The 57,112-nt window shown below is 69.2% G+C and carries 50 protein-coding genes and 4 tRNA genes (2 of these 54 running past the window's edge); 31 read left to right on the top strand and 23 right to left on the bottom strand.

The genetic code is table 11. The features are described 5' to 3' along the window. On the bottom strand, window positions 1–549 hold the start of the coding sequence (locus EO776_RS00535) for a DNA-directed RNA polymerase subunit B'' (RefSeq protein WP_006111499.1). It extends 1,017 nt beyond the left edge of the window; the window shows 549 of its 1,566 coding nt (coding positions 1–549); it begins with the start codon at window positions 547–549; its stop codon lies beyond the left edge, outside the window. After that, the gene (locus EO776_RS00530; RefSeq protein ID WP_004599097.1) at window positions 546–776 is read right to left on the bottom strand and encodes a DNA-directed RNA polymerase subunit H; all 231 of its coding nucleotides are present in this window, start codon (window positions 774–776) and stop codon (window positions 546–548) included. The genes EO776_RS00535 and EO776_RS00530 overlap by 4 nt, the downstream gene beginning before the upstream one ends. 239 nt (window positions 777–1,015) lie before the next feature. Between EO776_RS00530 and EO776_RS00525 the strand changes: the two genes are divergently transcribed. Together EO776_RS00525 and EO776_RS00520 are read left to right on the top strand one after the other, a co-directional pair. Then, window positions 1,016–1,088: transfer RNA gene (locus tag EO776_RS00525), tRNA-Asp, on the top strand. Between the two features lie 30 nt (window positions 1,089–1,118). Continuing rightward, window positions 1,119–1,191: transfer RNA gene (locus EO776_RS00520), tRNA-Asp, on the top strand. 212 nt (window positions 1,192–1,403) lie between these two features. On the opposite strand, the gene EO776_RS00515 is transcribed toward EO776_RS00520, so the two are convergent. The 3 genes from EO776_RS00515 to EO776_RS00505 all read right to left on the bottom strand — a co-directional run bounded on the left by EO776_RS00515 (window position 1,404) and on the right by EO776_RS00505 (window position 4,420). Then, window positions 1,404–2,408 carry a histone deacetylase family protein gene (locus tag EO776_RS00515; RefSeq protein WP_094520576.1) on the bottom strand — a complete coding sequence of 335 codons (1,005 nt, stop codon included), beginning with the start codon at window positions 2,406–2,408 and terminating at the stop codon, window positions 1,404–1,406. After that, window positions 2,409–2,840, bottom strand: a complete 432-nt coding sequence (locus EO776_RS00510; RefSeq protein ID WP_049932198.1) for a histone family protein — start codon at window positions 2,838–2,840, stop codon at window positions 2,409–2,411. 89 nt (window positions 2,841–2,929) lie between these two features. After that, complete coding sequence (locus EO776_RS00505; RefSeq protein WP_176455048.1) at window positions 2,930–4,420, bottom strand: single-stranded DNA binding protein; 1,491 nt, start codon at window positions 4,418–4,420, stop codon at window positions 2,930–2,932. Window positions 4,421–4,666: 246 nt separating this feature from the next. On the opposite strand from EO776_RS00505, the gene EO776_RS00500 reads away from it, so the two are divergent. Continuing rightward, window positions 4,667–4,739, top strand: a tRNA-Arg gene (locus EO776_RS00500). Window positions 4,740–5,075: 336 nt separating this feature from the next. Here the strand turns inward: EO776_RS00500 and EO776_RS00495 are convergent. Next, window positions 5,076–6,911 (bottom strand): cation:proton antiporter domain-containing protein, encoded by a 1,836-nt coding sequence (locus EO776_RS00495; RefSeq protein WP_094520578.1) that lies wholly within the window; start codon window positions 6,909–6,911, stop codon window positions 5,076–5,078. A 489-nt stretch (window positions 6,912–7,400) separates the two neighbouring features. On the opposite strand from EO776_RS00495, the gene EO776_RS00490 reads away from it, so the two are divergent. Together EO776_RS00490 and EO776_RS00485 are read left to right on the top strand one after the other, a co-directional pair. After that, window positions 7,401–7,649, top strand: coding sequence for a hypothetical protein (locus tag EO776_RS00490; RefSeq protein WP_241897935.1), 249 nt, complete (start codon window positions 7,401–7,403; stop codon window positions 7,647–7,649). Between the two features lie 107 nt (window positions 7,650–7,756). Next, on the top strand, window positions 7,757–8,437 hold the full coding sequence (locus tag EO776_RS00485) for a hypothetical protein (RefSeq protein ID WP_099289059.1): 681 nt from the start codon (window positions 7,757–7,759) through the stop codon (window positions 8,435–8,437). 38 nt (window positions 8,438–8,475) lie between these two features. Here the strand turns inward: EO776_RS00485 and azf are convergent, their stop codons facing one another. The 4 genes from azf to EO776_RS00465 form a co-directional block, all read right to left on the bottom strand. Further along, a complete protein-coding gene (gene azf / locus EO776_RS00480) occupies window positions 8,476–9,369 on the bottom strand; it encodes an NAD-dependent glucose-6-phosphate dehydrogenase Azf (protein WP_049932190.1) in 894 nt (297 codons plus the stop codon). A 120-nt stretch (window positions 9,370–9,489) separates the two neighbouring features. Next, entirely contained in the window at window positions 9,490–9,840 is a 351-nt protein-coding gene (locus EO776_RS00475) for a cell division protein SepF (protein ID WP_049932189.1), read from the bottom strand. A gap of 69 nt (window positions 9,841–9,909) precedes the next feature. Continuing rightward, entirely contained in the window at window positions 9,910–12,720 is a 2,811-nt protein-coding gene (gene mutS / locus EO776_RS00470) for a DNA mismatch repair protein MutS (RefSeq protein WP_100050423.1), read from the bottom strand. An 84-nt stretch (window positions 12,721–12,804) separates the two neighbouring features. Continuing rightward, entirely contained in the window at window positions 12,805–13,359 is a 555-nt protein-coding gene (locus EO776_RS00465) for a DUF7344 domain-containing protein (RefSeq protein WP_100050422.1), read from the bottom strand. A gap of 268 nt (window positions 13,360–13,627) precedes the next feature. On the opposite strand from EO776_RS00465, the gene EO776_RS00460 reads away from it, so the two are divergent. Then, entirely contained in the window at window positions 13,628–14,524 is an 897-nt protein-coding gene (locus tag EO776_RS00460) for a hypothetical protein (RefSeq protein WP_100050421.1), read from the top strand. 86 nt (window positions 14,525–14,610) lie between these two features. On the opposite strand, the gene EO776_RS00455 is transcribed toward EO776_RS00460, so the two are convergent. After that, the gene (locus tag EO776_RS00455; protein ID WP_094519580.1) at window positions 14,611–15,141 is read right to left on the bottom strand and encodes a DUF7344 domain-containing protein; all 531 of its coding nucleotides are present in this window, start codon (window positions 15,139–15,141) and stop codon (window positions 14,611–14,613) included. Window positions 15,142–15,536: 395 nt separating this feature from the next. On the opposite strand from EO776_RS00455, the gene EO776_RS00450 reads away from it, so the two are divergent. The 8 genes from EO776_RS00450 to EO776_RS00415 all read left to right on the top strand — a co-directional run bounded on the left by EO776_RS00450 (window position 15,537) and on the right by EO776_RS00415 (window position 25,624). Next, window positions 15,537–17,024 carry a vWA domain-containing protein gene (locus EO776_RS00450; RefSeq protein WP_094519581.1) on the top strand — a complete coding sequence of 496 codons (1,488 nt, stop codon included), beginning with the start codon at window positions 15,537–15,539 and terminating at the stop codon, window positions 17,022–17,024. A gap of 121 nt (window positions 17,025–17,145) precedes the next feature. Continuing rightward, the gene (locus tag EO776_RS00445) at window positions 17,146–18,471 is read left to right on the top strand and encodes a choice-of-anchor W domain-containing protein (protein WP_094519582.1); all 1,326 of its coding nucleotides are present in this window, start codon (window positions 17,146–17,148) and stop codon (window positions 18,469–18,471) included. A 138-nt stretch (window positions 18,472–18,609) separates the two neighbouring features. After that, window positions 18,610–20,316 carry a SipW-dependent-type signal peptide-containing protein gene (locus EO776_RS00440; RefSeq protein WP_094519583.1) on the top strand — a complete coding sequence of 569 codons (1,707 nt, stop codon included), beginning with the start codon at window positions 18,610–18,612 and terminating at the stop codon, window positions 20,314–20,316. 200 nt (window positions 20,317–20,516) lie between these two features. After that, window positions 20,517–21,287 carry a hypothetical protein gene (locus tag EO776_RS00435; RefSeq protein WP_049932177.1) on the top strand — a complete coding sequence of 257 codons (771 nt, stop codon included), beginning with the start codon at window positions 20,517–20,519 and terminating at the stop codon, window positions 21,285–21,287. Then, window positions 21,284–22,393 (top strand): DUF7467 domain-containing protein, encoded by a 1,110-nt coding sequence (locus tag EO776_RS00430; RefSeq protein WP_094519585.1) that lies wholly within the window; start codon window positions 21,284–21,286, stop codon window positions 22,391–22,393. Before EO776_RS00435 ends, EO776_RS00430 begins: the two co-directional genes overlap by 4 nt. Then, entirely contained in the window at window positions 22,393–23,508 is a 1,116-nt protein-coding gene (locus EO776_RS00425) for a signal peptidase I (protein WP_094519586.1), read from the top strand. Before EO776_RS00430 ends, EO776_RS00425 begins: the two co-directional genes overlap by 1 nt. Next, on the top strand, window positions 23,508–24,557 hold the full coding sequence (locus EO776_RS00420) for a hypothetical protein (RefSeq protein WP_186279037.1): 1,050 nt from the start codon (window positions 23,508–23,510) through the stop codon (window positions 24,555–24,557). The genes EO776_RS00425 and EO776_RS00420 overlap by 1 nt, the downstream gene beginning before the upstream one ends. 269 nt (window positions 24,558–24,826) lie before the next feature. Beyond that, the gene (locus EO776_RS00415) at window positions 24,827–25,624 is read left to right on the top strand and encodes a ZIP family metal transporter (RefSeq protein WP_086216603.1); all 798 of its coding nucleotides are present in this window, start codon (window positions 24,827–24,829) and stop codon (window positions 25,622–25,624) included. A gap of 19 nt (window positions 25,625–25,643) precedes the next feature. Here the strand turns inward: EO776_RS00415 and thiD are convergent, their stop codons facing one another. The 5 genes from thiD to EO776_RS00390 all read right to left on the bottom strand — a co-directional run bounded on the left by thiD (window position 25,644) and on the right by EO776_RS00390 (window position 30,742). Beyond that, complete coding sequence (gene thiD / locus EO776_RS00410) at window positions 25,644–26,501, bottom strand: bifunctional hydroxymethylpyrimidine kinase/phosphomethylpyrimidine kinase (protein ID WP_094519588.1); 858 nt, start codon at window positions 26,499–26,501, stop codon at window positions 25,644–25,646. A 111-nt stretch (window positions 26,502–26,612) separates the two neighbouring features. Continuing rightward, complete coding sequence (locus EO776_RS00405) at window positions 26,613–27,242, bottom strand: DsbA family oxidoreductase (protein WP_049932168.1); 630 nt, start codon at window positions 27,240–27,242, stop codon at window positions 26,613–26,615. A 56-nt stretch (window positions 27,243–27,298) separates the two neighbouring features. Continuing rightward, window positions 27,299–28,165 (bottom strand): phosphatase PAP2 family protein, encoded by an 867-nt coding sequence (locus EO776_RS00400; RefSeq protein ID WP_049932166.1) that lies wholly within the window; start codon window positions 28,163–28,165, stop codon window positions 27,299–27,301. Beyond that, complete coding sequence (locus EO776_RS00395; RefSeq protein WP_094519589.1) at window positions 28,162–30,057, bottom strand: ABC transporter substrate-binding protein; 1,896 nt, start codon at window positions 30,055–30,057, stop codon at window positions 28,162–28,164. The genes EO776_RS00400 and EO776_RS00395 overlap by 4 nt, the downstream gene beginning before the upstream one ends. 382 nt (window positions 30,058–30,439) lie before the next feature. Further along, on the bottom strand, window positions 30,440–30,742 hold the full coding sequence (locus EO776_RS00390) for a DUF7091 family protein (RefSeq protein WP_049932161.1): 303 nt from the start codon (window positions 30,740–30,742) through the stop codon (window positions 30,440–30,442). 128 nt (window positions 30,743–30,870) lie between these two features. On the opposite strand from EO776_RS00390, the gene EO776_RS00385 reads away from it, so the two are divergent. Continuing rightward, window positions 30,871–31,302, top strand: a complete 432-nt coding sequence (locus tag EO776_RS00385) for an HIT family protein (protein WP_094519590.1) — start codon at window positions 30,871–30,873, stop codon at window positions 31,300–31,302. Window positions 31,303–31,383: 81 nt separating this feature from the next. After that, window positions 31,384–32,178 (top strand): P-loop NTPase family protein, encoded by a 795-nt coding sequence (locus EO776_RS00380; protein ID WP_094519591.1) that lies wholly within the window; start codon window positions 31,384–31,386, stop codon window positions 32,176–32,178. 27 nt (window positions 32,179–32,205) lie between these two features. On the opposite strand, the gene EO776_RS00375 is transcribed toward EO776_RS00380, so the two are convergent. Next, window positions 32,206–32,727: a DUF7858 family protein gene (locus EO776_RS00375; protein WP_089308695.1), complete on the bottom strand. Its 522-nt coding sequence runs from the start codon at window positions 32,725–32,727 to the stop codon at window positions 32,206–32,208. A 163-nt stretch (window positions 32,728–32,890) separates the two neighbouring features. Here EO776_RS00375 and EO776_RS00370 point away from each other — a divergent pair, with 163 nt between their 5' ends. Further along, window positions 32,891–33,901, top strand: coding sequence for a transcription initiation factor IIB (locus EO776_RS00370; RefSeq protein WP_094519592.1), 1,011 nt, complete (start codon window positions 32,891–32,893; stop codon window positions 33,899–33,901). A 294-nt stretch (window positions 33,902–34,195) separates the two neighbouring features. On the opposite strand, the gene EO776_RS00365 is transcribed toward EO776_RS00370, so the two are convergent. Then, window positions 34,196–35,044: an HFX_2341 family transcriptional regulator domain-containing protein gene (locus EO776_RS00365; protein ID WP_049932841.1), complete on the bottom strand. Its 849-nt coding sequence runs from the start codon at window positions 35,042–35,044 to the stop codon at window positions 34,196–34,198. A gap of 162 nt (window positions 35,045–35,206) precedes the next feature. Between EO776_RS00365 and EO776_RS00360 the strand changes: the two genes are divergently transcribed. From EO776_RS00360 to EO776_RS00335, 6 genes are all read left to right on the top strand, one after another. Further along, window positions 35,207–36,862, top strand: a complete 1,656-nt coding sequence (locus EO776_RS00360) for a GTPBP1 family GTP-binding protein (protein ID WP_094519593.1) — start codon at window positions 35,207–35,209, stop codon at window positions 36,860–36,862. A 247-nt stretch (window positions 36,863–37,109) separates the two neighbouring features. After that, window positions 37,110–38,753 carry an ABC transporter substrate-binding protein gene (locus EO776_RS00355; RefSeq protein WP_049932843.1) on the top strand — a complete coding sequence of 548 codons (1,644 nt, stop codon included), beginning with the start codon at window positions 37,110–37,112 and terminating at the stop codon, window positions 38,751–38,753. A 204-nt stretch (window positions 38,754–38,957) separates the two neighbouring features. After that, complete coding sequence (locus tag EO776_RS00350; RefSeq protein WP_222104443.1) at window positions 38,958–39,953, top strand: ABC transporter permease; 996 nt, start codon at window positions 38,958–38,960, stop codon at window positions 39,951–39,953. Beyond that, window positions 39,953–40,939 carry an ABC transporter permease gene (locus EO776_RS00345; RefSeq protein ID WP_049932845.1) on the top strand — a complete coding sequence of 329 codons (987 nt, stop codon included), beginning with the start codon at window positions 39,953–39,955 and terminating at the stop codon, window positions 40,937–40,939. Before EO776_RS00350 ends, EO776_RS00345 begins: the two co-directional genes overlap by 1 nt. Window position 40,940: 1 nt before the next feature. Next, window positions 40,941–42,062 (top strand): ABC transporter ATP-binding protein, encoded by a 1,122-nt coding sequence (locus EO776_RS00340; RefSeq protein WP_049932846.1) that lies wholly within the window; start codon window positions 40,941–40,943, stop codon window positions 42,060–42,062. After that, the gene (locus EO776_RS00335) at window positions 42,059–43,423 is read left to right on the top strand and encodes an ABC transporter ATP-binding protein (protein ID WP_094519594.1); all 1,365 of its coding nucleotides are present in this window, start codon (window positions 42,059–42,061) and stop codon (window positions 43,421–43,423) included. The genes EO776_RS00340 and EO776_RS00335 overlap by 4 nt, the downstream gene beginning before the upstream one ends. A 73-nt stretch (window positions 43,424–43,496) precedes the next feature. Here EO776_RS00335 and EO776_RS00330 read toward each other — a convergent pair whose 3' ends face one another. Then, window positions 43,497–43,997, bottom strand: a complete 501-nt coding sequence (locus tag EO776_RS00330) for a hypothetical protein (protein WP_049932848.1) — start codon at window positions 43,995–43,997, stop codon at window positions 43,497–43,499. Between the two features lie 184 nt (window positions 43,998–44,181). Next, window positions 44,182–44,526 (bottom strand): dihydroneopterin aldolase family protein, encoded by a 345-nt coding sequence (locus EO776_RS00325; RefSeq protein ID WP_086219306.1) that lies wholly within the window; start codon window positions 44,524–44,526, stop codon window positions 44,182–44,184. Between the two features lie 89 nt (window positions 44,527–44,615). Here EO776_RS00325 and EO776_RS00320 point away from each other — a divergent pair, with 89 nt between their 5' ends. After that, window positions 44,616–45,932 (top strand): amidohydrolase, encoded by a 1,317-nt coding sequence (locus EO776_RS00320; RefSeq protein WP_094519595.1) that lies wholly within the window; start codon window positions 44,616–44,618, stop codon window positions 45,930–45,932. Between the two features lie 563 nt (window positions 45,933–46,495). On the opposite strand, the gene EO776_RS00315 is transcribed toward EO776_RS00320, so the two are convergent. After that, complete coding sequence (locus tag EO776_RS00315; protein ID WP_129452284.1) at window positions 46,496–47,830, bottom strand: IS4 family transposase; 1,335 nt, start codon at window positions 47,828–47,830, stop codon at window positions 46,496–46,498. A gap of 224 nt (window positions 47,831–48,054) precedes the next feature. On the opposite strand from EO776_RS00315, the gene EO776_RS00310 reads away from it, so the two are divergent. From EO776_RS00310 to EO776_RS00285, 7 genes are all read left to right on the top strand, one after another. Then, a complete protein-coding gene (locus EO776_RS00310) occupies window positions 48,055–49,596 on the top strand; it encodes a DNA primase (RefSeq protein WP_186279036.1) in 1,542 nt (513 codons plus the stop codon). A 118-nt stretch (window positions 49,597–49,714) separates the two neighbouring features. Next, the gene (locus tag EO776_RS00305) at window positions 49,715–51,004 is read left to right on the top strand and encodes an adenosylhomocysteinase (RefSeq protein ID WP_094521181.1); all 1,290 of its coding nucleotides are present in this window, start codon (window positions 49,715–49,717) and stop codon (window positions 51,002–51,004) included. A 70-nt stretch (window positions 51,005–51,074) separates the two neighbouring features. Then, window positions 51,075–51,224 carry a hypothetical protein gene (locus EO776_RS18730; protein ID WP_167373095.1) on the top strand — a complete coding sequence of 50 codons (150 nt, stop codon included), beginning with the start codon at window positions 51,075–51,077 and terminating at the stop codon, window positions 51,222–51,224. An 89-nt stretch (window positions 51,225–51,313) separates the two neighbouring features. After that, window positions 51,314–52,072, top strand: a complete 759-nt coding sequence (gene nucS, locus EO776_RS00300) for an endonuclease NucS (RefSeq protein WP_094521180.1) — start codon at window positions 51,314–51,316, stop codon at window positions 52,070–52,072. A gap of 128 nt (window positions 52,073–52,200) precedes the next feature. Beyond that, entirely contained in the window at window positions 52,201–52,731 is a 531-nt protein-coding gene (locus EO776_RS00295; protein ID WP_004599151.1) for a 50S ribosomal protein L16, read from the top strand. A gap of 141 nt (window positions 52,732–52,872) precedes the next feature. Then, window positions 52,873–54,927: a DEAD/DEAH box helicase gene (locus EO776_RS00290; protein WP_049932853.1), complete on the top strand. Its 2,055-nt coding sequence runs from the start codon at window positions 52,873–52,875 to the stop codon at window positions 54,925–54,927. 49 nt (window positions 54,928–54,976) lie between these two features. After that, window positions 54,977–55,047 (top strand) — tRNA-Pro (locus EO776_RS00285). A 503-nt stretch (window positions 55,048–55,550) separates the two neighbouring features. Here the strand turns inward: EO776_RS00285 and EO776_RS00280 are convergent. Next, window positions 55,551–56,699, bottom strand: coding sequence for a DNA cytosine methyltransferase (locus EO776_RS00280; protein ID WP_394334821.1), 1,149 nt, complete (start codon window positions 56,697–56,699; stop codon window positions 55,551–55,553). A gap of 129 nt (window positions 56,700–56,828) precedes the next feature. Next, window positions 56,829–57,112 carry the final stretch of a beta-class carbonic anhydrase gene (locus EO776_RS00275; RefSeq protein WP_049932855.1) on the bottom strand. It continues 325 nt past the right edge of the window, so only the last 284 of its 609 coding nucleotides appear in the window; its start codon lies off the right edge, out of view; the stop codon is at window positions 56,829–56,831.

Raw genomic sequence — 57,112 nt, 5'->3', positions numbered from 1 at the left:
GTACTCGGCGAGGATCTTGTTCGGCGCCAGGTCCTCCGAGGTCATCAGCACGCGTTCGGAGCCGTTGACGATGAAGTAGCCGCCGGGGTCGACGGGGTCCTCGCCGATGTCGATGAGCTCCTCGTCGGAGAAGCCCGCCATGTTACACTTGTCCGAGCCGACCATGATCGGCATCCGACCGACCTTCGTCTCGGTCGTGTCGACGACCTGCTCCGGTTCGTCCTCGCCGCCGCGGACGATGGACATCTCCATGAACACGGGCGCCGAGTAGGTGATGTTGCGGAGGCGCGCCTCCTGGGGATAGAGCAGCTCCTCGGAGCCGTCGGCCTCGCGGACGCGCGGGGTGACCATCCGCACGTCGCCGAGCTCGACGTAGACGGGCTCCTGGCCCTCCTTGTCGCCGATGTCCGTCTCGATCGTCTCCTTCTCGTCGACGACTTCCTGCATGCCGCGGTCCAGGAAGTTGTTGAACGAGCGGAAGTGGTGTTCGGCGAGCCGTTCGTCGGAGAAGTATTCGCGTGAAACCACGCGTCGGTCTTGCCTGTTCATGAGACGACCAGTCGATACACGACTGCCTCGTCGGTCGTGCGGGAGTCGCGGACGATCTTCACCACGTCCCCGACCTCGGCCTCGTCGGGGAGCGCGGGATCCGTGCGTTTGATCTTCGGTAAGTTCGTTTTCTTCACGTCGTACTCCGCCAGGACCTCTTCGACCTCCTCGGGGTCGTCGAGGAGGACGTGGTCCGGGACGAGTTCGTGTTGGCTTACGTCTACCATGGGTGCTGGTGGTGGGGAGAAGCTATCACGAGATACTACAGGTAGGTATATGCGCCAGCGTCATAAGACTTACCAAGCGCCGCCGCGCGCGGCTCACGGGTCGCGGGGCGTTCGACACTCCCACACACGCGAGGTTGACACAAAAGGATATCGGAGGCAACCCCCCTGTCACCGGACCCCATCCTCGTCGGCGATGACAAGCCTTATTTGCCAGACAGGGATACGAACTGGTACGACAAGCCCGGATGGTGTAGTGGCCCATCATACGACCCTGTCACGGTCGTGACGCGGGTTCAAATCCCGCTCCGGGCGTCCCCGGTTTCGGGGCGCTGTCGCTTGGTTGCCCGGATGGTGTAGTGGCCCATCATACGACCCTGTCACGGTCGTGACGCGGGTTCAAATCCCGCTCCGGGCGTTTCTGCTGTCGCAATTGCGAGCGAGGAGCGGTAGCGACGAGCGAGTACCGCGACAGCAGAAACCGTCGAAGGGATTTGAGTCAGGGAGTGAAGCGAGCGTAGCGAGCGGAACGACCGGGGTTCAAATCCCGCTCCGGGCGTTTCTGTCGACGCCGACTACGAGCGAGGAGCGATAGCGACGAGCGAGTCCGGCGTCGACCCATCTTCCGGGCTACAGGTCCAGTTCCGCCCGCAGGTCGTCGACGAGGGACTCGGTCTTCGCGTCCGGGTCCTCGTCGGTGTCGACCGGGGGGCGCCCGTCGTACGTCTCGTGGACCATCGAGACCCCCTCGGCGAGCGTGTCGAGGCCGTATCCGCCCTCCAGCACGTACGCGTGGGCGGCGCCGGCGTCATCGGCGAGCGTCCGGATCCGGTCGGTCAACAGCGCGTACCCCTCCGAGGAGACGCGCATCCGCGAGATGGGGTCGTGGCGGTGCGCGTCGAACCCCGCCGAGACGATCAGCAGGTCGGGGTCGAACCGATCGATCGCAGGCCCGATCCCCTCGTCGACGGCGTAGAGGTAGTCGGCGTCGCCGGCACCGGCCGCCAGCGGGAGGTTCACGGTCGTCCCGTCGCCGTCTCCCTCGCCGGTCTCGTCGAGGTCCCCCGTGTCCGGGTAGAGGCCGTCCTCGTGGATCGACGCGTAGAGGACGTCGCCGCGGTCGTAGAAGATGTCCTGCGTGCCGTTCCCGTGGTGCACGTCCCAGTCGAAGATCGCGACGCGGTCAGCGAGGTCCTCGTCAAGGGCGGTCTGGGCCGCGACGGCGGCGTTGTTGAAGAAGCAGAACCCCATCGCGTCGTCGGTGACGGCGTGGTGGCCCGGCGGGCGGCCGATCGCGAACGGGGTCTGCCGCGCGGTCGAGCCGTCGAGCGCCGCGCGGGCGGCCCACTGGGCGAGCCCGGCCGAGGTGAGCGCCGCGTCCCACGTCCCGTCGCTGGCAACGGTGTCGGGGTCCCAGCTGCCGCCGCCGTCTGCGACGAACGACTCCAGTTCGTCGACGTAATCGGGGTCGTGAACGGCCGAGACGGCCGCCTTCGCCGCGGGATCGGCCTCGACGTACTCGACGCCGTGCCGCTTCGCGAGACCGCGGCGGATCGCGCGGAGTCGGTCCGGGTTCTCCGGGTGTCGCTCGCCGGTGTCGTGGTCGAGACACCGCTCGCTGTAGCCAAACTGCATCTACTCGAACAACGCGAAGTACGTCTCGATGTCCTCGGCCTGTACGGTCCGTCGGTCCGCGTGCCGGGCCAGCGTCGCGGCCGCGCTCGCGACGTTGTCGGCGTAGTCTTCCAAAATGTCGGCCAGCGCGACGCGCGCGTCGACGCCGACCCGATAGCGGTCGTCGATCCGGAGTCGAGCGATCCGGTCGATGGGCGCGACCGGGAGCGTGAGATCCTCCCGGCCGACGACCTGCTCGACGCCGAAGTCCGCGGCCATCAGCGTCTTCCGGCCGTCCGCGGTCGCCTGCTCGGCCGCGTCGACGGCGAGCTCGGCGCCGTGCGATTGGATCCGTCGCGCGAGCTCCTCGGCGGCGTCCGCGCTGACGCGGAGTTCCCCCGCGTTCCGCCGGATGATCCCGTCGACCGGCGCGAACGGTAACTCGACACTCATACACACAGTCGCGTCCGTGTGTCGTATAACGCTTTCCGTTACCCGCTTTGCCGCCGGATCCGGACGGGCCGCCGCGGCGGTCGGGCGCGTCAGAAGACGTCGTCGGCGTCGATGGTCCCGTCGCGCTCCGGGCCGCGGACGGTTATCTCCTCGCCGAGCCGGAGGCTCGCGTCGGTGTCGACCGATTTCGTCTGCTGTCCGTCGTCGAGCACGACCGGGTCCCCGGTCTGGACGACCGTGCCGGTGAACTCGACGGCGCCGTCCGATCGCTCCGCCGCCGCGGTCGCCGCGCCGCCGCTCGCACCGCTCCCTTCCTCGTCGCCGGCCTCACCGGCGACGGCCTCGGCCGCCGCCTTCTTTCCGTCATCGGAGAAGGCACCGAGGCCGGTTTCGTTCGACCCGCCGCCGTCTCCGTCGCCCCCGGTGCTTCCGGCCCCGGACGCGCCGCCCGCGACGCCGGCCGCCGCGTCGCTCCCCTCGTCGAGGACGGAGACGGTCGAGCGCCAGTTCGCGGACGCCTCGAGGTCGTCCTGCCAGCCGTCCTGGATCTCGACGTCGGTGAAGACGACCCGGTCGGCCAGTTCGATCTCGCGGTCGGCCTTGTCGCCCCACAGCGCGACGCGGACCTCGCCGGTCTCGTCTTTGATCCGGACGTTGCGGACCTGTCCCTCGCTGCCGTCGTCGCGGTCGAACGTCCGCTTCGGGTCGGTCTCGATGACGCCGCCCCCGATGTCGACGGTCTGGCCGATCTCGAGGTCGGCGATGTCGGTGGTCTCCGGGACGTACTCGACGTCCTCGTCGACGCGCTCGACCGTGCCGCGGTCGCCGACGTGGAGCTCCAGGTCGCCGTCGCGCTCGCGGACGTAGCCGTCGCCGACCTCGACGACCTCGCCCGCCGCGAACTCCTCGGCGAGGTCGGCCTTCCCGTCCCAGAGCGTGACGCGCACGCGCCCCGTCTCGTCGCCGAGCGTGAGGTTGGCGACGCGTCCCTCGCTGCCGTCGTCGCGGTCGAACGTCCGGATCGAGTCGGTGTCTAACACCTGCCCCACGAGGTCCACGTCGGACGCCCCGAGCGTCAGGTCCTCGACGCGGTAGGTGTCGAGCACTTGGACGTCGACCTCGGCGTCCTCGTCCGGCTCGACCTTGTCCGCGCTCACTTCGAGGCCGCTGTACCCCTCCTTGGGACGGCCCATGACGCGGAGGACCTGCCCGACTTCGAGCTCCTCCTCGGCCGCCGCGGCCATGTCGTCCCACAGTGCGACCCGGACGGAGCCGGAGGCGTCGGCGACATCGACGTTACACACGCGACCCTCCTCCGCGTCCTCGTCGTCGCGCTCGAAGGTCCGGATCTCGCCGATGGCTGTCACCTTGCCGAGGAACTTCACTTCGTTCATCCCCGGTTCGATGTCGGCGATGGTGTCGGCCTCCTCGTCGCGCAGTTCGTGTGCGATGAGCATCGCGGCGGTCTCCTCGTCCGCGAGCCCGCCCATCTGCTCGACCTTGTCCTCGACGGCGGCCTCGAACTCCTCGAACTCGACGTCGGTGTCGAGGTCCTCGTACACCTCCTCTATGGCGCCCATACTCGTCCCTCCGTGGTCGACGGGTTCGCGCATAAGCGTTGCCGTTGGCCGGGGGTCGCGCCGGACACCCCCCGGTCGGCACGGGGACCGGAGCGGGTCGCGGTCGCGGCTCGAAAGCGTCTCATGGGCGTTCATGGGTCCCGTCGATACAAAAGGTGTTCATCCGGCACGGGGAGTATGCGGACCGCAGGCACGCGGCCGCCGGACCGTAACCGTCTTAAGTTCCACCGCGATACGTAGAGATGAGTCCTGGTAGGGTAGTGGACTATCCTCTTGGCTTGCGGAGCCAGGGACCGGAGTTCAAATCTCCGTCAGGACGTTTTCGGACAAACCAAACGGCGAGCGTAGCGAGCCGTGCGTGTGTCCGAAAACTCCGCGAAGATTTGAGCAGGAAAGTCGCAGCGGCCGAGCGAAGCGAGGCCGAACGGCTTTCCGAGTTCAAATCTCCGTCAGGACGCTCACTTTGCGGCTGCCTCACTTCGTTCGGCAGCGGCTGCGTTCGGTCCCGACGTGCCCGACGCTTGTTTCACTCGCGTCGGACTCCGTCGAGACGTTTCGGCCACACCAAACGACGGGCGCAGTGGAGAGTATGTCGCCCCCGCGACTGGGGCTCAGAACCGGTCACCCTCACTCCACGGGCGATCTGACCGAGCTGTTAATCGTGCGGGTGGAACCGCTCCATCGCTCGGCGGACCCCGTCGGTGGCGCCGATGAACGTCACGCTGTCGCCCATTTCGAGGACGCTGTCGGCCGAGGGAACGCGGTTCTCGCCGTCGCGGCTGATCACGGCGACGAAGGTGTCGTCCGGGATCCGCGCGTTGAGGTCGCGGATGCTCTTCCCCGCCAATTCGCGAGAGGTCACCTCAACCTCCTGAACGTCGTGGCTGTCGCCGAGCTCGTTCATCCAGTGGGTGAGCGCGGGGCGTTCTATCTCGTCGTCGATGGCCGCCGCGGTCGCCGTCGTGGCGTCGATGCCGGTGACGCCGATGCTGTCGAAGGCGTCGACGTTGTCCGGGTCGTTCACCCGTGAGTAGACGGACTCAACGTCGAACTTGGTGATGGCGAGCTGGCACGCGAGGAGATTGATGTCGTCGTCGGCCGTCGTCGTGATGAACCGCTTCGCGTCGTCGATGTCGGCGGCGCGAAGCGCCTCCGTGTCACTGCCGTCCCCCTCGTAGACGGTGAACCCCTCTGCGCGCGCCCGTTCGGCGACGTCCGGGTCCGTCTCGACGACGACGACGTACTCGCCCCTGTTCTCCAGTCGCGTGGCGAGCGCCTGACCGACCCGGCCCCCGCCGATGATTATCGTGCGCATTGGTGACACTCCGAGAAACTCTCCGATCTGCCGCGCGAACCCCGCCTCGACGAGGACCGTCGCGAAGATGACCGCGAACACCGTGCCGACGAGCAGTTCGCCGGCGGCGATGCTGCCAGCGAGCTCCAACTCGATGGCGAACAGCGTCGCCACGCTCGCCGGGATGATCCCCCGCGGCCCGACGGTCGCGATGAACAGGCGCTCCGGGCGGGTGAACCGCTCGACGCCGAACGTCGCGAGGAACGCACCGAGGGGTCGCAAGACGAGCATGATGACGGCGACGATCGCGATCACGCCGACCCCGAGGCCGGCGATCGCCTCGACGTCGATCAGCGCGGCGAGCGAGATGAAGACGAAGGATAAGACGATCGTGGTGGTGTTCTCCGCGAACGTCTCTATCTCCTCGCGGTTGTCGATCCCGAGGTTCCCGAGGAGGGTCCCGCTCGTCGCCGCCGCCGCGATGCCCGCCTCCGCGGCGACGGCCTCGGCGGCCGCGAACGAGCCGATCGCGGCCGACAGCACGAGGAACTGCGACGCCTGTACGTCGCGTTCGGGGACGATGTCGCTGTCCAGTAACAGGTAGATGATCCCCGTGGCGAGCAGCCCCGCGGCGACCCCGACGCCGAACCGCTGGAGGAACGAGAGCACCGTCGCGGGGACGCCGAGGTCATCGAGCAGCAGCGTCTCGAAGATGACGACCGCGACGATCGCGGCCGTCACGTCGTTGACGATCCCCTCCGTCTCCAGCGCGGTCGCGACGTGGTCCCGCACCCGGACCACGTTGAGGATCGGCGTGATGACGGTCGGGCCGGTCGCCACCAGCAGCGCGCCGATCAGCAGCGCGATCTCCCACGTGCCGTCCGTGAACGCGCGGACCGCCGCCGCGGTGCCGAGGAACATCACGACCGCGCTGATCGTCACCAGCCGGAGCGACACCGTCGACGCGCGGCGGATCCGGTCGATCCGGAGCGCGAACGCCCCCTCGAAGACGATGATCGCGACACTGAGTCCGACGATGATCTCCAGCCCCTCACCGAACGTCTCCAGCGTGACGAGGCCGAGCAGCTCGGGTCCGAGCACCACGCCGATTGCGAGGTAGAAGATGACGCTCGGCACCCGGAGCCGGTGAGCGAGCAGCTGGACCGCGAGCCCCGAGACGAGAATCACCGCGATCACTGGGAGTAGACTACTGGACACGTCGATCGACAGTACGACCCCCCACGTGGTTAGTGTACTGGTGGATCCGCCGACGCCGAGCGGAGTGGCGGAGACCGGCCACGACATTGGTTTCCACACACGGGAAACTATTAATCCGGTTCCGTCACACGGTGAACGTACGCCCGGTCGGTCCCCACCGCCGGGTCGAATCCATGACCGTCCGCGACCCCATTCCGACGTTCGCCCCCCGCTGGAGCGTCCGGAAACGGGTCCGCGGGCCGGTCGCCGCTCTCCTCGGTGCCGTCGCCGCGTGACCCCGACGCGGGGGCGGCCCGCTCGCTGCCGACGCGAGCGACCGCTTCTACCGGACTGCTCTCGACACCGATCCGTCGCCCTCCGACCGCGCGGTGCGGTCTCCGGCGGCCGAACTGACGCCGACCGCGAGGCGCACGCCTCGCACCACACCCCAATCCGACGATGACAGCAGATCGACCCCCCTCCAGACGCATGGTTCGCCCCGACCTGTACGCGTGCCCGCACCCGACCGAGTCCCTCCCGTCGCTCGGCGCGACGATCGCCTTGGCGGCGCTGCCGGCCGTGGTGGTCGGGGTCCTCGCGTTTCCGATCGCGGCCGCGGTCGCGCTGGCGGCCCTCGCCGGCGCGGTCGTCGGCGCGGCGCTCCACCGACGGTATCCGAGCGCGGTCGGCCGGACGCTCCGCCTCCCGGCCGACGACGCGAGCATCCGAGAGACCTGACCGACCCCACTGACGCACGAACCCTCCGCCTCCCGCTGACGCTCCGCCCTCCCCCGAGCCGTTCGCGGAACTCGACATTTATCACTCGCCGCCACCGACCGCGACGCGTGAGCGACCGCGACTCGGAGGCACGGAGCGACCGCGGGGACGCCGTCCATCGCGATCGCGTCGTCGCCGGCGCCGCGCTGTTCAACGAGGGGCATCCCCTCGCGGCGCGTCACGTCTGGGAAGCGGCGGGGGCGTCGATCGATGACGGCGGCGGGGAAGACGCAGAGCGACCGGAGGACGCCGAGCGACTGCTTCGGGGGCTGACCGCGACCGCGACGGCGACGCACCGCGCGACCGACGGCGACGAGCCGGGCGCTTCCGAGCGCGCGGCGGACGCCGTCACGGCGCTGACGGCGGACTCCGACTCGCTGGGGGTCGCGATGGCCCCCGTCCGGGAGTGGGCTGAGCGGCTCGCCGAGGCGCCAGAGGCGACGGGGCCGGCGACGCCGCCGCGGATCCGCGTCGACGGCGAGACGCCGACGTTCGGCGATCTGTCGCTCGGGGCGGTGGGTCTCGCGGTGCCGGCGCTCGCGGCGACGGGCGAGCCGGGCGACGCGGCGACGCTCGCGACCGCGGCCGAGTTCGCGTCCGCGGAGCGCGGGACCGGGCGGACCAAGTTCGCCGAACTGCTGCTCGCGTACCTGCGGACGCCGGACGCGCGGCCGCAGGTGGCCGCGCGACTGGGCGACCACGTGGAGCGAGAAGAGCGGAAGCGGCGGGACGTGGAGGACCTGTTCTAGCGGCGCGGTCCGGCGCGAGGGCGGCCGGCGGCGGCCGCTCAGGCGTCGTCGCTCGGCGCGTCCGGGTCAGCCGGGAAGTTGGGCTCAGCGGGCGCGTCGGCGGCGTCCGCGCCGGCGGCGTAGCGGCCGCCGTTCGTCTCGGTGTCGCGGTCCGGCTTGGGTTCGCCCTCGAAGGTATAGTCGCCCGAGTTGTCCGCGGGGTCGTAGCCCAGCGCCTCGCGGGCTCGCTCGATGGAGTAGTAGCGCCGGTCGTTGTCCGAGATGCCGTACACGACCTCGTAGCCGTACGTCGCCCGGAGACAGCGGTCGAACAGGTGCGCGCAGTCGCGGTGCGAGAGCCACATCGCCTGCCCCCGCTCGTACTCGCGGGGCGGGTGGTCCTTGGTGAGGTTCCCGATGCGGACGCAGACGACGCTCATGTCGAACTCGTCGTGGTAGAAGCGGCCGAGCGACTCGCCGGCCGCCTTCGAGACGCCGTAGAGGTTGCCGGGGCGCGGGAGTTCGCTCCCGTCGAGCCGGTACTCGTCTTCGGGGCGGTACAGGTCGGGCGTCCGCTCGTCGGTCTCGTAGCCGCCGACGGCGTGGTTCGAGGAGGCGAACGCGAACTTCTCGACGCCGGCCTCGGCGGCGGCGCGCATCACGACCTGCGTCCCGTCGATGTTGTTCCGGAGGACGGAGTCCCACGGCGCCGTCTTCCGCGGGTCGCCGGCGAGGTGGATCACCGCGCCGACGTCGGCGATCGCCTCGCGGACGGCGCGCTCGTCGGTGATGTCGGCGACGTACCGGTCGGCGTCGGTGACCCCGTCGGGCACCTTCGCCGCCGGGAGCGGCTCGCGGTCGAGGAGCCGCCAGTCGTAGTCGTCGCCGATACCGCGGAGGATGGCCTGTCCCACCCGTCCGCCGGCGCCCGTCAGCAGTACCGGCTCGTCCATTCGACTCTACGTGGGCGGGAGAACGGCATATATGACACGGTTCGACCGGTACGCCCGAATGCCGGCCGCGAGGCCGGGGTCACGAGAGGAAAACGGGGACGAGCGGTCGGGAGGGCGCGCCTATAGCTTCTGCCGCGAGACCTTGACGCCGGTGGGGGTGACGATGATCTGGTCGTCGCCCTTCTGGACGATGTCGCCGTCGACCTCCTGGACGACCTGCCGGAGCTCGTCGTAGACGTGTTCTATCGTCCGGTCCGACGTGGAGTGGCGGGTGATGTCGGCGATGACGAAGTCGCCGTCGTACACCGCGTCCTTGATCGGGATGACGTCGCTCTGGTCGGCGATCTCCGCGAAGTGTACCTGCGTGTCCGTTTCCGCGTGCGCGTCGGCGAAGTCGTCCGCGTCGAGTTCGACGTAGTCGTCGACGGAGCGGCTCCCACCCCCGCCGAGGATCTTGCTCATGATGCCCATACACACCACACGACGAGGTCGGACATTAGTTCTTACGTCAGACGCACCCCCCGGCGAGCGGACGCGGCCTCAGTCGAGTCGCTCCTGCCACTCTTGGACCTGCGAGAGCAGCTCCACCGGGGGCGTCTCCGCGACGTCGACGTCGCTCAGCTCCTCGATCACGGCGCGGGTCTCGGCGTCGAGCCGCTCGGCCGCCTCGGCGTCGGATCCGGTCGCTGCGGTCTTCGCAGCGCCGCCGGAGCCGCCGGATTCGACCGACGTGTCCGCGGAATTGCCTCCGTTCCGACGCGCGTTCGAGGGCTGGGCGTCCGCTCCCGTTTCCCCGTCGGCGTCGGACGCGTCCGAGAACGACCCGGACGAGAGGTCGAACACGACCTGCTGGGTGCCGCCTTCGCCGTCGCCGCCGGCGCCCCTGCGGCTCCCGTTTCTCCCGGTCCGCGAGCCGCGGGCCTCGATCGCCTTCTCCTCGCGGAGCCGGTCGAGGACCTCGTCCGAGCGGGAGACGACGGGGTCCGGGACGCCGGCGAGGTCGGCGACGTGGACGCCGTACGAGCGGTTGGTCGGGCCGTCCCGGACGGTGCGGAGGAACGTCACCTCGCCGTCGCGCTCGTCGACGGCGACGTGGACGTTCTCGACGCGCGGAAGGTGGTCGGCGAGCGTCGTCAGCTCGTGGTAGTGGGTGGCGAAAAGGGTGCGCGCGCGGACCTCGTTGTGGAGGTACTCGGTCGCGGCCCACGCGATGGAGATGCCGTCGTAGGTGGCGGTGCCGCGGCCGACCTCGTCGAGGATGACCAGCGAGTCCTCGGTGGCCGAGTGGAGGATGTTCGACAGCTCCTGCATCTCCACCATGAACGTCGATCGACCCTGCGCCAGCTCGTCGAGCGCGCCGACGCGCGTGTAGATGCCGTCGACGAGCCCCACCTCGGCGGCTCGCGCGGGGACGAACGAGCCCGCCTGCGCGAGCAGCTGGATCAGCGCAGCCTGCCGCATGTACGTCGACTTGCCGCTCATGTTCGGGCCAGTGACGATGAGGAAGCCGCGGTCGGCGTCGAGCCGCAGGTCGTTCGGGACGAAGTCGGTCGTCCCCTCGACGACGGGGTGGCGGCCGGCCTCCACGTCGAGCCGGCGCTCCGTCGTCAGCTCCGGGCGCGTCCAGTCGCGACGCGCGGCATGGGTCGCAAGCGAGGCGAGCGCGTCGAGTTCGGCGACGGCGCGCCCGGCGTCCTGAAGCAGTTCCGCGCGCTCGGCGACGCGCTCGCGGAGCTCCTCGAACAGCTCGTACTCCAGCTCGCCGCGGGCCTCCTCCAGGCGGAGGACCTCCCGCTCCTTCTCCGCGAGCTCGTCGGTGACGAACCGCTTCGAGTTCTTCAGCGTCTTGATCTCGCGGTAGTGCTCGGGCACCTGATCGGCGACCGACTTGCCGACCTGAATGTAGTAGCCGTCCGTCTTGTTGCGGTCGACGGTGACGTGGCTGAGCCCGTGCTCTCGCTTCTCGCGCTCCGCGAGCCCGTCGAGCCACGAGTTCACGCCCTCGTGGCGGTCGATCAGGTCGTCGAGTTCGTCGTCGTAGCCGCGCTTCAGGAGTCCGCCGCTCGTCTTCGCCTTGGGCGGATCCTCGGCGAGGGCGTCGGCGAGCTCTTCCCGGAGCGCGGCCGCGCGGTCGCGGTCGACCCTACCGAGCACGGCGGCCGCGGGTGAGTCGGCGAGGGCGGTGTCGTCGAGCGCGTCCGCGAGGGCGGGCAGCAGCGCGAGCGTGTCGCGGATCGAGAGCAGTTCGCGCGCGCCCGCGCTCCCGCTCGTCGTGCGCGCCGCGAGCCGTTCGAGGTCGTACGCGTCGCCGAGCACCTCGCGGAGCCGGTCGCGCGCGAGCGCCGCGGACGCCAGCGCCTCGACCGCGTCGAGCCGGTCGTCGAGCGTCTCGCGGTCACGTCGCGGCCGGGTGAGCCACTCGCGGAGTAGCCGCCCGCCGGCGGCCGTGAGTGTGTGGTCCACCGTGTCGAACAGCGAGCCGTCGGCGTCGCCCCGCATCGTCTCCGTGATCTCGAGGTTGCGCTGCGTGGTCGCGTCCACGTCGACGCGGTCGTCCGCGCCGTACGCCGTCAGGCGCGTCATCGAGGCGAGCACGCCCGCCCCCGTCTCCTCGACGTACGAGAGGACCGCGCCCGCGGCGCGGACGGCGAGCGTCGAGTCGAGCCCGACGCTGTCGGTCGTCTCGCGGCCGAACTGCTCGCGCACCGCGTGTTCCGCGCGCCCGGCCGCGAACGCCTCCGCGTCGAAGGCGGTGACGCGCCCCGAGAGGTCCTCGCGGACCGCGCTGAGGAGGCCGTCGTCGTTGCGGACCCGCGGCCCGGGCAGCACCTCGGCCGGGTCGAACCGGTAGAGTTCGGCGCGCAGGTCGCCGCCGTCGTCGACCGTCGTGGCCAAGAATCGTCCCGTGGTCACGTCGGCGAACGCGAGCCCGTAGGGGCCGTCGGCATCGGCGTCCGCGGTCGCGCCGGTCGCGCCCTCCTCCCGCACCACGGCCGCGAGGTAGCGCGCGTCGTCGTCGCTCGTCTCCAACACCGTGCCCGGCGTGACGACGCGGACGATCTCGCGGGCGTGGTCGCCGTCCTCGGTCTCGTACTGGTCGGCGACCGCGACCCGGTAGCCGCGCTCGACCAAGGCGTTCACGTACGGCGTCAGCTCCGAGAGGGGCACGCCCGCCATCGGGTACGACGAGCCGTGGGAGGACTTCTGCGAGATCGACAGATCGAGCTCGTCGGCGACCAGCTCGGCGTCGTCAGCGAAGAACTCGTAGAAGTCGCCGCACTGCATCGCGAGGACGTCCGCGTCCGTCTCCGCCTTGAGATCGAGGAACTCCCCGACGATCCCCGTTGCCATATGTCCGTACTCCCGCCGTGCGCGGCTAAAACCCTGCGGGTGTCAGCGCGATCGTTCCGGTCGGGTCCGCGGGGAGAAGGGTCGTCACCCGAGCCGGTTCCGCTTCGTCGACGTCCGGTGGACGAGCCCGGACGCGCCGAACACGAGCGCGAAGAGCGCCGCGTACGCGTACCCGGAGACCGCGGCGAACGGGGCGGTCCCGGTCCACCCCGCCGTCGCCAGCAGTCCGCAGACGACCGCGAGCCCCGCGTAGTACTCGGCCCAGAGGATCTCGTTCTCCGAGACGATCTCCAGGTACACCTCCAGCTGTCGGCTCTCCTCGGTAAGCGACACCAGCCCCCGGTCCGACTCGTAGTCGATGAACCCGCTCGCGGCGAGCTTCGGCAGGTGCGACTGGTGGAGCGCGGTGTACACGCGCTTGCGCTGCTTGTACGTCACCGCCGGAATCTCGACGTCGTTCTCCCACGCGGCCAGCTGCTCGGCGATGTCCCTGACGCGCGCCTCTGTGCCGTTTGTTTTCAGGTACTTGATCACGTTGCGACGCCGCCGATTGCTCAGCGCGGTGAACACCTCGTCGCGCGAGGGGCCCTCACCGTCGGTGTCCGACGACGCCGCTTGCTTGGCGAGTTGTGGTGTCATAGCTCATACATGCCGAATGAGAGTACGGTTATCATGGGAGGATATATCACTTCGCATTGTACCCACTAGAGCCGGTCCCCGGAAGATTCGCCCGAACAGAAGCGTACACACTCGCCGTACTTCGGGCGTTCTTGACGTCTCCGACACAGTTCATCACATCGATACAAGTGGATTTGTCCGGCGCTGTAACGATGTTGTGGGCCGGAGAGCCCGCGTCGGACGCGGTAGGCGGCGCATACATAGGTCGGTGCGTCGCGTTCGGACCAGCATGAACGTGTCACGAGACTCGGTCGTCGGTCGCCTCCGGCAGCCCGCGCGCGCCGTCGTCGGTCGCCTCCGGCAGCCGGAGTACACCGGTGCGAACCGGTGTCTCCCCTGTACGGCCGTCAACGTCGGCATCGCGGCGGCCGGGGCGGGAGCGGTGGCCGCGGTGGGCGCGCCGCTACTCGGGGCGGTCGGGTTCGGCGGCGCGCTCGGAGCCATCTGGCTCCGCGGGTACCTCGTTCCCGGGACGCCGGAACTCACGAAGCGCTACCTCCCGGAGCGGGCGCTCGCGCTGTTCGGCAAGGCGCCCGGCAACGCCGAGCCCCGCGGGCTGGGCGTCGGTGAGGTAGACCCCGAAACGTACCTCCTCGACGCGGGCGTCCTCGTCGAGACGCCCGCAGGCGACGACTTCGCGTTCGCCCCCGACTTCGCCGCGTCGTGGCGGGCGGCGGCCGAGGACGGGGCGGGAGCGACGCCCGACGAGGGGAGACGGACCGACCGCGACGACCTCGCGGCGCTCGCGGCGCTCACCGGACTCGACCGGCACGAACTCTCAATCGACTGGCGGGGCGGCGCGGGGTTCGCGTACGCCGGCGAGGAGCGGATCGGTCACTGGGAGTCGCGGCCGGCGTTCCGGGCCGACGCCGCGGCCGACCGCGTGCTGACGGGGCTCGACGGCGACTGGGCGGATCGCCCGCTCGCCGAGCGGAGCGCGGTCCTCGGCGCCCTCCGGCTGTTCGTCGCGGAGTGTCCGTCGTGCGCCGGGGACGTGGCGCTCGAAGAGCGCGTCGTCGAGTCCTGCTGTTCCAGCTACGACGTGGTCGCCGGTCGCTGTGCGGGCTGTGACGCGCGGGTGTTCGAACTGCGACTGCCGGCGTCGCTCGCGGCCGCGAGCGAGTAGGAAGCCGAGGGAGGTCGGACGAGTCGAGAGGAATGGACGGTCAGTTTTCGGGGAGTGGGTTTCCGGGAAGTCGCGTCGGAGAGGCCTCAGTGTAGCCGCAGCTGTCGCAATACCGAGAAGCGGTTGACCCACAGCTGGGCGGCGCTGGCGGCGGCGAAGGCGCCGAGCGCGAGGCTGGTCCACAGCATGGGGTCGACCGCCGACACGAGCGGGACGTCGAGGAGCGCGGCGAGCACGACGAGCAGCGATCCCACCGCCAGCGCGCGGTACAGCTCCGACCACGTCGCGCCGCCGGGCGCGAGAATCTCCGTGTACAGGCGCACGTCGCGTGCGCGTCGAGAGAGTTCGAGCGTCTGCGACTCGCGGTCGTACGTTATCACGCCCGCCTCGGCCAGCTTCGGGAGGTGCGTCTGGACCAGCGACGTGTACACGCTCTCGCGACAGCGCTTCGGGGGCGGGGTCTCCCCCGTCTCGCGGCGCGCGACGAGCGTCGACAGCTCGTTGACCGAGACCGTCCCGCCGACGGAGCTGAGCTGTTCGATCGCGCGCCGTCGGCGCTCGTTCGCGAGGATGGCGTACACCTGTTCGGCCGGAAGCACGTCGTTTCGGAGTTTCATGGAGATGGGGGCCGGGCGGCCGCGCCCGGCGGCGCCCGAGTTCTGCTACTTCCTGCGTCTGACGGGGGTATATGTATGGGCTGGCTACCCGGGGGGACCGCCGATCGGGTGCGGGAGGTACGGGTCGCCTGCCGGGTTCGACCCGCCGAGTACGGTGTCCGTGCGGCGATCTGGGGTGTGGGTATGAATCGCATGCGGTCGCGATCCGCCACGGTAGGGGCGCCGGACCGCCCGTCGAACGCGACATTTGACCGGTGGCGTGAAGGCTTCTACCGGCTGGAATCGGTCGTTCGACGGTGACGTGGGAGCGCGTAACTAGGTGGGTGTCCCTCGGAGGGGAAAGTAACCGATTCGGTCAGCCCAGCGCGGACGGGGGGCGAGTCGGAGGAGACACCATGAGCAAAGACACAAACGACAAAATCGGACTCTCGCGGCGCAAGGTGCTCGCGGGCCTCGGCGCGGTCGGCGTCGCGTCCGCGGGCGCGGGACTCGGTACCACGGCGTACTTCAACGACACCGAGTCGTTCGACGGGAACACCCTCACCGCGGGCGAGCTGGACCTGAAGCTGGACTACAAGTCGACGTACCTCGGCGGCCCCGGGCGCCTAGACGACATCGAGGCGATGGGGTACCCTGACGTCGAGGACCTCGGCGACGGGCGCTACCTGCTCGACCAGACGCCCGCGCCCGGAGAGGGGCAGAGCTGGGAGGACTACGTGACCGGCGAGATCGACTTCTGTTCACCGGCGATGGACGAGTTCCTCGTCAACGGCGACGGGATCCCGGTGTTCACGCTCGACGACGTGAAGCCCGGCGACTCCGGCGAGGTGACGATCAGCCTCCACATCTGTGACAACCCCGCGTACGTCTACCTCGCGGGCGAGCTAACCCAGGCGGAGAACGGGCAGTCCGAGCCCGAGGCGGACGCGGACGACACGCCCGACCAGGGCGACCTCGCCGACGCCATCGAGGTCTGCGTCTGGTACGACGAGGACTGCGACAACGTGTACGAGCCCACGGGCACGGGCGAGCGGCAGGAGCTTGAGGTCGCCTTGGTCAGCGACACCTCCGGCTCGATGAGCGGCGCGAACCTCTCGGCGCTACAGGCGGCCGCAACGAGCTTCGTCGGTAACCTCTCGTCGCCGGACGAGGCCGCCGCGATCTCGTTCGCGAGCGGCGCGTCGCTGGACCAGAAGCTGACGACCACCTACCAAGACGTCATCAACGCGATCAACAACTACACCGCGTCCGGCAGCACGAACGTCGCGGGCGGGATCAACGTCGCACAGACCGAGCTCACGAGCGGCACGAACGCGACGCCCGGCGCCTCGAAGGTCATGATCGTCTTGACCGACGGCTTCGAGAACGTCGGCGACGCTCGGACGGCCGCCACCGCGGCCAAGAACGCCGGCACGCGTATCTTCGGGATCGGGCTCGGCAACAACGTCGACGCCAGCCTCGTCCAGGACATCTCGTCGTCGCCCGGCGACGCGTTCCTCGCGCCCGACCCGGCCGACCTCGACACGGTCTACGCCGAGATCGCGCAGATCGTCTTAGCGGGCGAACAGAAGATCCTCTCCGGCACGATGAGCGAGGTCTTCGCGGAGCTGGCCGACGGCGAGGCGCTCGACGGCAACCGGCAGGAGGAGGGTCGGCAGCCGTACCCCGGCGCGACCACCCAGTGCATCGGCTTCGAGTGGGCGCTCCCGGCGGATGTCGGCAACGAGATCCAGACCGACTCCGTGAGCTTCGATCTCGCCGTCTACGCCGAGCAGTCGCGGCACAACGACAACCCGCAGGTGGCGTTCAACAGGACCGACGTGAACAGCACCAGCCCCGGTCCCGCCCCCAACGGCACCGGTAACGTGAGCAATCCGAACTAGCTCCTCGGAGCGACGCGGCCCCGGACGACGAGACACGTCCGGTTCCCGGCTCGGCGCCTTCGGGCGGCCGACGCGGCGGTTCACGACCGCCGCCGGGAGTTCCCTTCGGGGATGATACACAATGAACGACGACAAAATCGGACTATCGCGGCGCAAGATGCTGGTCGGACTCGGTGCGGTCGGCGTGGCCTCCGCGGGCGCAGGCCTCGGCACCACGGCGTACTTCAACGACACCGAGACGTTCGAAGACAACACGCTGACGGCCGGCTCGCTCGACCTGCGCGTGCTGTACGAGGCCTCCTACGACAGCGACGGTGCGGTCGAGAACATGGCGGACAGCGCCATGGGTACGCAGGACGGCGACCCCGCCGGGATGTTCTACGATCTCGACGACGTGAAGCCCGGCGACTCCGGCGAGGTGAAGTTCTGCTTCGAGATCGTCGACAACCCCTCGTACATGTGGGCGTGCGGTGACCTCTCGCAGGCGGAGAACGGCATCAACGAACCCGAATCGGCCGTCGACAGCACGCCCGATCTCGGCGAACTCGGCGACTCGATTATGGCGAGTCTCGCCTACTGTGACGAGGACGGTGAACCCCTCGCGGACGGAGAGATCGTCTCCGGCTCGCTCGTCGATGTCATCGCGGCAATCTCCAACGGCGCGGCCCTCGACGGCGACGGGATGGCCGGCCTCGTTCCCGGCGAGCAGGCGGAGTACGCCGACGTGGTCGAGCCCGAGGAGGGCGAGGCGTTCATCACCGGCCCGTGCGTATGCCTCTCGTGGGAAATCCCGACGAGCGTCGGCAACGAGGTTCAGTCGGACTCGCTGACGATGGAGTTCGAGTTCCACGCGGTCCAGTCGCGCCACAACGACGGCACGGCGAACCCGTGTGAACCCTCTATCACGACTACGACCGGCGAGGGCTTCGCCAAGCAGCAGGAGTTCGCCACCGAACAGGAGACCTCGTTCGCTCGCGGCCGCTTCGGTGGTCAGAACACGTGGGAAGTCGCGGTCGGCCCCGACGTCGGGAGCGCCAGCACGGCCGACTACAGCTGGTCGTCCGGTAGCACGGTCCCGTTCAGCTACACCTACGACGGCAGCGCCAACGCCTCGTTCACCCTTGACGGCGTGAACGTGGCCAGCACGATTCCCGCCCCCAGCGGGAAGCTCGGCATCACGACGAAGGCCGACGAGGCAACCGTCGCCGTGACAGACCTCGGACTGGACCTAGACGGCACCCCGGTGTCGCTCAGCGGTCCCGACGCGATCTCCGCGTCGAACGACGACGACGGTTCCGACCGCGATGTCACCTACCTCGTGTTCGACACCGACGCCGCGGACGTCGCGAACGCATTCACCATCAGCGGTAACGTGACGGTCACGCTGCAGGGCGACTACGATCTGACAGCCGAGGAGGGAGTCGCCTTCGACATCAGCGTCGAATAAGACCGAAACGAGCGCGCGACTTCCGTCTGAAACGGGCGGGCGGAGCGTAGCGCACCCGACCGCGGCGGTCGCGGTCCTCCCACATGGCGTACGACGGTTCGACTCCGTCGGTGGGACTCCCTTCGGGGATTCACAATCATGCCAGACAACGACAACATCGACTCCATCGGACTGTCGCGGCGGACCGTGCTGGCCGGCCTCGGCGCGGTCGGCGTGGCCTCGGCTGGCGCCGGTCTCGGTACCACGGCGTACTTCAACGACACCGAGTCGTTCGACGGGAACACCCTCACCGCGGGCCAGCTGGACCTGCTCGTCGACTGGCAACAGACCTACGACTTCGGCGAGGGCAACCAGTTCGTCAGCGCGCACCCGGACCACGACGGCGACGGCGAGCAGTCGATCGAGATCGACGGCGAGGTGTTCACGTACAGCGACTTCCCGGACGAGGACGACGAGGACAGCAACGGCGCGAACCTCCCGATCCTGGACTGCGAGACCATCCCGCCGCTGTCGGAGGCGGACTTCGGCACGGACCCCGTCACGGGCGAGGTGATGAAGACGCTGGTCCGGCTCACCGACGTGAAGCCCGGCGACTCCGGCGAGATCACCTTCTCGCTCCACCTCTGTGACAACCCCGGCTACATCTGGATGCAGGCGGCCAACGTCGACGACGACGGCGGCACCGAAACCGAACCGGAACTGATCGTCGACCCGGATAACCTCGGCGACCTCGGCGACGCCATTGAGGCGAAGCTCTGGTACGACGAGGACTGCGACAACGTGTACGACGGCGCGGAGCCGGTCGACATCATGCTCACGCTGGACTTCTCGGGGTCGATGCTGTACGATCAGTTCGACGGCGTGGTGAGCGAGGACAACATCACGGTGGGCGGGACCACCTACGACGAGACCACGAAGATCGACCTCGTCGAGCTCGGCACCCGCCAGTTCGTCGACTACCTCGAGTCGCAGGGGTCGGACGTCCAGGTCGGCGTCACGTACTTCGACGGCGAGGGGAGCGGCGACACCGAGCCTAGGACCGGGCTCCTCCAGCCGCTGACGGCCGACCTCGACGATGTCGACGACGCGCTCGACGGGCTCCGGAAGAAGCTCGCGAACGTCGTCAGCGGGACGAACAACGACCCCGACATCGACGACAGCGACGCGGACCCGTTCTCGAACGCGAGCGGCATCGCGACGGGGACGTACATCGGCGAGGGCGTCAACGACGCGCAGGCCGAACTCGACGCGAACGGCCGCGGCGGCGTCGAGTTCCGGAACATCGTCCTCTCCGACGGGGAGTCGTTCAACGGGACCGGCAGCACCCAGTTCGCCGACCCCGTGGACGCGGCCGACGACGCCCGCGCGGCGTCGCCGAACCCCGCGACGAACGTGTACACCATCTCCGTCGGCAGCGCGAACGACGCGGTGCTGTCGTCGATGGCCGGCCCCGCGGGGGGGCCGGGCGGCGATCCGTCATTCTTCAACGACGTCGACGACCCGCTCGTCATTCCCTCGGTGTTCGGGAACCTCGCGGCACAGACTGGACAGGAGAAGATCATCATCGATGGCTCGCTCGCGGACGTGCTCGACGAGCTCGAGAGCGGCGACGGAATCCCGCTCGATGGGAACCGCGCGACGCCGTACGGGGAGCTGGCCGACCCGGCCGACGACGAGAACCGCGACCCGTTCGCGGGCGACGGCGTGATGCACTGCGTCGCGCTCGAATGGGAGCTGCCGATCGGCGTGGGCAACGAGGTTCAGGGCGACGCGCTCGGCTTCGACCTCGGCTTCTACACCGAGCAGGCGCGCCACAACGACGGCGCGGGGGTTCAGTCGGCCTGAGAGCGCGTCTCGGACCGCGTCGCGGCGTCGGCGGGCGGGAACGAAGGTCTGTTGCCGATCGGCCGACCGCGGGCGGGTACGGCGTCCGTACCGCCCGGAACGGTCACCGGTCCGGGCGGGTAGGGCGCGCATACATACGAGCGTCGTGAGAGTAGGAAGGGTATCGACGATACGGCCGTTCGGAGCCGCGACGACACACAATGACACAGAAAGAATCGGGACTCACGCGGCGGGAGGCACTCGCGGGCGCCGGAGCCGTCGGCTTCGCGGCCCTCGGGGCCGCCTCCGGACGACCGACGGGAACGGACAACTGGGACGAGTACACGAACTACACGTACGCTCAGACGGACACGCCGTTCAATCTGCTCGTCGGGTGGCGGCGCACGGAGAACGGGACGCTCGTTGATTCGAGCGCGGTCGGCGCGGTCGACGACGTCGGAGCGGTCGGCGTCCGGCTCGTCGACGTGGGCAACGCGCTGCCGCACGATTACGGCACCGCGAGCGTCGGGCTCCGGCTCGAAGATCCGGAGGACACCGCCCGCGTGTGGCTGCGGATCGACCCGCACCTCGACGGCGCCGACGCCGCGAGCGCCGCGCTCGCGGAGCGCGTCACGCTCACGGTCCGGCAGGACACCGGGATATTCGGCATCGGTAGCTGCGGCGGCGCCGAAGGCGAGTTCGCGAGCGCCGGGGAGCTGATCGCCGACGAGACGTTCGCGGACATCGACGGCTCCGCGCTCGCGGACGGGATCGAACTGCGCCCCGGGCTCCTCGGCGACGGCTGCCTCGCCCCGGGCGAACAGCGCTGCCTGACCTTCGCGTGGGAGTTCGACAGCGAGGGCGGCAACGCCGGACAGGGCGGCGCGGTCGACTTCCTCGTGGAGTTCGCCGCCGACGAGTGCGGCGCCGAGGGGAACCCCTTCGACGGGAACGTAGCGGCCGGGGGCGGCGGCGCCGGAGGCGACGCATGAGCCCCGACGACGGCGGGCGGCGCCCGAGCGGGCTAAGCCGACGACGGCTGCTCGCCGGGATCGGCGGCGTCGGCGCGGTCGGCATGGCGAGCGGCATGGGCACGGGCGCGTACCTCGCCGATCGGGAGACGTTCCCGGGCAATGTCTTCGGCGCCGGCGAGGTCGGACTGACGGTCGATGGGGACCCCACCGACGGGACCGTCTCGCTCGGCCCGCTGACCGTCGATCGGACGACGTTCGACGAGCGTCCCGGACCCGAGACGTTTGACGTGGGGGCGTCGGCGAACCCGGTACGGGTGTGGCTCGCGACCCCCTGTCCGGACGGCGATCGCCTCGGGAACGCCCTAGAGGTCGATGTCGTCGTCGACGGCGAATCCGTGACCGGCGGGTACCGCCCCCTCGCCGAGGTCGAGCGCGACCTCGCGACCGGGGTGCGGATCGACGCCCGGTGTCTCGGGCCCGACGACGACCCGGTCGCCGTCGAGGTGTTCCCGTACCTCCCGGCGGACTCGCCCGACGTGGGCGGCGCGGCGACCGACCTGACGTTCCGGGTGTACGCGGAGCAGTGCCGCCACGTCGCCGAGGCGGACGCGGCGAGGTCGAACCCCTTCGTAGAGACCGAGTGCGCGTCCGCGTGCGTCCCCTGCGAGGACGAGAACGGCGTCGCGGTCGGCTCGCTCACGCTCCGGTACCTCGGCGACGACCCGGCGACCGTGGTCGTCGTCGCCACCGGCGGCGGCGCGGGCGGTCGAGGCACCGCCGGGACGACCGTGTTCGACGGCGAGGTGACTCCGGACGGGACTTTCGTGGTCGACGGGACCGCCGCGCCGACCAACGGCGACCCGGGCTGGATCGGCCCCAACATCTACCTCGACGACGGCAGGACGGGCACCGACCCCGAGACCGACGCCGACGGTACTGGCGGAAACGGCGGCGGCAGCAGAGGAAACGGAAATGGCGGCAACGGCGGCGGCCACGCGGGCGTCAACATCCACACGAGCTGTTCGGTTCCGCTCCGGGTCGGCGACGTCTACGGCGGGCTGTACGAGATCGCCGCGGCCGCGACCACGGGCGGTGAGCCGCTGTGCGGCACGGAGGAGAACTGATGACCAAACTACTCACATCACCACGGACGAAGCGCGCGGCGAACGTACTCGGGATCGTCCTGCTGATCGCCCTCGTCGCACCGTTCGCGGTGTACGCGGCGCCGGAGGTCGTCGGCGCGGACGAGAGCTTCGTCGTGCTCACGGCGAGCATGACGCCCGCCATCGCGCCGGGCGACGTGGTGATCGTCGCCGAGCGCGACCCGACTGCGATCGCCGAGGGCGACGTGATCACGTTCGTCCGCGGCACGAGCGACGTGCCGGTGACGCACCGCGTGATCGACGTGGTCGACGAGGCCGGCACGCTCGCGTTCGAGACGATGGGCGACGCCAACGAGGGGCCGGATCCGGGGCTCGTCCCCGCCGGGAGCCTCGTCGGCGCCGTGACGCTGACGATCCCGTACGTCGGGTACGTGATCCAGTTCGCGGGGACGCGAGTGGGGTTCGTCGCGCTGGTCCTGTTCCCGTTCGGGCTGCTCGCCGCGACGGAGATCTGGTCTATCGTCTGGGGCCGCGACGGATCTGAATCGCAACCCTCGATGACCGTCGATCCGGTCGACCCCGTCGACGAACCCGGCGACGGAGACGGGGCGACGGCCGGACTCGATCCGGTAGTCGGGCCCGACCCGGCGGCTGGACCCGGTCCCGCGGCCGAAATCGTGACGGCGCAGGCGACGGAGGAGGCGAGCGGTTCCGGGGGCGTCTCGGTCGACGCCGTCGGCGGCGCGGCGGCGGTGCTCGCCGCGTTCGCCCCGTACGCGGTGTACGTCGCGTTCGAGCTCCGGACCGCCGTCGCGATATCGGTCGCGATCGGCGTGTCGACGCTGCTGCTCGGGGCGCTCGCCGCGTGGGTGCCCGCCAGCGGTGTCTTGGACCGCAGCGGTGGAACGCCGGATCCGGCTGTCGAGACGGACGCAAGCGGACCGACGACAGACGCGATGCGTAACGGAGACTCCCCCGAGTCCGACGGGGGCGCGTCCGAGCCGAACGACACCGTCGACTCGGCGGCGGTCGCCGCCGGGGCGGAGACGACGGCGGCCGAGGACGGGGCCGAGCCGGCGTCGACGCCCGGGTCGACACCGGTCTCACGTCCCGAGGCCGCCGGGGAGGGCGACTGATGGCCGCGAACCGTGGGCTCGTCGCGCTCGTCGCGCTGGCGGTCCTCGTGTGGGGCGTCGCGTTCGCCGGAGGGGCCACGGTCGCCGTCCTCTCGGCGAGCGTCGACGTGACCGCGACGTTCGAAACCCCGGACGAACTGAACCAGATCAACGAGACCTCGACCAACGGCAGCCAGACCAACGAGACCGCCGATGTCGATCTCACCGCGGTGGCCGTCGAGAACGGGACGAGCGACCCTGACGGAGACGGCGCCGGACTGGACCAGAATGTCTCGGCGCCCGTTGGGAGCAACGTTTCGGCGCCCGCTGGGAGCAACGTCTCGGCGCCCACTGGCGGCAACGTCTCGGCGCCCACTGGCGGCAACGTCTCGGCGCCCACTGGCGGCAACGTCTCGGCGCCCACTGGCGGCAACGTCTCGGCGCCTACCGAAGAGAACGTCTCGGAACCCACCGCGGACACCAACGCCTCGGTCCCGGTAACCGACTCGGCGACAGCCGAAGCGGATCAGTCGGGGAACGAAACGGCAACCGTGGAAAACGAGGATAGTCCGTCTGAAACGCCGGACACCACGGATTCCGATACGGCTGACGCTGCGAACGAGAGCGCGTCGAGCCCGGCCGTGACATCCGCAGACACGGACAGCAACGAGTCTGACCCGGCCGTGACATCCGCAGACACGGACAGCAACGAGTCCGACCCGGCCGTGACATCCTCGGGCACCGACGACACGTCGAACACCGACGACAGCACGTCTGACGCACAGAGTTCGGAGACCAACGCGAAGACTCTGACAGACGATGACGACACGTCGAACACCGACGACACGTCGAACACCGACGACAGCACGTCTGACGCGCAGAGGTCGGAGACCGACGCGACGAGCCAGACGGACGATGACGACGCGTCGGAGCCGTCCGAACCGTCGCCGGAGCCGCCGGAGAACACGACCGAGCCGACGGCGAACGGATCGGCCAGCGCGGGGGACGCGACCGGCGCCGCCGCTTCGCCGAGCACGGTCGATGCCGTCGCGGCGGAGACCGACCGGTGACTTCGATTCGACCGCGGGGCGGATCGTGAACGTGGACGTACCGATTCGACCGCGACGGAGCGGAGTTCGAGGCGGCGGTCCGTCTTGCGCGCCCGGCACCAAGCTCGCAGTACTCCTGCTCCTCGTCGCGCTGTTTCTGTTGGTGCTTATTTCCGGTCTCGCTCACGGCCTGGGGTGAACTCGGCTTCGCCTCGGAGGGGTAGGTAGTTCCCAGCGCGTGGGGGCGTCCCTCGGAGTTATGACCCGGAGCGGCGTACCGTCGCGTACGAATGGTCGCACTCGACGCCTACGCGTTCGTGTTCGTCGCCGGGTTGATCACGGCGCTGGCGACCGGGATCGGCGCGCTGCCGTTCTTCTTCTTCGAGACGATCAGCGACCGCGGGAACGTGGCGCTGTGGGGGTTCGCGTCGGGGATCATGCTCTCCGCGTCGCTGTTCGGGCTGATCCAAGAGGGGCTCGCGGAGGGGACAGCGGTTGAGATCGGCGTCGGGATGCTCGCGGGCGTCGTCCTCGTCGTCATCGCGCACGAGGTCCTGGCGGACGCCGAGATTGATCCGCGGGAGTACGAGGAGGCCGACTTCAAGAAGCTGATCCTGATCCTCGGCGTGCTGACGGTCCACAGCTTTCCGGAGGGGATCGCGGTCGGCGTCTCCTTCGCCGACCTCGGGCTGGAGGGCGGGACCGCGCTGTTCGGCTTCACCGTCCCGCTGCTCGCCGTGTTCATGACCGTCGCCATCTCGATCCACAACGTCCCCGAGGGGACCGCCATCTCGATCCCGCTGCGGGCGATGGGCGTCTCGAAGTGGAAGATGGTGTGGTGGTCGGTGTTCTCAAGTCTCCCGCAGCCGATCGGCGCTGTGATCGCGTTCGCGTTCGTCCGGTACGCCCGCGAGTTTCTCCCGTACGGCTTCGGCTTCGCGGCGGGCGCGATGATCTACCTCGTCCTGTCGGAGTTCGTCCCCGAGGCGCTCGAAACGGGCGCCGACCTCCCGCGCGGCGGCAAACCGGTCCTCGTCGGCGGCGTCGCGCTCGGCGTCGCGCTTATGATCCCGCTCGCGTACCTGTGAGTTCCGGCGGCGGGGTCCGTCACTCCTCGCCCAACGCCGTGGGATTGACCGCGCCCGGGCCCTCTCCCACGTCGTAACCGCGTCGGACCGCTTCGGTCATCCCGGCGACCGCGGCGTCGACCGCGTCGCGGAGCGGCTCCCCTCTCGCCAGTCGCGCGGCGATCGCGCTCGACAGCGCGCAGCCGGAACCGTGCGTCGCCTCGGTGTCGATCCGCGGCGTCTCGAAGCGGTCGACGGTCGGCGCGACGCGTTCCGGGGCACTACCACCCGCGTCGTCGGCCCGGACGAGGGTGTCGACGACAGCGTCCCTCTCGGCGGATTCGCCGTCGAGGTGCCCGCCCTTCACCAGCGCCGCGTCGGCGCCGAGCGCGACGAGCTCGCGGCCCGCGCGCTCGGCATCGGCGGGGGTGTCGACCGGCGCGTCGGTCAGCACCGCGGCCTCGTCGGCGTTCGGCGTGACGAGCGTCGCGTCCGCGATCAGCCCCTCGTAGGCGTCCTCCGCGGCGGGCGAGAGCAGGCGATCCCCGGTCGCCGCGACCATCACGGGGTCGACGACGAGCGGGGCGTCCGTCTCCGCGACCAGTTCAGTCACTTGCTCGACGGTCTCGGCGGTCGCCAGCATCCCCGTCTTGATCGCCCCGACGGCGAAGTCGTCGGCGACCGCCGCGTACTGGCTCGCGACGTGATCGGCGGGGAGGGGGTGAACGTCCTCGACGCCGCGGGTGTTCTGCGCGGTCGTCGCCGTCACGACTGATGTGCCGAGGACGCCGTGCGCGCGCATCGCGGTCAGGTCCGCTTGGATCCCCGCCCCGCCGCCGCTGTCGCTGCCGGCGATCGTCAGCGCGACCGGCGGCTCGACCGGCTCGTACTCGGACATAGGCGTGATACAACCTAGTGGTATTAATTAGTGGTGCTCTTCCCGCTCGGCCGAGCTACCGGGTTCCTCGGACGGCGAACGGTCGGTGCCTCACCGCGACGACGAACGGATTCAGGTCCCCTCGACGAGCCGTTCGAGCTGCTCGGGCGGGACGGCGCCGCGCGCCGCGTACCCGTCGTATGCGAAGGTCGGCACGCCGGTAATCCCCTCCCGCTGCGCCTCGGTGAACCGCTCGCGGACGGTCTCGCGGAGCGTCTCGTCGTCGAGGGCCGACCGCACCTCGTCGGCCTCGGCGCCCGCGTCGACGGCGAGTTCGGCTAGGAGGTCGGCGTCGCCGATGTCCTCACCGTCCTCCCAGAGCGCGGCGAAGACCGCCTCGTCGAAGGCGAGCCACGTCTCGTAGTCGTGGTGTTCACGGAGGTAGTACGAGACGATCTGGGCGGGGAGCGAGTCGACATCCTCGGCGATGTCGAGGTCCATCTCCACGCCGTAGTCGTCGGCGAGCCGGCGGACGTTCTGTTTCGCCTGTTCGAAGTACTCGTCGTCTTTCCCGTCGTCGACGGAGTGGTCGATCGTCCCGTCCGGGCGGCGCTTCTGGCTCCGCAGGTCGAACGGGCGCCAGTCGATCGCGAGCTCCTCGTCGCGGTTCTCTTGATACTGTGAGAGGGACTGACGACCCAGATAACAGAACGGGCAGACGTAGTCCGAGTACACCGTGATGGTCTGTCGGTCGGCGCTCATGGACGGGCGTAACGCCCGGCGATACAAAACGGTGTGTTCGGCGGCGGTCGAGGGGGTCAGTCGCTCGCGTTCGGCTCCGACGGCGGCTGGTCGTCCTCCGGGCCGTCGCGCGGGACTCCGGGGTCGGACCGCGGTTCGACCAGCCGGTACGCGAGCGCCACCGAGCCGAACGCGAGCGCGAACCCGGCGACGACGTCGGTGAGCCAGTGGATGCCGAGGTACATCGTCGCGACCACGACCGACAGCGAGAGCGGGACCGCGACCGGCGTCCACCGGGGGTACTCCTCGTGGGTCAGCACCGCGAACGTCCCGACGGTGACCGACAGCGAGGTGTGAAGCGACGGGAAGACGTTCGAGTTCACGTTCACCTCGCTCGTCAGCGCCATCACGTCGGGCTGCGTGGTGAACAGCAGCGGCGTCACCATGTCGGGCATCACGTTCCGCGGGCCGTGGGCGAACACCGCCGTGTACAGCACCAGCCCGATCCCGTAGTTGAGCGCGTACGCGACGAGGACGCGGCTGAACGTCGTTGTCCGGGGGAGCGCGAGGTACGCGACCGGCGGGAACGCGAGCAGGAACGCGTAGCCGTACACGTACACCCACGAGAAGTAGGCGGTCAGCGCGGGGGTCGCGAACGTCGCCTGAACCCACGCGACGAACCCGCCCTCCAGCCCGTAAATGAACGCCGTCGCCTGAAGGCCGAACAGCCTGGAGACGTCCAGTAGCGGGGGGCGCCCGACGGCGCTGGCGATCAGCACCGCGCAGACGACAGCGACGGCCCGACGCGCGTCCCAGAGCCGGTCGCGGAGCCCGCTCCACGTCTCGCGGAGCCGGGCGGGGCCGATCACCGCGACGCTCGCGACGACCAGCATCGCCACGACCCACGCCACGACCGACGTGAGGACCGAGAGGAACGGCGTCATCGCCCCCGCGAGAGCAGCCGCCCCTCGCCGTCGAACCGGTACCCGATTTCCCGGAGCGCCTCGCGGGCGGCCGCGACATCCAGCGACCCACCGTCGTCGAAGAACGGGTGGACTGGGTCGCTCCCGTCGGCCCACGCCACCGACTCCGGAACATCAGCCGAGGACGCCGCGAGCGGCGAGGTCGCCGCCCGCGCGTAGCCGTCGAAGGCGCCGTCGACGATCGCGGTCTTATCGATCAGCCGAGCGATCACCGCCCGGAACCGGGGGTTCGACAGCGGGCTCCGGCGCACGTTGTACCCGACGTGGTAGAACGCCGCCGACCGCCCGCTCACGAGCCGGGCGTCAGCCGAGCGACCGATCCGCGGGACCGACTCGGGCCCGAGGTTCGAGACGGTGGCGTCCGCGAGTCCCTCGGCGACCGACTCCACGGCCGAGATGTCCGACGGCAGGACCTCGATGCGGAGCCGGTCGAAGGCGGGCTTCCCGTGGTATCGGGACGGGATCCCCGCTCGCGGGTCAGCGGTCTCCCCGGACGCGTCCGCGTCGCCCTCGGGCGTCGACCGGACGAGGAAGTGGTCGGGGTTCCGCTCGAAGGCGACCGACTCCCCGGCGGTCGCCTCGACGAACCGGAGCGGCCCGCTCCCGACGGGGTCGGGGTTGTTCGAGACGATCGCCTCCGTGGTCTCGAAGTCGAACTCGAAGCCGGCGATCGTCGCCGCGCCGGTCCGCTCCGACCAGACGTGTTCCGGGAGGATCGGCACCCGGAGCGCCCTGGCGGCGACCGTCTCGTTCACGTCGGCCACGGTGAGTCGGACCGTCGACTCGCCGCGGGCGCGCGCCCCCTCGACGACGGAACTCCGGCCGCGGAACCGGGGGGTCGGAACCGGGGTCTCGACGTTCCCGAGGGAGGTGTCGCGGAGGAACGCGTAGGTGAACGCCACGTCGCTCGCCGTCACGGGCTCGCCGTCGTGCCACCGGGCCTCTCGGAGCGTGACGTCGAGCGTGGTCTCGTCGACCCGTTCCCAGCCGGTCGCCAGCCACGGGAAGAACTCGTCACCGTCCGCGCGGACGAGGGGGTCGTACAACAGACCCGTGAACGTGCCGTGGTTCCGGTATTCGGCGGCGATCGGGTTCCAGTTCTCCGTGATCCGGTCGTCGGTCGTCACGAGCCGGATGGCGTCCCCCGTCGCGTCGGCGGCGGCCGCGTCGGTCGTCGTCTCGACGCCGCCCGCCGACGCGTTCGTCGCGGAACCGCCGCCTCCCGAGCCGTCGGCGGCGACGTCGTCGAGTTCGAGGAGCCCGGTGACGGAGAGCGGCTGTCGGTCCTCCGTCCAGCCGTCGAACCGGCTCTCTTGGACGGCGGTGAGCGCGTCGGGGAACGCGACGACGGAGAAGGGCTGAAGCTCGCACACCGTCTCTTGGAGGGCGTCGACGGCGTCGTCGCGGTCGCGGCCGGCCGCCCGGCGCTGCCGTTCGAGCAGGTCGTCGACGGCCATCTCCGTGAGGCCGAAGGGGTTCTGCCACCCCGACTCCGCGACGAACCGCGAATGGGTCAGCCCGTACAGCGCGTCGGGGTCGAACGGCTCCGTCTCCACGAACTGCCCGACGTAGAGGTCGAAGTTCTGGTTGATGAGCACCTTCCGCCAGAGGTCGGTCTGTCCGACGGTGTTGAGCCGGACATCGATGCCGACGGCGGTCAGGTGCTCTTCGAGCTGTCTGGCGATGCGGATCCCGTTGGGGTCGGCGTCCGCCGGCGTGGCGTTGATCTCGAGGGTCAGCTGCTCGGGGGGATCGCGGCCGGCGATGTTCTCCGTGCGACCGAGACAGCCGGCGCTGGCGGCCGCGAGGCCGAGCCCTGCGAGCGCCGCCCGTCGACTGATCGATCGCGTCATTCGGACGTTTCCACCTGTTTTCAGCCGCTCGGTATATCTCTTCTGTGCCGTCGTCGCGCCGAGAGCGGTCGCACCGACGCCGTCGGGCCGCCCGAGCGCCGAGGCGAGCCGCCTCAGATGGCGTTCGGCAGCGGGAGCGCCAGCTCGGCGAGGAGCCCCGCGCGTGGGGGATAAGGGCGGGCGGAACCGCAACCCGAGCGCCGTGAAGTCAACGAGGAATCCGGTACCAAATCCGGCGACTGCGGCGAGGAGTCCGGCGACGGCTGCGAAGAGTCCGGCGACGGCGGCGGTCCGGTTCATGCGCCGCACCTGTACGTCTGAAAACAAACCGGGGCGTGTCGGACCGCGGCGCTATCGGTGGGTGCCTAGCGCCGGTCCCCCGTCACCACGTCTCGACGACGCCGTCGCGGACGTCCTCGGCGCACCCCTCGCAGTCGGGGTGACCCGACTCGAAGCAGGCCGGACGGCCCTCGGCGTCGACCGGGACGGTCCGGCGCTCCGCGTGGCGGCGGCAGACGATGCGCGCCGCGCCGGACTCGTCGGTCGGGAGGTCGAACCGCGCTGCGGCCGCCGCGTCGCCCTCGGGGTCATCGCGCCCCTCGGCGTAGGCGCGTTTTGCCTCCTCGAACTGTTTGCCCGCCTTGCGGAGCTGCTGGCGGATCACGCGTTCGAGCCGGTCGTCCATACCCGCCGTTTCGGCGCGGCGGATATAGGTCCGTTGGCGGCGCGGGACGCAGGCGCCGCGACGGCGCAAATCTTGAGGGACCGCCGCCCCGGGAAACCTTGATGAGACGGCCGAGCGATCGCTCGGGTATGTCCGACGACTGTATCTTCTGTTCGATCGTCGCCGGCGACATCCCGGCGCGCACCGTCTACGAGACCGATTCCGTGCTGGCGTTCCTCGACGCGAACCCGCTCGCGCGCGGACATACGCTCGTGATCCCTAAGTCGCACGCGCACCACGTCGGCGACCTCGACGCCGACCTCGCGAGCGACCTGTTCGGCGCGGCCGCGTCGCTCACGCCGGAGATTCAAGCGGCCGTCGGCGCCGACGGGGCCAACGTCGGCGTCAACGACGGCGAGGCGGCCGGGCAGGAGATCCCGCACGTCCACGTTCACGTTGTCCCGCGCTTCGAGGGCGACGGCGGCGCGGCGATCCACGCGGTCGCCGGCGGGCGGCCGGACCTCTCCGACGACGAACTCGACGCGGTCGCCGACGAGGTCGCGGCCGCGATAGACGGGTAACGACGGCGAGGGAAGTAGCGCCGGCGCGACCCGCCGCCCGAGTTCGCGATTCTTAAGAACGCCCTCCGGCGAGGCCGGCGTATGAACGCGACGACGCTCGCGCTGGTCGGGGCGACCGGCGGCGCGGGGACGACGCGGACCGCTGTCGAGCTGGCGGCGATGGGCGCGCGCGACGGCGCCGACGTGGCCGTCGTCGACGCCGCGTTCACGACGCAGGGACTCTCCGAGTACGTGAGCGGGCGCATCGACCCCGACCTCACGGCGCTCCTCACGGACGACTCGGACGCGGCGCTGTCGGCGGCGGCGTATCCGGTCATCGGGACCGGCGGGGACAGCGGGCGGACCGCGGACGGCGAGCGCGACGCGCTGGACCTCCCGGGACGGGTCGACGCGATACCCGCGCGAGCGCCGTTCGAGCGCCTCGCGCGTGCGAAGACGGCGGAGGCCGCCCGGAAGCTGGAGCGGCGGATCGGCGAGGCGGCGACGACGTACGACGCGGTGGTCGTCGACGCCGCGCCGGTCGGGTCGAACGAGGCCGTCGCGGCCGCGACGACGGTCGACCGCGCGGTCGCGGTCAGGCCGGCGACGGTCCACGGGCGCGACGCGGCCCAGCGGCTCCGCGGCCGGATCGCCGACGTCGGCGGGAGCCTCGACGCGACGCTCGCGATCGAGCGACCGGGGAGCGGTGACGGCGAGGAGGGCGACGGGGTCGTCCGCGTGCCGGCGACCGATCCCGAGGTGGCGGCCGCGCCGACCGCGGCTAGAGGGGATGACGCGTACGGTCGGGCGATCGCGACCGCGTACGAGGCGGCGTTCGACGCGACGCTCGACGTGGAGTTTCCGGAACCGAGCCTCGTCGAGCGGTTCGCGCCCTGACGCGGAGCGGAAAGACGGGATCGGCGCTCAGCGGAGGCCGTCGGTGGAGCCGAGCGCGTCGCCGAGGGGGTCGTCGGCGCCGAGTCCGTCTCCCAGCGGCGCGGAGCCGGCGACCTGCGCGTCGACCGCCTCCGCGACGGGCTCGACCGGGTCGTGCGTCTCGACGTACGTCGCCAGCGCGAAGTCCGCCTCGTCGCCGCCGGTGAGCGCGACGGCCTCGCTGCGGGGGGTCCGGCCGGCGAGCCAGTCGCGGACGATGTCACGTGCGGTGGGTGAGAGCGGACAGACGCCCGCGACGCCGCAGCGGTGGAGCGCCTTCGCGGCCGTCATCGGGCTGACGCCCGCCTCACGCGCCGCGTCGCCGACGCTCCGGCCGGCGGTGTAGGCGTCGACGAGCGTGGCGGTCGCCTCTGGCGTACACGGGAGCGACTCGGCGTGGTCCGACAGGCGGTCGACGAGCGGCGTCTCCGTGTCGTCGGCGAGGGCGACTCCGCGATCGCGCTGGCGCGAGGTCACCTCGACCCCCGCCGCGATCTCCGACAGCGTCATGCGGATTCGTGTCTCGCACGAAATATTAAAACCACCGTACCGCGGCGCGGTCGCCGCCGCGATCACCGACCGATAACCGGTCGGTTCGGCGGCGCCGATCCGGCCGATCGACCGCCGATTCGCCCGGGTTTAAGTAAGGCTTCGGGCCGGAGTTCGACGTGTGATGAGTGACGCACGCTCGACCCGCGTTCGTTCGCCCCGTACAGATACCGACGACGTCGCGACGACGGACCGCTCGGCGACCGCCGACGGTGCCGCGACCGCGGACCGCACAGCGGCCGCCGAGGGGTCCGAGACCGCGTCCGCCGCCGAGACCGGAAACCGCGAGACGTGTCCCGAGTGCGGCGGCCGCACGCGCGTCGACGGCGCGGAGCGCGTCTGCGCCGACTGCGGGCTGGTCGTGGACGCCGACCGGATCGACCACGGCCCCGAGTGGCGGTCGTTCGACGACGAGGACACGGATCCGAAACGCACCGGCGCGCCGCTGACGCGGTCCCGCCACGACCGCGGGCTCTCGACGGAGATCGGCCGGTCGACCAAGGTGAAGGGGCGCAAGCGCCGCCGGCTCGCCCGGATGCGGACCCAGCACAACCGCGCGCAGATCTCGACGAAGCGCGACCGCAACAAGGTGTACGCGTACACCGAGATCCGGCGGCTCACCGGCGTCATGGGCCTGCCCGATAGCGTCCGCGACGCCGCCTGTGCGCTGTTCGACTCCGCGCAGGAGGAGAGCCTGCTCCGCGGGCGCTCGCTGGAGGGCTTCGCGGCCGCCTGCGTCTACGTCGCCTGCCGGACGGCCGACGTGTCCCGCACGGTCGGCGAGGTGTGCGCCGAGGCGAAGGCGACGGAGGACGAGCACCAGGCCGCCTTCGACGCGATGAACCGCGAACTCGGCCTGCCGATCGCGCCCAGCGGTCCCGCGGAGTACCTCCCGCGGTTCGCGAGCGACCTCGGCTGCGATCCCGCCGTCGAGCGTCGGGCGGGCGAGCTGGCCGAGCGCGCCGTCGAGGAAGGGATCGCCAACGGCCGAAACCCGGTCGGCGTCGCGGCCGCCTGTCTGTACACCGCGGCCCGGGAGCTCGACGCGGAGTGTACGCAGCAGGCGGCCGCGGACGTGGCCGGCGTGACGCCGGTGACCGTCCGGCGGACCTACGTCGACCTGACGGAGGAGTAAGTCGGAGAAGCGCCGACGGGCGACCCGTCGGCCGTGACGATCCGCCGGGCGGGCGCGGCGGCGTCAGCGGGGACCGGCCGCCCCGAGAGGGAGCTGGCGACCGGCGGCTGATAGCGGACAGGCGGTGTGGAGGGCAGGGAGGGCACCCCGACCGTCCGGCGGGCGTCACGCATCTGGATCGACGTGCGGGGGATAATTCTACGTTAGCTATTGACAGTACGGATAGACCGAACAGAGCGGTTGGGTCGGACGACTCGCGGTTTGCGTGTCGACCGTTTCGTCTGGGCCGCCCTGCTACCGCCCGTCGAGCTTGTGCTTGAACGCGAAGAAGACCCGGCGACCGGTCTCGGTGAGTCGGACCGTGTCGGAGCGCCCGATGTCCTCGAGATCGACGTAGCCGCGCTCCCGCAGCGGCGAGAGGACGTGCGTCTCTAAGGCGCGGTACTTCGCCGTCCGGCTCTCCCCCGCCTCGCGGAGGAACGACAGCTCGCGCTCGCGCGCCCACTCGATCAGGTTCCACTTGTCGGTGGTCAGGTTCCCCTCGGCGCGGTCGTGGAGCCGACCGAGCACCGCGACCTGGTCGGTCGTTGGGGCGTCCATGGGGTAGATCGGGAGGTCGACCGTGCGCTCGATGCCCGTCGTGAGCGGTTCCTCGCGCCGGTCGTGGCGGTGGCGCTCCGGCTCGACGCTGTAGGGCCGCGCGCCGACAATCATACAGGCGAGCGCGACGCCGACCGCGGCGATCCGCGGTCCGGTCGAGACGTTCCCGAAGAGCCGGTCGCCGTCCTCGGCGCTCGCCCGGTGGCGGGCGGCGACGGTCGTCGTCACGCCGAGCACGTCGTACACGTCCGCGTGGGCGACGGGGATCGCGCGGACCTCGGCGAACTCGGCGACCGCCGCCCACGCGTCGCGCTGGTAGGCCGTGAGCCCGTCGGGATCGATGCGGATGTCACCGGGGTCGACCGCCTGCGCGGCGTCGAAGTCAACGTCGCCGCGGGCGGCGTCGCGGTCCGGGGCGTCGACGAGGAGGTACGCGACGTCGGCGCCGTGGCGGCGGAGCGGTTCGACGATCCGGTCGCGCTCGTACCCGAGCGGGACCACGTGGACGCGGCGTTCGGAGACGCTGGGGACCGAGGTGTCCATACATCGGCTCCCGCCGGCGACCGCTTAAAGGGTGCGTCGGGGGTCGGCGGGCAAGCGTACGGTGGCGGCTCCCGGGCGCTCCCGACGCCTCGGTACCGATCACGTGACGTGAGGACTCATAGCACGAAAACCGTTAAGCCCGGCTGTCGCCTACAAGTCGGTATGAGCGCTGACCGGTCCGCCCTCCGGCGGGCCATCGAGCGCGGCGAGCGAGACGGCGGCGCGATCGAGTTCAAGGAGCGCCTGACGCGCGAGGTCCACCTCGCCGACGGGCGCATGGAGTCGCTCGTGGCTCAGCTCCGCCACCGTGTCCTCTCCGGCGACGGCGAGGCTACCTACGTCCTCGGCGTGACCGACGACGGCGGGTTGGCCGGCGTCTCCCCCGACGCCTTCTCCGAGACCATGGACGTGCTCTCGCTTTTGGCCGACGAGGCCGACGCCCACATCGCCGACGCCGAGACGTGGAGCGCCGGCTCCGGCGGCGACGGCGACGAGGCGGGCCTCGTGGGGCTCGCCACGCTCCGCGACGGCGGCGTGTTCGAGGCCGACGAGGACCACCTCGTCGTCGGCACGGCGGGCCACGTCGACCACGGCAAGTCGACGCTGGTCGGGACGCTGGTCACCGGGCGCGCCGACGACGGGCAGGGCGGTACGCGGGGCTTCCTCGACGTCCAGCCCCACGAGGTCGAGCGCGGCCTCTCGGCCGACCTCTCGTACGCGGTGTACGGCTTCGCCGACGGCGCCAACGAGCCGGTCAGGATGGACAACCCCCACCGCAAGTCCGACCGTGCGGGAGTCGTCGAGGCCGCCGACCGGCTCGTCTCCTTCGTCGACACCGTCGGCCACGAGCCGTGGTTGCGGACGACGATCCGCGGGATCGTCGGCCAGAAACTGGACTACGGGCTCCTCGTGGTCGCCGCCGACGACGGCCCGACGAAGACCACCCGCGAACACCTCGGCATCCTCCTGGCGACCGAGCTCCCGACTATCGTCGCGATCACGAAGGCGGACGCCGTGGGCGACGGCCGGCTCGCCGCGGTCGAGCGCGAGGTCGAGTCGATGCTCCGGGACGCGGGCCAGACCCCGCTGCTGGTCGACCGGCACGGCGTCGACACCGCGGTCGCGGAGGTCGGCGACGGAGTCGTCCCCCTGCTGCGGACCAGCGCGGTGACGAAAGACGGGGTCGAGACGCTCGACCGGCTGTTCGAGCGCCTCCCGAAGCGCGCGACGCCGGACCGGGAGGCCTTCCGGATGTACGTCGACCGCAGCTACAAGGTGACGGGCGTGGGCGCCGTCGCGTCCGGCACGGTGAATTCGGGGACCGTCGAGACGGGCGACGAGCTCCTCCTCGGGCCCATGCCCGACGGCTCGTTCCGCGAGGTGGAGGTGCGGTCGATCGAGATGCACTACCACCGGGTCGACAAGGCGACGGCCGGGCGGATCGTCGGCATCGCGCTGAAGGGCGTCGACGAGGCGGAGATCGAACGCGGGATGGCGCTGGTCCCCCGAGACAGCGAGCCGGAACCGGTCCGCGAGTTCGACGCCGAGGTGATGGTACTCAACCACCCGACGCGGATTCAGGAGGGGTACGAGCCGGTCGTCCACCTCGAAACCGTCTCCGAGGCGGCCGCGTTCTTCCCGGACGAGGGGCGACTGCTCCCGGGCGACACCGGCGAGGCGCGCGTCCGGTTCAAGTTCCGGCCGTACCTGATCGAGGAGGGACAGCGCTTCGTCTTCCGCGAGGGGTCGAGCAAAGGGGTCGGAACGGTGACTGGCACCGGAGACGCCGCGGAGGACGCGGCGCCGAGCGAGCGCTGACTCGCCGGTCGGGTGCCGCACTCAAACTGACTCGCCGGTCGCGTGCCGCACGCAAAATATCAGTATTTTGTCCGATTTTTATCCACTGATATATCAATAAATTTCGGATCATGGCAGCCGTTTCTCCCTGATTCGGACGGAGTTCGACGGAGTACGTATGGACAAAAGGACAACAAAGCGAACAGAGATGACCATACGACCACGCCAACCCAAAGTACTTATTAAATAGAAACAAGTGGACGACTGTATGCGTCGACAACACACACAACGCATTTCGCGACGGAAGGTCCTCGCCGGCGGAGCAGCCGGCACCTCCCTCCTGCTCGCCGGGTGTGCCGGTGGGGGGGACGGCGGCGACGGTTCGGACGGCTCAGACGGCGACGGCTCTGACGGCAGTGACGGTTCGGACGGCTCCGACGGCGGCAGCGCCCCGACCCTGTACTTCGCGCAGGCGAAGGGCCCGCTCGACATGGACCCCGTCGTCATGAACGACGTGCCGTCCGCGCAGATTGCCGGGCGGATTTTCGACGGGCTCTACGAGTACAGCGACGGCGTCAGTCTGGAGCCGAAGATCGCCGCGGACATGCCGACGGTCGAGCGCGACGGCACGCGCTTCATCGTCCCGATCCGCGAGGACGCCCAGTTCAAGAACGGCGATCCCGTCACCGCGGAAGATGTCGTTCACACGATGCTGGCGCCCGTCGAGGAACAGACCGAGAACGCATCAGAAGTCGACATGATCGATACCGGGGAGGTGATCGATGAGAAAACCGCACAGTTCGACCTCTCGTACCCGTACGGCGCGTTCACGATCGCCATGGCCCGGAACGTCGTCAACGCCTCCGTCCGACAGGAAGACACGGACGCGTACAACATGGGCCCGGTCACCTCCGGGCCGTTCCGGCTCGCCGAGTGGGAGCCGGAGAGCTACGCGACGCTGGAGCGGTGGGACGACTACTGGGACAGCGATAACCTCCCGGAGATCAGCACAGTCGAGTTCGAGCCGATAGTCGAACAGACGACGCGGGTCACCGAGCTGGAGACTGGGAACGTCGACATCGTCGAATCGATTCCGCCGCAGCTGTACGAGACGGTCGAAGGGAACCAGAACGCCACGCTGACAGAAGAGCCGGGGATTGGGTACTTCTATCTCGCGTTCAACTGCGGCGAGGGACCGACGAGCGACCCGCTCGTCCGCGAGGCGGTCGACTACTGCGTCTCGATGGACCAAGCAGTCGAGAACTTCGTCGAGCCGGCCGGCGTCCGCCAACATAGCCCCTACCCGGCCTCGATCTCTGAGGAGTGGGACTTCCCGACCGACGAGTGGTCGGACATTCAACACGATCAGGACCTGGAAGAGGCGCAGGCGCTGTTCGAGGAGGCCGGGGTCTCGATGGACTACAACTGGCGGATCATCGTGCCGCCGGACAACAAGCGCGAGCAGATCGGCATCTCCATCGGCGACGGGCTCCAGAATGCTGGCTTCCAGAATGTCGAAGTCCAGCGTCTCGACTGGGGGACGTTCCTCGACGCGTACGTCACTGGTAGCGAGGACGACTACAACATGTACACCCTTGGCTGGTCGGGCTCGCCGGACCCAGACACGTTCGCGTACAACCTGCTGAGCCAAGAAACGGAAGGCACGAACAACGGGACGTTCCACGACTACGACGAGGCCTCGCAGATGCTGACGCAGGCCCGCGAGTCGTCTGACCGCGAGGAGCGTCGCCAGCTCTACATCGACGCGACGACGACGCTGCTCGAAGGGCGCGTCCACATGCCGGCGTACAACCTGAACAACTCTTACGGCGTGCGCAACGTGGTGGAGGGCTTCAGCTCGCACCCGATCTCGTCGGAGGTCCAGCTGGACGGCGTCACTGTGAACCGATAACCGGCCCCGGAGGTTTGGGGATCGGACCCACGGAGCGGACCCGGGCGGTGCGCGCTCGGAGCGGGTTGGGCCGTAAGTGTGCCCTCTTGGGCGGTTGGCGGCGGGGTCGGCTGCCCGCTTGCGGCTCCAAATTGGCACGTCGGCGGGAGCGAAACAGATAAGCGACAGCAAAAACCGAGTCGAAGCAACAAGAGATCCACGACAGTGAGTTTACTTCGGTACACACTCCGGCGGTTCGCACAGGCGATACCCGTACTGATAGGTATCGTGACGATAACCTTCTTCCTAGCCAACCAGATTCCCGGCGATCCGGTCGAGATCATGTTGGGGCCAACGCCGGCACAGGAGCAGGTCGAGGCGATCCGGGCCCAGTACGGCCTCGACCGACCGATACACGTTCGGTACTTCACGTACCTCAGCGGCGTCGCAACGGGAGATCTAGGGCTTAGTATCTACTACGACCGCCCTGTCTTGGAGATGATCCTGCTCCGGCTCCCAGTGACGCTGCTGCTCATGCTGTCAGCGTTCGCGTTCGCGATCGTCACCGCGATCCCGCTCGGCGTGATCTCGGCGAAGCGGCGCAATGAGCCGGCGGACCACGTCTCGCGGATCGTCTCGCTCATCGGCGTCTCGACGCCGTCGTTCTGGATCGGGCTGGTGTTGATCATCGTCTTCGCGTTCTACCTCGGATGGTTCCCCGCGCGAGGGCTCGTCCTCCCGTGGGCCGACCCGGCGGACGTGCGGGGGGCAGCGACGCGGATTGGGGTGTTACGCCAGACGGCGCATCACCTCTTCTTACCCATGATCGGGCTCGGAACGCTCCAGATGGCGCAGATCACCCGGATCGAGCGCTCGTCGATGGTCGATTCGCTCCAGGGCGAGTACGTGAAGCTCGCTCGGGCGTACGGCGTGCCCGAGTCGACGATCGTGCGCAAGCACGCGTTCCAAGTCGCGCAGCTCCCGGTGATCACCATCATTGGCCTGGGGCTCTCAACGGCGCTCGGCGGCGCCGTCCTCACGGAGACCGTCTTCGAGATTCAGGGGATGGGCCGGTTGATCATTACTGCGATCAACAATCAGGACTACCAGCTGATCATGGGCACGACGCTCGTGTTTGGGTTCGTCTACGTGATCGGCGTGATCGTCACGGACATCACGTACAGCTACCTCGACCCGCGGGTCACATACGGTGACGAGTAATGTCTGTCAACAGCGCAACTTCGGACGACGACACGCCGGACAACAGCGACGAGAGCGGTGGGCCAGACGAGGTCGAGGCCCGCGTCGGGCTCCGGTACACGCTGAAGCAGGTCAGACAGGACACGACGGCGCGGATCGGGACCTACATCGTCGGGTTCATGACGTTCGTCGCGATCTTTGCCGCGTTCGACTACTACGTTCTCGATTACGCCATCGCTGAGGCGGTGCTGTATAATCCGGAGACCGACCCACAGAACGTGCGGCGGCTGCTCCCGCCGGTCGGCATGGAGAACCAGTTCGGACAGGGCGTACTCGAACACCCGCTCGGCACCGACCACCGGGGCCGCGACCTGCTCTCCCGGACAATCTACGGGACGCGGATCGCCATGACGGTCGGGTTCCTCGCGACCGCCATCGGCCTCGGCGGCGGTACCGTCATCGGCGCGGTCTCCGGCTACTACGGCGGCTGGATCGACGACGTGCTCCAGCGCGTCACCGAGACTATCTACGCCATCCCGTTCCTCGTCTTAGTCATCGCGTTCATGACCGCGTTCGGCCGGGACCTCACGTTCGCGATGGTGGGCGTCGGGATCACCGCGATCCCCGTTTTCAACCGTCTCATCCGGTCCCGCGTGGTGTCCATCCGTGAGGAGGACTACGTCGAGGCCGCGCGGGCGGCCGGGGTGAAAGACCGGAACATCATCTTCCGGCACATCATCCCCAACAGCTTCGCCCCAGTGCTCGTCCAGGCGACACTTCAGGTCGGGGTAAGCATCCTCATCGTGGCCGGACTCTCGTTCCTCGGCTTCGGCGCGCAGCCGCCGACGCCATCGTGGGGGCAGATGCTGTCCGCCTCGCGGGGGTACATGCTCCCCGCGCCGACGTTCAGCATCTTCCCCGGTATCGCGATTCTGATCACCGTCATCGGCTTCAACATTCTCGGCGACGGCCTCCAAGACGCCCTCGATCCGCGGATCAACAACTGATATGAGCGAACCACTACTCAGCGTACGCGATCTCAAGACGCAGTTCTTCACCGAGGACGGGACGGTCCGCGCCGTCGACGGCATCTCCTTCGACGTTCACGAGGGGGAGATCGTCGGGCTCGTCGGCGAGTCGGGCGCGGGGAAGTCCGTCGCGACCTCCAGTATCCTCCGGCTGGTCGACAGCCCCGGCGAGATCGTCGGCGGCGAGATCAAGTTCAAAGGCGAGACGATCTTCGGCCTCGAAGAGGACGGCGGCGGCGAGTTGCGCCCGCGCGACGAGATGCTCACCGAAGAGGAGATGCGGAAACGGATCCGCGGCCGCGAGATCGCGATCATCTTCCAGGACCCGATGGAGTCGTTGAACCCCGTCTTCACCGTCGGAGGGCAGCTCCGAGAGTTCATCGAAATTAACCGCGACCTCGGCACCGACGAGGCGAAAGGGGAGGCGATCGACATTCTCCGGGAGGTCGGAATTCCGGCGCCGGAGTCGCGGTACGACGAGTATCCGCACCAGTTCTCTGGCGGGATGCGACAGCGCGTGCTGATCGCGATGGCGCTCGCCTGTCAGCCCGACCTGATCATCGCCGACGAGCCGACGACCGCGCTCGACGTCACGGTCGAAGGCGAGATCCTGGAGATGGTGAAGGACCTCCAAGAGAAGTACGATACTTCGTTCATCTGGGTTACCCACGATATGAGCGTCGTCGCGGAGATCTGCGACCGGGTGAACGTGATGTACCTCGGCGAGATAATTGAGCAGGCGGAGGTGGACGATCTGTTCTACGACACGAAACACCCATACACGTCGGCGCTGCTCGACTCGATGCCGCGCCCCGACGAAACAGTCGACGAGCTCAGGCCGATCAAGGGAGTGATGCCAGAGGCGATCGACCCGCCCTCCGGCTGTCGGTTCCACTCGCGGTGTCCCGAGGCCCGAGAAGTGTGCCGTGAGGTCCACCCCGAGCCGCGGGAGATGAGCGGGGACGCCGAGGGGACGCACACGGCCGCGTGCGTGAAACACGACGCGTTCGACATCGGGTACGACACGAGTCCCCCGATCGACACGGAGGCGACCGGAGGGTTCTCCGCCGGGTTCACCGAGACCGGGGGTGAGGCGGAATGACCAAAGTCGGCCCGCCAGAGTCGGACCCCGAGGCGCTCCTCCAGGTGCGGAACCTCAAGAAGCACTTCGACAACGAGAGTGGACTCCTCGCGGGCGTCCAGCTCGACGACGAGTTCCCGTACGTCTCCCGGTCGACCTCCGATGTCCGCGCCGTCGACGGCGTGGACTTCGACATCAAGGAAGGGGAGACGCTGGGGCTCGTCGGCGAGTCCGGCTGCGGGAAGTCAACGCTGGCCCGTACCGTCCTCAGGCTGCTTGAACCCACCGAGGGAAGCGTCTACTTCCAGGGCAAGGACCTCGCATCGCTGTCCGGCGAGCCGCTGCGACGGATGCGGAAGAACATGCAGATGATCTTCCAAGACCCGCAGTCCTCTCTCGACCCCCGGATGAAGGTCGGGCCGATCGTCGAGGAGCCGATGAAGGCCCACGGCATGCTCGACGAGGAGGGGCGCGAGGCGCGCGCCAAGGAGCTGTTAGAGAAGGTCGGGCTCGACCCGCAACACTACAATCGGTACCCGCACGCGTTCTCCGGCGGGCAGCGCCAGCGCGTGAACCTCGCGCGGGCGCTGTCGGTGAACCCCGACTTCATCGTCTGCGACGAGCCCGTGTCGGCGCTCGACGTCTCGATCCAGGCGCAGGTGCTCAACACGATGGAGGAGCTGCAAGAGGAGTTCGACCTCACGTACCTGTTCATCGCGCACGACCTGAGCGTCATCCGCCACATCTCCGACCGCGTGGCGGTGATGTACCTCGGGAACATCGTCGAGCTCGCCGACAAGGAGGAGCTGTTCGAGAACCCGCAGCACCCGTACACGCAGGCGCTCCTCGACGCGATTCCGGTCCCGGATCCGCGGAGCGGGGGGCGGACCGCCCTCCTGTCCGGTGACGTGCCGTCGCCGATCGACCCGCCCTCGGGCTGCCGGTTCCGGACCCGCTGTCCGAAGGTGATCCAGCCGGAAGAGTACGACATGAGCGACGGCGCCTGGCGGAACCTTGTCGAGTTCCAGCGAGCGGTCGAGCGCCGGGCGTTCGAGGAGACCGATCCGGATGTCCTCCGGTCGCGGTACTTCCAGGACGCGGTCCCGAGCGGCGACGCGGGCACCCTGCTCGACGAGGCGCTGGGCCACATCGAGCGCGACGAGTTCGAGGACGCCGAGCAGATCCTCGTCGAGCGGTTCGCGGACCAGAGCGTCTGCGCGACGGCCCGGCCGGCCTACGAGATCGAGTCGGAGATCGGCGACGGCCGCCACTACTCGGCGTGTCACTTGCGCCGCGACGAGGCGGTCGCGACCGCGGTAGACGAGGCCACGGTAGGCGGCGCGGCGCGGCCCGGAACGGAAGCGCCCGAAGCGGACGACTGACCGCCGACCCTTTTTAAAAATCACCTCGCCGCGCGGCGCCTCGGCGGCCCGCTCGCTGACGTCACCGGCGGCGTCAGCGGATCCGTATCTGCGTGGCGTCCTCGTGGCGCTCGTCGGCGCCGGGGACCGGCACGAACACGGAGATCGTGTGGTCGCCGCGATCGGCCCGGACCGATCGGTCGAGCCCGCCGTCGTCGGCGGTGCGGCGGAAGCGACCGTTCCACGTGGCCGTCGCCCGCTTCGTCTCGCCGGCGCGGAACGACAGCGAAGACTCCTCACCGCGAATGTAGCGTCGCTTGTCGGTGGCTTCCAAGACGCCGTCGACCGCCCACCCCCACGAGCGACGCGTCGTCGTCGGGACCTCGATTGGGACCGGCAGGCGGTTGCGGATGATGACCGTGATCGAGATGGGCTCGTCGGGCGCGTACTCGGCGGCGTCCGTGCTGACGCTCACCTCGAGCGCGCGCCGCGCCACCGCCCGCGGCACGACGCGGCCGAGGGCGGTCGAGAGGTAGTTCTTCGTCTCGTCGAAGCCGGTGCGATCCGTCCGACCGTCGTGGCGTCTGTCGACCATGAGCGTCTCTGAAAGCGGGGAATCGGAAGCGTCGGCCGCGTTCGGATTGCGGTAGGCGGGTCGCGGTACTAAGCGTTCGGGTCGACGGCGATCGGGTCCGCGTCGGACAGGGTTGGCCCTGACTCTCCGGACCGCGACGGTCGGACCGGCCGAGTCGGCGCCCCCGGACCGTAACGACTCGCCGTCAGTCGTCGACCACGTCGACCAGTTCCATCAGCGGGTACCCGTCTTCCATCGCCATCCGCGTGTGAACCGTGACGCCCTCGTACGCGATCCGCATCTCCACGTCCATCAGCGAGCCGGTGAGCTCCGTGTAGCCGTTCTCGTGGTCGATCGCGTCGGCGACGCGGTCGTCGTGGATGTCGACGGTCACCGCCTCGCAGTGCGGTTGGTTCTCGATTGCCTCCGCCATCGCGGTCTCCATGCTCCGCGTGCTCGACGGGCTGACCGGCGTGCCGGCGAACTGGTGGTACAGCGAGCCGAACTTGATCCCGGCCTCGAAACACGCCTGCTGGGCGTCGGTTGCCATGCCCGCACTGCGGCGGCGCCGGCTTAAGAGGCTTCGGAGGGGCCCGGCGGAACCGAAGCCGTTTGGTTCGGGGAGCGGGATCGGTCCGTATGAACGCGCTTCGCGTGACGGGCGGCCGCGTCCTCCGCCCCGACGGCTCCGTGACCGAGGCCGACGTGACGATCGACCGCGACGCCGGGCGGATCGTCGAGGTACGAGACGTGAGCGCGGACGGCGAGGCGCCGCCCGACGCCGACGAGACGCTCGACGCGTCGGGGTCGCTCGTGATCCCGGGGCTCGTCAACGCGCACACGCACGTCGCGATGACGCTGCTCCGCGGGTACGCAGACGACAAACCGCTCGACCCGTGGCTCCGCGAGGACATCTGGCCGGCGGAGGCCGAACTGACGCCGGACGATGTCGAGGCGGGCGCGGAGCTCGGCGCGCTGGAGATGATCCGATCTGGGACGACCGCGTTCGCGGACATGTACTTCGCGATGGACCGGGTCGCGGACGTCATCGACCGCGCGGGGCTGCGCGCGCGGCTCGGCCACGGGGTCGTGACGGTCGGCAAGGACGCGGCCGACGCCCGCGCGGACGTCGAGGAGAGCCTCGCGGTCGCCCGCGAACTTGACGGCGCGGCGGACAGCCGGATCCGCACGGCGTTCATGCCGCACTCGCTGACGACGGTCGGCGAGGAGTTCCTCCGCGAGGGGGTCGCGGAGGCGCGGGAGGCGGGCGTTCCGGTCCACCTCCACGCCAACGAGACGGCGGACGAGGTCGACCCGATCGTCGACGAGCGCGGGGAGCGACCGATCGCGTACGCCGAGGACCTCGGCGCGCTCGGCCCGGACGACTTCTTCGCGCACGGCGTTCACGTCGGCGGCGGCGAGATCGACCGGCTCGCCGAATCGGGAACGGCGGTCGTCCACTGCCCGGCCTCGAACATGAAGCTCGCCAGCGGGATGGCCCCGGTTCAGCGGCTCCGCGAGGCCGGCGTGACCGTCGCGCTCGGCACCGACGGCGCGGCCTCGAACAACGACCTCGACGTGTTCGACGAGATGCGCGACGCCGCCATGCTCGGGAAGCTCGCCGCGGACGACGCGAGCGCGGTCCCTGCGGGGGCGGTCGTTGAGATGGCGACGGCCGGCGGCGCGGACGCCCTCGGACTCCCGGGTGGTCGGATCGAGGCGGGTGCGGCCGCCGACCTCGCCGTCGTCGACCTCGACGCGCCGCACCTGACGCCGGTCCACGACCCCGTCTCGCACCTCGCGTACGCGGCCCGCGGAAGCGACGTGCGCCACACGGTCTGTGACGGCGACATTCTCATGCGCGACCGAGAGGTGCTGACGCTGGACGCCGCGGCCGTACAGGAGCGCGCCGCGGCCGCCGCGAGCGACCTCGTCGACCGCGTGGATTCGGCGTAGCGGACGCACGGCTATTCATGTATAGAACTGCGGTGGCGCGTGCGACTCGCGCCCTGCGGGCGCTCGTCAGCACGCGCGAGGTCGCCGGCGCGTAGCGCCGGCTGCCAGGGAATCTTCGATTCTCGCTGGAGTCGGCCGACCGGAGGGAGGCCGACGACGCTGGGGAGGCGTGAGGCTGCGGTGCCGGGCGGGGAGGGATTCAAAGGGGCAGCCACGGGGGCTTTGGGCGTGTTCTCTGCGGGAGCGACTCGGAATACGACCGGAGAAACGTGTCGCGCGCGAGCGACGACCGAGCCGAATCGGGGGCGAACTCTGGGGAATCACCATCCGTTGTAGTTTAGCGGCGCGTCGAGGCGGTGTTTATGCGGATAGTTGAGCAAGACGGTGTTGAGTCGAATCGCTAATGAAGCGTGATCGGAGAACTGAACGGATGTTCTTCTGTCTCGGATGCTGAGATCTGTGTCACTCTCTGAAGGCGGCGCACTCACTCCGGTGAGTGCGTCGCCGATCCAGAGCTGTCGCTACTACCTACCTCTGAGCTAACCGGCTCGTCAGGCGAGTTTCTACCAGAACTCGCCTGACTCAACCTGCTCACGTAATCTTGGTCGATGTGGATTTGGATCTCGTGACGACCACAACAGCAATTCGTCGAGATCTGGCAGTTCATACCCGAGATCCAGCATCAGGTACAGCTGGACTAGGTGTGCGTGACGTTCGAGCGCATGAGAACACCGACGACGTGGAAGACGCGTCGACGACGCGGCCGCGTCGTCGTCGCTCCCCTGCCGCTTTGCGTCTAATTTGCGGAGTTCATCCACGATAACGCGGCTCATCAGCAGCGAGAGCGCCGCTACGATGATCAGCGCTTCGATGATGTAGGGATCTGTCGTATTGATCTCATCGAGACCGAAGCGCGATTTGAGTTCCTTGAACAGCAGCTCAATCTCCCAGCGCGCCCGATATCGCACAGCTCTATCGGGCGCGTGGTAGTTGTCTCTGGCAAGATTCGTTAGGTAGAGATGGTACTCATCGCTGTCCTCGTTGAGCACACCGACGAGTCGGAACGTTCGGGTCGTGCTGACGCCCGACCCTCGCTTGCGGTCGAATGAGAGGGTAATCCGAGCGTCGATCTCCTGTCGCTGCAGGTCGTCAAGGACGTCCTGCAGCGACTCGCCTTTGAGTGGAATACTGTTTCCCCGCCATGTGCGAAGCTCTTCGACGATCTCGAAGTTTGCGTCATCTTTGACCCGTGAGACGAACCAGCCGTCGTTTTGGTCGATACGGTCGAACAACCAGAAGTCGTAGAAGCCGAGATCGAGTAAGACGAGTGCGCCAGCTACCCACTCGCCGGTGGGTAGCTGGCTCCGTTCCTGCGTTTTGGCGTCAGTCGTTTGAAAACGCGTAGGAAGTCCGGTTGAGAGTGATTCTGTGAGGTGAAGCTTCACGCCAGCTTGATCTTCGCCAGTCGCTGCGTAGACGTCTGTAGCGTCTTGGTAGAGTGTGATGATAGAAGCGTCAACAATGAGGACGTCTCGAAAGCGTTCGAGACGTCCGCTGAGGTCGGTTTGTCCCGGTTCGAGATTCTCGATGGCGTCATCGAGAATCTCTCGCAGGAGTGCAACGAACGCGGGTGAAAACCAGCCGTGGAAGGTTGGATAAGCGAGTTCGTCACAGTCAGCCATTTCGACAAACCGTTCGAGAAATGCCTGAATAGAGCGATCTGATCCAGCAGCGAAACCCAGTGAGAGGGTGTAGAACAACGCGACAGTGTCGAACTTGCGCTCTCGTTGGACGAGATTCGTTGCGCGAGCGCGCTCGCGCAACTCCTCAGAGGGAAACGCTCTTTTGATCCGGTCGACAATCACTGAATCCGGTGGTTCGTAACTCACAGCAGCCACCGGGTTTCTCTGACAGGTAGTCCCAACGATATTCAAATCAGCAGACGGCGCTGGCGTGAGGCGTTAAACTACAACGAATGGGGGAATCACGACCGAGATACTCGCGTTAACGGCGATCAACCAAAACAGACGCAGCAGCGCCGTTAACCCGGATACAAACCGGATTAAACCGCGTTAAGCGACTTCGCTTTTTATACGGAAAGGGGGACTGGACCCGAGTGGACATGAGCGAACGCACGAGAGCGATCCTACTGGCCGCGGTCGTCGCGCTCGGCGCCGTGACGGGCGTCGCGGCGACGGGCGTCGCGGCCGCCGACGGCGGCCTCGAAGTGGCCGTCGACGACGCGGACGGCGAACCGACGGTCACGGTGACCGAGAACGACACCGCGGTCGAGAACGCGACGGTCGTCGTGAGCGTCGTCGACGATGACGACGAGAACGCGTCGTACGCGGGGACCGGCGAGTACGAGACCGACGCGAACGGCACGGTCGACCTTCCCGCCGCCGAGGAGGACGTCACCGTCGCGGTGACCGCCGCCGCGGGCGACGACACCGCCTCGACGACGGTCGACCTCGAAGCGCCCGACGGCCTCGAACTCGACGTGGAGAACGCCGAGAGCGAGCCCGTCGTCACAGTGACGAACGACGACGACCCGGTCGAGAACGCCTCGGTGAACGTCACGGCCGTCGACGAGAACGCCTCCTACGCCGGCGCGGGCGAGTACGAGACCGACGCGAACGGCACGGTGACGCTGCCGGCCGCCGAGGAGGACGTGACGGTGAACGTCACGGCCGAATACGACAACGAGAGCGCCTCGGAGACGGTCGACATCGAGGCGCCCGACGGCCTCGAAGTGGCCGTCGACGACACCGACGGCGAGCCCGTCGTCACGGTCACCGACGACGACACCGCGGTCGAGAACGCCTCGGTGACCGTCGCGACCGTCGACGAGAACGCCACCTACGCCGGCGCGGGCGAGTACGAGACGGACCAAGACGGAACCGTCGGCCTCCCGGCCGCCGAGGAGAACGTCACGGTCGAGGTGACCGCCGCGTACGAGGGCGAGAGCGTCTCGACGACCGTCGACCTCACCGTCGGCGACGAGGACGAGGCCGAGGGGCAGCCGTTCGGCCAGCTCGTCCGGGAGTTCATCGAGGACATCGAGGACCGCGAGGGCGGCATCGGTGGCGCGGTCTCCGACTTCGTGACGGAGAACAACCCCGGTAACGCCCCGGACCACGCGGGCGGCCCCGGCGGTCCGGACGACGCGGACGATGGCGACGACGCCGGGAACGAGACCGACGCGCCCGGTAACGCGCCCGATCACGCCGGTCCCGACGGTGAGGATGACGACGAGCGCGGCCCGCCGTCCGACGCCGGCCCCGACCGCGAGGAGGACGGCGACGATGCCGAGGAGACCGAGGGTGATGCTGAAGACGACGACGCCGACGAAGAGGGCGAGGACGCCGACGAGGACGAAGAGGACGAGGAGAGCGCGGAAGACGAAGAGGACGAGGAGAGCGAGGAAGACGAGGCTGAAGACGACGCCGACGAGGAGGAAACGGAAGCCGACGAGGACGCTGACGAAGACGAAGCGGACGAGGAAGAAACGGAAGCCGACGAGGACGCTGACGAAGACGAAGCGGACGAGGAAGAAACGGAAGCCGACGAGGACGCTGACGAAGACGAAGCGGACGAGGAAGCCGACGATGACGACGGCGAGGGCGGACCGCCGGACCACGCTGGCGGCCCGGGCGGGAACTGACGACGCGGTCCGCAGCTCGGTTCGGTAACGCGGGCGACGGTCGCCGAGACCGACTCTCATTTTGCGGACGCACTCCGGTGTCGGCAGGGTTTAGTGCGCCGTGAGCGAACCGAGAGGTATGAGCGAAACCGCGTATCCGCCGGTGTCACAGCACCTCTCCGACGTCGATGCGGCCCGGGAAGAGGGCCGCCGGAAGATGGACTGGGCGCTCCAGCACATGCCGATATTGAACGCGCTGCGCGAGGAGTTCGTCGAGGAGCAGCCGCTCGCCGGCGAGACGATCGCGATGGCGATGCACGTCGAGGCGAAGACGGCGAACCTCGTCGAACTGCTCGCCGAGGGCGGCGCCGAGGTCGCGATCACCGGGTGTAACCCCCTCTCGACGCACGACGACGTGTCGGCCGCGCTCGACGACCACGAGTCGATCACCTCCTACGCCGTGCGGGGCGTCGACGACGACGAGTACTACGACGCGATGCACGCCTGCATCGCCCACGAGCCGACCGTCACCGTCGACGACGGGATGGACATGGTGAAACTCGTCCACGAGGAGTACCCCGACCTGATCGACTCCATCGTCGGCGGCGCCGAGGAGACGACCACGGGCGTCGACCGCCTGCGCGCGATGGACGCCGACGGCGAGCTCCACTACCCCGTCTTCGCCGTCAACGACACGCCGATGAAGCAGCTGTTCGACAACGTCCACGGCACGGGCGAGTCGTCGCTCGCGACCATCGCGATGACGACGAACCTCTCGTGGGCCGGGAAGAACGTCGTCGTCGGTGGCTACGGCCAGTGCGGGAAGGGCGTCGCCAAGAAGGCGTCCGGGCAGAACGCGAACGTCATCGTCTGCGAGGTCGACCCGCGGAAGGCGCTCGAAGCGCACATGGAGGGGTACGAGGTGCTCCCCATGGAGGAGGCCGCCGCGAAGGGCGACGTGTTCATCACGACGACGGGCAACCGCGACGTGATCACCCGCGAGCACTTCGCGGAGATGAGCGACGGCGTCCTGCTCGCGAACGCCGGCCACTTCGACGTGGAGGTGAACCTCGACGACCTCGACGACCTTGCCGTGGACCGCTACGAGGTCCGCGACGGCGTCGAGGGGTTCGAGATGCCCGACGGCCGCGTGCTCAACGTCATCGCGGAGGGCCGCCTCGTCAACCTCGCCGCGCCCATCGCCTTAGGCCACCCGGTCGAGGTGATGGACCAGAGCTTCGGCGTTCAGGCGGTCGTCGTCCGCGAGCTCGCCGCCAACGGCGACGCGTACGACGCCGGCGTCCACGACGTGCCCGACGAGCTCGATCGCGAGGTGGCGGACATCAAGCTCGCCGCCGAGGGCGTCGAGTACGACGACCTCAGCGACGAGCAGCGCGAGTACATGGGGAGCTGGGAACACGGGACCTGACCCGGCCGGACGGCGACCGCCGAGCCCGCCGGTTCGACCCGCTTTTGTGCCGCGCGACTGTACCGGACGTATGAATCTCACCGCGGTGTTACACTCCGGATTCGGTGTCTCGGTGTTAGCCGGAATCCTCGTCTCCGACACGACGCTTCGCGTCGCCGCGTTCGCGCTCGGCGCGGTCCTCTTCGTCGCCGGCATCGTCGTGTCGCGGCGCGGCGACTGAGGCGAGGCGAACGGCGCGTCGCCTCGCCGAACGGTGGCGACCGGCCCCGGCTCGCGTCCTTTTTCCCCCGCAACCGCTTACGAGGGCCAGTGACAGTCACGAGCGTCCACGACCCGAGCCACCGCGAGGCCCTCTGGGAGCTGGAGGACGCCTTCGAGCGCGGCGACCTGATCAGCGTCTTCGGCCGCTGTACGGTCAGCTACGAGGGGCGTGCGGCCTCGGACCTGGGCGCCGGCGACCGCCTGCTCGTGTTGAAGCCCGACGGCGCTGCCCTCGTCCACACCGACGAGGGGCGGCAACCCGTCAACTGGCAGCCGCCGGGGTCGGAACACCGCGCCGCGGTGCGCGAGGGACGGCTGCGCGTGCGCTCGACGCGGAGCAACCCCGACGAGACCCTGACCGTCCGCTTCGCGGCCATCGACCAGCTCTCCGCGATGGCCGTGACCGGCGGCCGCGACCTCACGCTCCACGGGAGCGAGGAGGACCTCCGGACCCGAATCTTGGAGCGCCCCGACCTCGTCGAGCCCGGGTTCGATCCCCGCGAGACCGAACGCCCGTCCAGCGCCGGTCCGATGGACGTCTTCGGCGTTGACACCGACGGCACGCCGGTCGTCGTCGAGCTGAAGCGCCGCCGGGTCGGTCCGGACGCCGTGGGACAGCTCGCGCGGTACGTCCGGGCGCTCCGCGAGGAGTTGGGGATCGAGGCGAACGACGGCGAGACCGACGACGCGGACTCGCCGGAGGTGCGCGGAATCTTAGTCGCCCCGTCGGTCACCGACCGTGCCGCCGAGCGGCTCGCGGAGCGCGGGTTCGACCACGTCGCGCTCGAACCGACGCCGGAGGAGTGAGCGGGCGGCGTGTCAACGCAGACCGCAATCCGGCGGATCGCCGGCGCTGACTCCCCGAGGAGCCGCGGCGGACGCCTCGCTATCGAAGGGTTTATCGCCGCAGCGCGGGCTACATCGGACAAGTAGCCATGTCTGACAAACCCGCCTCTATGTATCGGACGATCGACAAGCCGTCGTACACCCGCCGCGAGTACATCACGGGTATCCCCGGCTCGAAGATCGCCCAGCACAACATGGGCGACCTCTCCGCGGAGCCGGACGACTACCCCGTCCAGATCAGCCTCCGCGTCGAGGAGGAGCTCCAGGTTCGACACGGGTCGCTTGAGAGCGCGCGCCTCTCGGCGAACCGCCACCTGATCAAGGAGCTCGGCGAGGGCAACTACAAGATGACCCTCCGCAAGTTCCCCCACCAGGTCATCCGAGAGAACAAGCAGGCGACCGGCGCCGGCGCGGACCGCGTCTCCGACGGGATGCGCCAGGCGTTCGGCAAGCCCGTCGGCACCGCCGCGCGGCTCAACAAGGACGACGTCGTGTTCACCGCCTACTGCGACGTCGAGCAGGCCTCCGTCGTGAAGGAGGCGTTCCGCCGCGCGTACAACAAGCTCTCCCCGCCGTGCCGGATCACGGTCGACCGCGGCGAGAAGCTGCTCGTCTCGTAGACCCCTCGACCCCGACCCCGTCCGTGAGGCGGGTTTTTCTCCGCGCGTTCGCGTGACGTAGCCGCGGCGCCGCGTGTCTCCGAACCGGTTCCGATCCCCGAGCCGAACACCTGAAATACCTCGCTCGCGTACCGCACGGCAGTGTCACAGCAGCTGGCCGAGGTCGAGACGCTGTTCCTCCACGAGGCGCGGAGCGACTACACCGTCGTCGCGAACCGCGACGGCAAGCGCGTGCTCCGCGGGCGGCTCGAACTCAAGGAGACCTCCGCGGGCCCACGCCCGGGGAAGTTCCGGGTGATCCGCGACGGGGAGGACCACCCCCGCCAGCCGGACGAGTTCGTCGACCTCGCGCGGGCGGCCGGTCGGATCCGCATCTCCGAGCAGACCTCGCCGGAGAACCGGACGCGGCTGAAGGAGATGCTCGACGGCTACCAGCTGGAGGCGACGGCGGTCCGGACCTGCCGGCGCTGCGCGAGCGACGGGCGCTACGGGCCGATCACGAGCGAGGACGCCATCGACCACAACGGCGAGCTGATCTGTCGGGACTGCGCCCGCCGGGAGCTAGAGCGGGAGCTGTCGTACAAAGGGGAGTTCACGGGCGCGGCCGAGGAGCGATTGGAGGAGCTGCTGTACGAGTCGGGCGACCTCGACCGGATTGTGAGTCTCCTCCAGGGCGGACTCGACCCCGACCTCACGAAGTACGACGAGGTGTCGGCGAACGTCGACGACGTCTCGCCCGTCCGGACCGAAGACTTGGACCTCCATCCGGACCTCTCTTCGCACCTCCAAGGCCGCTTCGAGGAGCTACTGCCGGTCCAGAGTCTCTCCGTGCGGAACGGCCTGCTCGACGGCGACGACCAGCTCGTGGTGAGCGCCACGGCGACGGGGAAGACGCTCGTCGGCGAGCTGACCGGGATCGACCGCGCGCTGAAGGGGGACGGGAAGCTGCTCTTCTTGGTCCCGCTCGTCGCGCTCGCCAACCAGAAGCACGAGGACTTCGAGGACCGCTACGGCGACCTGCTCGACGTCTCCATCCGGGTCGGCTCCTCGCGGGTGAACGACGACGGCAACCGCTTCGACCCGAACGCCGACGTGATCGTCGGCACCTACGAGGGGATCGACCACGCGCTCCGGACGGGCAAGGACCTCGGCGACGTGGGGACGGTCGTCATCGACGAGGTCCACACGCTGAAGGAGGGCGAGCGCGGCCACCGGCTCGACGGGCTCATCTCCCGGCTGAAGTACTACAGCGAGGACCGGATGGAGACCCGCGCGGGCTACGACGGGACGCAGTTCGTCTACCTCTCGGCGACCGTCGGGAACCCGGAGTGGCTCGCGGAGAAGCTCCGCGCGACGCTCATCGAGTACGAGGAGCGCCCGGTCCCCATCGAGCGCCACGTCACCTTCGCTGACAGCCGTGAGAAGGCCCAGATCGCCGACAAGCTCGTAAAACGCGAGTTCGACACGAAGTCGTCGAAGGGGTACCGCGGGCAGACGATCATCTTCACCAACTCGCGGCGGCGCTGTCACGAGATCAGCCGCAAGCTCCGGTACGACTCCGCGCCGTACCACGCCGGCCTCGACTACGGGCGCCGGAAGAAGGTCGAGCGCATGTTCGGGAATCAGGACCTCTCGGCGGTCGTCACCACCGCGGCGCTGGCGGCCGGCGTCGACTTCCCCGCCTCACAGGTGATCTTCGACTCGCTGGCGATGGGGATCGAGTGGCTCTCCGTCCAGGAGTTCTCGCAGATGCTCGGGCGCGCCGGACGCCCGGACTACCACGACCGCGGCCGAGTCTACCTCCTCGTCGAGCCGGACGGCGTCTACCACGGGTCGATGGACCGCACGGAGGACGAGGTGGCGTTCACCCTGCTGAAAGGCGAGATGGAGGACGTGGCGACGCACTACGACGAGACCGCGGCCGCCGAGGAGACGCTCGCGAACGTCGTCGTCGCCGGCAAGAAGGCGAAGCGCCTCAACGACCGGATGATCGGCGAGGTCCCCACCAAGCACGCGCTCGGGAAGCTGCTGGAGTGGAACTTCATCGACGGCTTCGAGCCGACGCCGCTCGGCCGCGGGGTGACGCGGCACTTCCTCGCGCCCGACGAGGCGTTCTTCATCCTCGACTCGGTCCGGAAGGGGACCGACCCGTACGACATCGTCGCCGACCTCGAACGGCGCGACGACGAGGAGTGACGACGCGCAACGAAACCCTTTAGCGGCTCTTCGGGGTACGTAGGAGTACGGGACCGTGGGTTAGTGGTATACTCCGAGCCTTGGGTGCTCGTGACCCCGGTTCGAATCCGGGCGGTCCCATTCTGCCGCTGCGAGCAATTCGCGAGCAGCGGCGGTGGAACGGATTCGAAGCAGGGAGTGGAGCGAGCAGCGCGAGCGGAACGACCGAGGTTCGAATCCGGGCGGTCCCATTCTGCTGTTGCGAACAATCCGTGAGCAGTGGCGACTATTTACAAATAAGAGGCGGTGGCGCGTGCCTGCGAGGCCGCCCCGCGGCCGAGCAGCACGCGCGAGGGAGTCAGTCACCGGAGCGAAGCGGAGGCGACTGACGAGGCTGGGGAGGTGTGAGGTGCGGTCGCGGTGCGGGGTGGGACTCAAAAGGGCAGCCGGGAGGCGGGCGCAGGTGACGCAAGCACCGCAGCGAGGGAGCGAACGGAGTGACGAGGAGCGCAGCGAGCGTGCGCCCGCCTCCCGGCTGGGACTTTGGAGGTGTTCACCACTGATCCACCGGCGCCTGTTTATAAATAGACCGCCAGGATTTTGAAATTCCGCACCGCACCACCGATCACTATTTAAAAACGATCTCAGGCCAAGTCAGTCAGCGACTGCTGTTCGTACACGTCGGGGTCGGCGGGGGGCGCGTCCCGGATCTCGGGGTAGTACTCCAGCAGCTGCGTCGCCAGCTCCTCGCCGAGCCGGACCGGGACGGCGTTGCCGATCTGTTTCATCACGTCGGTCTTCGTCCCCTCGAAGACGAACTCGTCGGGGAACGTCTGGAGCCGAGCCATCTCGCGGGGCGTGAGGTACCGGTCCTCACTGGGGTGGATGAAGACGTTCGTGCTCACCGTCAGCGACGGCTCCTCGGGGTCGAGCCGGCGGAGGTACGTCCCGTACCGCTTGACGATCTCCGGCTCGTGCGGGCAGGTGTCGGTGTCCTCGCAGTCGCACTGGTACTTCTTCGTCTTCAGGCGGTCGGGGAGGTCGCGGTAGTAACCGCCCGGGGGAACGTGACGGATGCGTTCGAGCGTCTTCTCGCCGGTGTCGGCGTACGTCATGTTCGGGAGGTCGTCGGTCGCGTCCGCGAGCGCCTCGCCGGCGGTGCGCCAGTGCCCCTCGGGCGTCGTCGGCTCAGGAAAGCGGATCGGCACGTCGCGATTGGTGCCCATGAAGAAGATCCGGCGGCGCTTCTGGGGGACGCCGTACTGTTCGGCCTCCAGCACTCGGTACTCGCACTTGTAGCCGTGCGCCGCGAACTCGTCGACGATGAGGTCTTTCACGTACCGGTCGTCACTGGTCTGGCGGTTGATCAGGTCGCGGACGTTCTCCATCAACACCAACTGTGGTTCGAGGACGGAGACGACCCGGAGGAACTCCTCGAACAGCGTGTTCCGGCGGTCCTTCTCCATCTCGTCGAGCTCGATCTGCTCGTTGTTGAGCCGGCTGAACCCCTGACAGGGCGGCCCGCCGATCACCACGTCGACGCCGTCAGGGTCGTAGCCCGCGCCCGCGGCCGCCTCGCGGATCGCCGGGGCGTCAAGTTCGCGCACGTCCCCTTCGAGGAACTCGGTGTCGGCGAAGTTCCGTCGGTACGTCTCCGCCGCGGGCTCCCACTGGTCGCTCCCGAGGGCCACGTCGAAGCCCGCCCGCTCGAATCCCAAGTCGAGGCCGCCGCAGCCGGAGAAGAAGCCGGCGACCACCGGCGCGTCAGCGTCGGCGTCAGCGCCCACCGGGATCACCTCGGCGATGCGGGGACACGCGTGCTCGATCCATTTCGTGCCTCGATTCGCCGCGGGCGCATAAAAGCGTCACACCTCAGGCCGGGACGGCAGGTTCGCTGGCGGCCGGCGCGTCGTCGTCCGGCGTCAGGCCCGCCGCTCGCTGATCTCCTCGGCGATCCGCTCGTCGGGGCGGCGGAGCTCGCCGGACTCGACCTCGTAGACGTAGCCGGAGACGGTGGTGTCGTCCGGGATGAACGCGGACTCGCGGAGGTACTCGACCTGCGCGGCGCAGGCCGCGTCGATGTCGTCGGTCATCTTCACCCAGTCGAGGAGGTCGGCGTCGCCGATCGTGAGCTCCGGCAGCGACGGGTCGAGGTCCGCGGCGTCGATGTCGCCCGTCTCGGCTTCGAGCCCCTCGCGGATCGCCT

Origin of the sequence: Halorubrum ezzemoulense, assembly GCF_004126515.1 — an archaeon.
Taxonomy (GTDB): Archaea; Halobacteriota; Halobacteria; order Halobacteriales; family Haloferacaceae; genus Halorubrum; species Halorubrum ezzemoulense.
This window is presented reverse-complemented; position numbering and strand designations above follow the sequence as displayed.

Bases quoted from the DNA above. Each gene is read 5' to 3' on its own strand.
- EO776_RS00530 (WP_004599097.1), bottom strand. From the start codon at position 776: ATGGTAGACGTAAGCCAACACGAACTCGTCCCGGACCACGTCCTCCTC.
- EO776_RS00515 (WP_094520576.1), bottom strand. From the start codon at position 2,408: ATGCAGTTTGGCTACAGCGAGCGGTGTCTCGACCACGACACCGGCGAG.
- EO776_RS00510 (WP_049932198.1), bottom strand. From the start codon at position 2,840: ATGAGTGTCGAGTTACCGTTCGCGCCGGTCGACGGGATCATCCGGCGG.
- EO776_RS00505 (WP_176455048.1), bottom strand. From the start codon at position 4,420: ATGGGCGCCATAGAGGAGGTGTACGAGGACCTCGACACCGACGTCGAG.
- EO776_RS00490 (WP_241897935.1), top strand. From the start codon at position 7,401: ATGGTTCGCCCCGACCTGTACGCGTGCCCGCACCCGACCGAGTCCCTC.
- azf (WP_049932190.1), bottom strand. From the start codon at position 9,369: ATGGACGAGCCGGTACTGCTGACGGGCGCCGGCGGACGGGTGGGACAG.
- EO776_RS00475 (WP_049932189.1), bottom strand. From the start codon at position 9,840: ATGGGCATCATGAGCAAGATCCTCGGCGGGGGTGGGAGCCGCTCCGTC.
- mutS (WP_100050423.1), bottom strand. From the start codon at position 12,720: ATGGCAACGGGGATCGTCGGGGAGTTCCTCGATCTCAAGGCGGAGACG.
- EO776_RS00465 (WP_100050422.1), bottom strand. From the start codon at position 13,359: ATGACACCACAACTCGCCAAGCAAGCGGCGTCGTCGGACACCGACGGT.
- EO776_RS00460 (WP_100050421.1), top strand. From the start codon at position 13,628: ATGAACGTGTCACGAGACTCGGTCGTCGGTCGCCTCCGGCAGCCCGCG.
- EO776_RS00455 (WP_094519580.1), bottom strand. From the start codon at position 15,141: ATGAAACTCCGAAACGACGTGCTTCCGGCCGAACAGGTGTACGCCATC.
- EO776_RS00450 (WP_094519581.1), top strand. From the start codon at position 15,537: ATGAGCAAAGACACAAACGACAAAATCGGACTCTCGCGGCGCAAGGTG.
- EO776_RS00445 (WP_094519582.1), top strand. From the start codon at position 17,146: ATGAACGACGACAAAATCGGACTATCGCGGCGCAAGATGCTGGTCGGA.
- EO776_RS00440 (WP_094519583.1), top strand. From the start codon at position 18,610: ATGCCAGACAACGACAACATCGACTCCATCGGACTGTCGCGGCGGACC.
- EO776_RS00435 (WP_049932177.1), top strand. From the start codon at position 20,517: ATGACACAGAAAGAATCGGGACTCACGCGGCGGGAGGCACTCGCGGGC.
- EO776_RS00430 (WP_094519585.1), top strand. From the start codon at position 21,284: ATGAGCCCCGACGACGGCGGGCGGCGCCCGAGCGGGCTAAGCCGACGA.
- EO776_RS00425 (WP_094519586.1), top strand. From the start codon at position 22,393: ATGACCAAACTACTCACATCACCACGGACGAAGCGCGCGGCGAACGTA.
- EO776_RS00420 (WP_186279037.1), top strand. From the start codon at position 23,508: ATGGCCGCGAACCGTGGGCTCGTCGCGCTCGTCGCGCTGGCGGTCCTC.
- EO776_RS00415 (WP_086216603.1), top strand. From the start codon at position 24,827: ATGGTCGCACTCGACGCCTACGCGTTCGTGTTCGTCGCCGGGTTGATC.
- thiD (WP_094519588.1), bottom strand. From the start codon at position 26,501: ATGTCCGAGTACGAGCCGGTCGAGCCGCCGGTCGCGCTGACGATCGCC.
- EO776_RS00405 (WP_049932168.1), bottom strand. From the start codon at position 27,242: ATGAGCGCCGACCGACAGACCATCACGGTGTACTCGGACTACGTCTGC.
- EO776_RS00400 (WP_049932166.1), bottom strand. From the start codon at position 28,165: ATGACGCCGTTCCTCTCGGTCCTCACGTCGGTCGTGGCGTGGGTCGTG.
- EO776_RS00395 (WP_094519589.1), bottom strand. From the start codon at position 30,057: ATGACGCGATCGATCAGTCGACGGGCGGCGCTCGCAGGGCTCGGCCTC.
- EO776_RS00390 (WP_049932161.1), bottom strand. From the start codon at position 30,742: ATGGACGACCGGCTCGAACGCGTGATCCGCCAGCAGCTCCGCAAGGCG.
- EO776_RS00385 (WP_094519590.1), top strand. From the start codon at position 30,871: ATGTCCGACGACTGTATCTTCTGTTCGATCGTCGCCGGCGACATCCCG.
- EO776_RS00380 (WP_094519591.1), top strand. From the start codon at position 31,384: ATGAACGCGACGACGCTCGCGCTGGTCGGGGCGACCGGCGGCGCGGGG.
- EO776_RS00375 (WP_089308695.1), bottom strand. From the start codon at position 32,727: ATGACGCTGTCGGAGATCGCGGCGGGGGTCGAGGTGACCTCGCGCCAG.
- EO776_RS00370 (WP_094519592.1), top strand. From the start codon at position 32,891: ATGAGTGACGCACGCTCGACCCGCGTTCGTTCGCCCCGTACAGATACC.
- EO776_RS00365 (WP_049932841.1), bottom strand. From the start codon at position 35,044: ATGGACACCTCGGTCCCCAGCGTCTCCGAACGCCGCGTCCACGTGGTC.
- EO776_RS00360 (WP_094519593.1), top strand. From the start codon at position 35,207: ATGAGCGCTGACCGGTCCGCCCTCCGGCGGGCCATCGAGCGCGGCGAG.
- EO776_RS00355 (WP_049932843.1), top strand. From the start codon at position 37,110: ATGCGTCGACAACACACACAACGCATTTCGCGACGGAAGGTCCTCGCC.
- EO776_RS00345 (WP_049932845.1), top strand. From the start codon at position 39,953: ATGTCTGTCAACAGCGCAACTTCGGACGACGACACGCCGGACAACAGC.
- EO776_RS00340 (WP_049932846.1), top strand. From the start codon at position 40,941: ATGAGCGAACCACTACTCAGCGTACGCGATCTCAAGACGCAGTTCTTC.
- EO776_RS00335 (WP_094519594.1), top strand. From the start codon at position 42,059: ATGACCAAAGTCGGCCCGCCAGAGTCGGACCCCGAGGCGCTCCTCCAG.
- EO776_RS00330 (WP_049932848.1), bottom strand. From the start codon at position 43,997: ATGGTCGACAGACGCCACGACGGTCGGACGGATCGCACCGGCTTCGAC.
- EO776_RS00325 (WP_086219306.1), bottom strand. From the start codon at position 44,526: ATGGCAACCGACGCCCAGCAGGCGTGTTTCGAGGCCGGGATCAAGTTC.
- EO776_RS00320 (WP_094519595.1), top strand. From the start codon at position 44,616: ATGAACGCGCTTCGCGTGACGGGCGGCCGCGTCCTCCGCCCCGACGGC.
- EO776_RS00310 (WP_186279036.1), top strand. From the start codon at position 48,055: ATGAGCGAACGCACGAGAGCGATCCTACTGGCCGCGGTCGTCGCGCTC.
- EO776_RS00305 (WP_094521181.1), top strand. From the start codon at position 49,715: ATGAGCGAAACCGCGTATCCGCCGGTGTCACAGCACCTCTCCGACGTC.
- EO776_RS18730 (WP_167373095.1), top strand. From the start codon at position 51,075: ATGAATCTCACCGCGGTGTTACACTCCGGATTCGGTGTCTCGGTGTTA.
- EO776_RS00295 (WP_004599151.1), top strand. From the start codon at position 52,201: ATGTCTGACAAACCCGCCTCTATGTATCGGACGATCGACAAGCCGTCG.